52 protein-coding genes and 2 pseudogenes (2 of these 54 running past the window's edge) are annotated in these 56,869 nt (G+C 62.2%); 26 read left to right on the top strand and 28 right to left on the bottom strand.

The window, feature by feature from the left end; translation table 11 throughout:
- Window positions 1–997, top strand: the 3' portion of a protein-coding gene (locus ACFWAD_RS18915) for an NAD(P)/FAD-dependent oxidoreductase (protein WP_378546530.1). The gene continues 314 nt to the left of window position 1, outside the view; 997 of the gene's 1,311 nt are visible here — the last part of the coding sequence; its start codon lies off the left edge, out of view; the stop codon is at window positions 995–997.
- Between the two features lie 165 nt (window positions 998–1,162).
- On the opposite strand, the gene ACFWAD_RS18910 is transcribed toward ACFWAD_RS18915, so the two are convergent.
- Both ACFWAD_RS18910 and ACFWAD_RS18905 read right to left on the bottom strand, forming a co-directional pair.
- Window positions 1,163–2,035 carry an alpha/beta hydrolase gene (locus ACFWAD_RS18910; RefSeq protein WP_378535100.1) on the bottom strand — a complete coding sequence of 291 codons (873 nt, stop codon included), beginning with the start codon at window positions 2,033–2,035 and terminating at the stop codon, window positions 1,163–1,165.
- The gene (locus ACFWAD_RS18905; protein WP_378546527.1) at window positions 2,032–3,258 is read right to left on the bottom strand and encodes an amidohydrolase family protein; all 1,227 of its coding nucleotides are present in this window, start codon (window positions 3,256–3,258) and stop codon (window positions 2,032–2,034) included. Before ACFWAD_RS18905 ends, ACFWAD_RS18910 begins: the two co-directional genes overlap by 4 nt.
- 98 nt (window positions 3,259–3,356) lie before the next feature.
- On the opposite strand from ACFWAD_RS18905, the gene ACFWAD_RS18900 reads away from it, so the two are divergent.
- Together ACFWAD_RS18900 and ACFWAD_RS18895 are read left to right on the top strand one after the other, a co-directional pair.
- The gene (locus ACFWAD_RS18900) at window positions 3,357–3,920 is read left to right on the top strand and encodes a TetR/AcrR family transcriptional regulator (protein WP_378448893.1); all 564 of its coding nucleotides are present in this window, start codon (window positions 3,357–3,359) and stop codon (window positions 3,918–3,920) included.
- A 250-nt stretch (window positions 3,921–4,170) separates the two neighbouring features.
- Window positions 4,171–4,539, top strand: coding sequence for a cupin domain-containing protein (locus ACFWAD_RS18895; RefSeq protein WP_378546524.1), 369 nt, complete (start codon window positions 4,171–4,173; stop codon window positions 4,537–4,539).
- A gap of 26 nt (window positions 4,540–4,565) precedes the next feature.
- Here ACFWAD_RS18895 and recD read toward each other — a convergent pair whose 3' ends face one another.
- From recD to recC, 3 genes are read right to left on the bottom strand one after another with little or no spacing between them, the layout of a single operon-like run.
- A complete protein-coding gene (gene recD, locus ACFWAD_RS18890) occupies window positions 4,566–6,434 on the bottom strand; it encodes an exodeoxyribonuclease V subunit alpha (RefSeq protein WP_378546521.1) in 1,869 nt (622 codons plus the stop codon).
- Window positions 6,431–9,748, bottom strand: a complete 3,318-nt coding sequence (locus ACFWAD_RS18885) for a UvrD-helicase domain-containing protein (RefSeq protein ID WP_378546518.1) — start codon at window positions 9,746–9,748, stop codon at window positions 6,431–6,433. The genes recD and ACFWAD_RS18885 overlap by 4 nt, the downstream gene beginning before the upstream one ends.
- A gap of 3 nt (window positions 9,749–9,751) precedes the next feature.
- Window positions 9,752–13,033, bottom strand: a complete 3,282-nt coding sequence (gene recC / locus ACFWAD_RS18880) for an exodeoxyribonuclease V subunit gamma (RefSeq protein WP_378546515.1) — start codon at window positions 13,031–13,033, stop codon at window positions 9,752–9,754.
- Between the two features lie 97 nt (window positions 13,034–13,130).
- Between recC and ACFWAD_RS18875 the strand changes: the two genes are divergently transcribed.
- From ACFWAD_RS18875 to ACFWAD_RS18860, 4 genes are all read left to right on the top strand, one after another.
- Window positions 13,131–13,964 (top strand): ABC transporter ATP-binding protein, encoded by an 834-nt coding sequence (locus ACFWAD_RS18875; RefSeq protein WP_378448888.1) that lies wholly within the window; start codon window positions 13,131–13,133, stop codon window positions 13,962–13,964.
- Window positions 13,961–14,791, top strand: coding sequence for an ABC transporter permease (locus tag ACFWAD_RS18870; RefSeq protein WP_378546512.1), 831 nt, complete (start codon window positions 13,961–13,963; stop codon window positions 14,789–14,791). Before ACFWAD_RS18875 ends, ACFWAD_RS18870 begins: the two co-directional genes overlap by 4 nt.
- Window positions 14,788–15,585 (top strand): ABC transporter permease, encoded by a 798-nt coding sequence (locus tag ACFWAD_RS18865; protein ID WP_378546509.1) that lies wholly within the window; start codon window positions 14,788–14,790, stop codon window positions 15,583–15,585. The genes ACFWAD_RS18870 and ACFWAD_RS18865 overlap by 4 nt, the downstream gene beginning before the upstream one ends.
- Before the next feature lie 78 nt (window positions 15,586–15,663).
- Window positions 15,664–16,746 (top strand): ABC transporter substrate-binding protein, encoded by a 1,083-nt coding sequence (locus ACFWAD_RS18860; protein ID WP_020968444.1) that lies wholly within the window; start codon window positions 15,664–15,666, stop codon window positions 16,744–16,746.
- A gap of 12 nt (window positions 16,747–16,758) precedes the next feature.
- Here ACFWAD_RS18860 and ACFWAD_RS18855 read toward each other — a convergent pair whose 3' ends face one another.
- Window positions 16,759–17,358 carry a TetR/AcrR family transcriptional regulator gene (locus tag ACFWAD_RS18855; protein ID WP_378546506.1) on the bottom strand — a complete coding sequence of 200 codons (600 nt, stop codon included), beginning with the start codon at window positions 17,356–17,358 and terminating at the stop codon, window positions 16,759–16,761.
- A 118-nt stretch (window positions 17,359–17,476) separates the two neighbouring features.
- Here ACFWAD_RS18855 and ACFWAD_RS18850 point away from each other — a divergent pair, with 118 nt between their 5' ends.
- Window positions 17,477–18,418 carry an alpha/beta hydrolase family protein gene (locus ACFWAD_RS18850; RefSeq protein WP_378546503.1) on the top strand — a complete coding sequence of 314 codons (942 nt, stop codon included), beginning with the start codon at window positions 17,477–17,479 and terminating at the stop codon, window positions 18,416–18,418.
- 16 nt (window positions 18,419–18,434) lie between these two features.
- On the opposite strand, the gene ACFWAD_RS18845 is transcribed toward ACFWAD_RS18850, so the two are convergent.
- Window positions 18,435–18,791: a hypothetical protein gene (locus ACFWAD_RS18845; protein ID WP_378546500.1), complete on the bottom strand. Its 357-nt coding sequence runs from the start codon at window positions 18,789–18,791 to the stop codon at window positions 18,435–18,437.
- Window positions 18,792–18,916: 125 nt separating this feature from the next.
- Between ACFWAD_RS18845 and ACFWAD_RS18840 the strand changes: the two genes are divergently transcribed.
- On the top strand, window positions 18,917–19,351 hold the full coding sequence (locus ACFWAD_RS18840) for a cupin (RefSeq protein ID WP_230814803.1): 435 nt from the start codon (window positions 18,917–18,919) through the stop codon (window positions 19,349–19,351).
- On the opposite strand, the pseudogene ACFWAD_RS18835 reads toward ACFWAD_RS18840, so the two are convergent.
- A pseudogene (locus tag ACFWAD_RS18835) lies at window positions 19,340–20,544 on the bottom strand (cytochrome P450). The gene ACFWAD_RS18840 and the pseudogene ACFWAD_RS18835 overlap by 12 nt on opposite strands.
- 139 nt (window positions 20,545–20,683) lie before the next feature.
- Here ACFWAD_RS18835 and ACFWAD_RS18830 point away from each other — a divergent pair.
- From ACFWAD_RS18830 to ACFWAD_RS18820, 3 genes are all read left to right on the top strand, one after another.
- A complete protein-coding gene (locus ACFWAD_RS18830) occupies window positions 20,684–21,544 on the top strand; it encodes an SDR family oxidoreductase (protein ID WP_378546497.1) in 861 nt (286 codons plus the stop codon).
- The gene (locus tag ACFWAD_RS18825) at window positions 21,541–22,269 is read left to right on the top strand and encodes an acetoacetate decarboxylase family protein (RefSeq protein ID WP_378546494.1); all 729 of its coding nucleotides are present in this window, start codon (window positions 21,541–21,543) and stop codon (window positions 22,267–22,269) included. Before ACFWAD_RS18830 ends, ACFWAD_RS18825 begins: the two co-directional genes overlap by 4 nt.
- Before the next feature lie 95 nt (window positions 22,270–22,364).
- Window positions 22,365–24,422: a neutral/alkaline ceramidase gene (locus ACFWAD_RS18820; RefSeq protein WP_378546492.1), complete on the top strand. Its 2,058-nt coding sequence runs from the start codon at window positions 22,365–22,367 to the stop codon at window positions 24,420–24,422.
- Window positions 24,423–24,503: 81 nt separating this feature from the next.
- Here the strand turns inward: ACFWAD_RS18820 and ACFWAD_RS18815 are convergent, their stop codons facing one another.
- Window positions 24,504–25,700 (bottom strand): MFS transporter, encoded by a 1,197-nt coding sequence (locus tag ACFWAD_RS18815; protein WP_378546489.1) that lies wholly within the window; start codon window positions 25,698–25,700, stop codon window positions 24,504–24,506.
- A 143-nt stretch (window positions 25,701–25,843) separates the two neighbouring features.
- Here ACFWAD_RS18815 and ACFWAD_RS18810 point away from each other — a divergent pair, with 143 nt between their 5' ends.
- Entirely contained in the window at window positions 25,844–26,290 is a 447-nt protein-coding gene (locus ACFWAD_RS18810; RefSeq protein ID WP_003945852.1) for a MarR family winged helix-turn-helix transcriptional regulator, read from the top strand.
- On the opposite strand, the gene thrS is transcribed toward ACFWAD_RS18810, so the two are convergent.
- A complete protein-coding gene (gene thrS, locus ACFWAD_RS18805; protein ID WP_378546486.1) occupies window positions 26,287–27,504 on the bottom strand; it encodes a threonine--tRNA ligase in 1,218 nt (405 codons plus the stop codon). The two genes, ACFWAD_RS18810 and thrS, sit on opposite strands and share 4 nt — an antisense overlap.
- Window positions 27,505–27,834: 330 nt before the next feature.
- Between thrS and ACFWAD_RS18800 the strand changes: the two are divergent.
- The 3 genes and pseudogenes from ACFWAD_RS18800 to ACFWAD_RS18790 all read left to right on the top strand — a co-directional run.
- Window positions 27,835–28,074: pseudogene (locus tag ACFWAD_RS18800) on the top strand (hypothetical protein); the annotation flags it as partial.
- Window positions 28,075–28,079: 5 nt separating this feature from the next.
- A complete protein-coding gene (locus ACFWAD_RS18795; protein WP_378546483.1) occupies window positions 28,080–28,424 on the top strand; it encodes a DUF445 domain-containing protein in 345 nt (114 codons plus the stop codon).
- A gap of 2 nt (window positions 28,425–28,426) precedes the next feature.
- Window positions 28,427–29,251, top strand: coding sequence for an Abi-alpha family protein (locus ACFWAD_RS18790; RefSeq protein ID WP_378546480.1), 825 nt, complete (start codon window positions 28,427–28,429; stop codon window positions 29,249–29,251).
- Between the two features lie 67 nt (window positions 29,252–29,318).
- Here ACFWAD_RS18790 and hsaB read toward each other — a convergent pair whose 3' ends face one another.
- From hsaB to hsaA, 4 genes are read right to left on the bottom strand one after another with little or no spacing between them, the layout of a single operon-like run.
- On the bottom strand, window positions 29,319–29,903 hold the full coding sequence (hsaB, locus tag ACFWAD_RS18785) for a 3-hydroxy-9,10-secoandrosta-1,3,5(10)-triene-9,17-dione monooxygenase reductase subunit (RefSeq protein ID WP_003945677.1): 585 nt from the start codon (window positions 29,901–29,903) through the stop codon (window positions 29,319–29,321).
- Window positions 29,900–30,802, bottom strand: coding sequence for an iron-dependent extradiol dioxygenase HsaC (gene hsaC / locus ACFWAD_RS18780; protein ID WP_378546703.1), 903 nt, complete (start codon window positions 30,800–30,802; stop codon window positions 29,900–29,902). Before hsaC ends, hsaB begins: the two co-directional genes overlap by 4 nt.
- On the bottom strand, window positions 30,802–31,680 hold the full coding sequence (gene hsaD / locus ACFWAD_RS18775) for a 4,5:9,10-diseco-3-hydroxy-5,9,17-trioxoandrosta-1(10),2-diene-4-oate hydrolase (protein ID WP_378448260.1): 879 nt from the start codon (window positions 31,678–31,680) through the stop codon (window positions 30,802–30,804). Before hsaD ends, hsaC begins: the two co-directional genes overlap by 1 nt.
- Before the next feature lie 10 nt (window positions 31,681–31,690).
- Window positions 31,691–32,866 carry a 3-hydroxy-9,10-secoandrosta-1,3,5(10)-triene-9,17-dione monooxygenase oxygenase subunit gene (gene hsaA / locus ACFWAD_RS18770; protein ID WP_039973406.1) on the bottom strand — a complete coding sequence of 392 codons (1,176 nt, stop codon included), beginning with the start codon at window positions 32,864–32,866 and terminating at the stop codon, window positions 31,691–31,693.
- 195 nt (window positions 32,867–33,061) lie between these two features.
- Here hsaA and ACFWAD_RS18765 point away from each other — a divergent pair, with 195 nt between their 5' ends.
- Window positions 33,062–34,222 carry a Rieske 2Fe-2S domain-containing protein gene (locus tag ACFWAD_RS18765; RefSeq protein ID WP_378448259.1) on the top strand — a complete coding sequence of 387 codons (1,161 nt, stop codon included), beginning with the start codon at window positions 33,062–33,064 and terminating at the stop codon, window positions 34,220–34,222.
- 2 nt (window positions 34,223–34,224) lie between these two features.
- Complete coding sequence (locus tag ACFWAD_RS18760; protein WP_007734099.1) at window positions 34,225–34,596, top strand: hypothetical protein; 372 nt, start codon at window positions 34,225–34,227, stop codon at window positions 34,594–34,596.
- A 73-nt stretch (window positions 34,597–34,669) separates the two neighbouring features.
- Here ACFWAD_RS18760 and ACFWAD_RS18755 read toward each other — a convergent pair whose 3' ends face one another.
- The 6 genes from ACFWAD_RS18755 to ACFWAD_RS18730 form a co-directional block, all read right to left on the bottom strand.
- A complete protein-coding gene (locus ACFWAD_RS18755; RefSeq protein ID WP_378546477.1) occupies window positions 34,670–35,503 on the bottom strand; it encodes a hypothetical protein in 834 nt (277 codons plus the stop codon).
- A gap of 196 nt (window positions 35,504–35,699) precedes the next feature.
- The gene (locus ACFWAD_RS18750) at window positions 35,700–36,326 is read right to left on the bottom strand and encodes a TetR/AcrR family transcriptional regulator (protein ID WP_378546474.1); all 627 of its coding nucleotides are present in this window, start codon (window positions 36,324–36,326) and stop codon (window positions 35,700–35,702) included.
- Window positions 36,327–36,400: 74 nt separating this feature from the next.
- Window positions 36,401–37,657, bottom strand: a complete 1,257-nt coding sequence (locus ACFWAD_RS18745; protein WP_378546471.1) for an NAD(P)/FAD-dependent oxidoreductase — start codon at window positions 37,655–37,657, stop codon at window positions 36,401–36,403.
- Window positions 37,657–37,848 (bottom strand): rubredoxin, encoded by a 192-nt coding sequence (locus tag ACFWAD_RS18740; protein WP_007734094.1) that lies wholly within the window; start codon window positions 37,846–37,848, stop codon window positions 37,657–37,659. The genes ACFWAD_RS18745 and ACFWAD_RS18740 overlap by 1 nt, the downstream gene beginning before the upstream one ends.
- Before the next feature lie 30 nt (window positions 37,849–37,878).
- Entirely contained in the window at window positions 37,879–38,049 is a 171-nt protein-coding gene (locus tag ACFWAD_RS18735) for a rubredoxin (RefSeq protein WP_378546468.1), read from the bottom strand.
- Window positions 38,046–39,221, bottom strand: a complete 1,176-nt coding sequence (locus tag ACFWAD_RS18730) for an alkane 1-monooxygenase (RefSeq protein ID WP_378546465.1) — start codon at window positions 39,219–39,221, stop codon at window positions 38,046–38,048. The genes ACFWAD_RS18735 and ACFWAD_RS18730 overlap by 4 nt, the downstream gene beginning before the upstream one ends.
- A 390-nt stretch (window positions 39,222–39,611) precedes the next feature.
- Here ACFWAD_RS18730 and ACFWAD_RS18725 point away from each other — a divergent pair, with 390 nt between their 5' ends.
- Together ACFWAD_RS18725 and ACFWAD_RS18720 are read left to right on the top strand one after the other, a co-directional pair.
- Window positions 39,612–39,893, top strand: coding sequence for a hypothetical protein (locus ACFWAD_RS18725; protein ID WP_202967118.1), 282 nt, complete (start codon window positions 39,612–39,614; stop codon window positions 39,891–39,893).
- 139 nt (window positions 39,894–40,032) lie between these two features.
- On the top strand, window positions 40,033–41,640 hold the full coding sequence (locus ACFWAD_RS18720; RefSeq protein WP_378546700.1) for an FAD-dependent monooxygenase: 1,608 nt from the start codon (window positions 40,033–40,035) through the stop codon (window positions 41,638–41,640).
- On the opposite strand, the gene ACFWAD_RS18715 is transcribed toward ACFWAD_RS18720, so the two are convergent.
- The 6 genes from ACFWAD_RS18715 to ACFWAD_RS18690 are packed head-to-tail and all read right to left on the bottom strand — an operon-like array spanning window position 41,627 to window position 47,206.
- The gene (locus ACFWAD_RS18715; protein ID WP_378546461.1) at window positions 41,627–42,115 is read right to left on the bottom strand and encodes a VOC family protein; all 489 of its coding nucleotides are present in this window, start codon (window positions 42,113–42,115) and stop codon (window positions 41,627–41,629) included. The two genes, ACFWAD_RS18720 and ACFWAD_RS18715, sit on opposite strands and share 14 nt — an antisense overlap.
- Complete coding sequence (locus ACFWAD_RS18710; RefSeq protein WP_378546458.1) at window positions 42,112–42,864, bottom strand: SDR family NAD(P)-dependent oxidoreductase; 753 nt, start codon at window positions 42,862–42,864, stop codon at window positions 42,112–42,114. Before ACFWAD_RS18710 ends, ACFWAD_RS18715 begins: the two co-directional genes overlap by 4 nt.
- Before the next feature lie 3 nt (window positions 42,865–42,867).
- A complete protein-coding gene (dmpG, locus tag ACFWAD_RS18705; protein ID WP_378546697.1) occupies window positions 42,868–43,902 on the bottom strand; it encodes a 4-hydroxy-2-oxovalerate aldolase in 1,035 nt (344 codons plus the stop codon).
- A 5-nt stretch (window positions 43,903–43,907) separates the two neighbouring features.
- Window positions 43,908–44,810 carry an acetaldehyde dehydrogenase (acetylating) gene (locus ACFWAD_RS18700; protein ID WP_378448253.1) on the bottom strand — a complete coding sequence of 301 codons (903 nt, stop codon included), beginning with the start codon at window positions 44,808–44,810 and terminating at the stop codon, window positions 43,908–43,910.
- Between the two features lie 8 nt (window positions 44,811–44,818).
- Entirely contained in the window at window positions 44,819–45,604 is a 786-nt protein-coding gene (locus tag ACFWAD_RS18695) for a 2-keto-4-pentenoate hydratase (RefSeq protein ID WP_378546455.1), read from the bottom strand.
- Between the two features lie 3 nt (window positions 45,605–45,607).
- Entirely contained in the window at window positions 45,608–47,206 is a 1,599-nt protein-coding gene (locus ACFWAD_RS18690; RefSeq protein WP_378546452.1) for an FAD-binding protein, read from the bottom strand.
- Window positions 47,207–47,321: 115 nt separating this feature from the next.
- On the opposite strand from ACFWAD_RS18690, the gene kstD reads away from it, so the two are divergent.
- From kstD to ACFWAD_RS18675, 3 genes are all read left to right on the top strand, one after another.
- Window positions 47,322–49,046: a 3-oxosteroid 1-dehydrogenase gene (gene kstD / locus ACFWAD_RS18685; RefSeq protein WP_378546449.1), complete on the top strand. Its 1,725-nt coding sequence runs from the start codon at window positions 47,322–47,324 to the stop codon at window positions 49,044–49,046.
- Window positions 49,036–49,893, top strand: coding sequence for a MaoC/PaaZ C-terminal domain-containing protein (locus ACFWAD_RS18680; RefSeq protein ID WP_214886859.1), 858 nt, complete (start codon window positions 49,036–49,038; stop codon window positions 49,891–49,893). Before kstD ends, ACFWAD_RS18680 begins: the two co-directional genes overlap by 11 nt.
- Window positions 49,894–49,962: 69 nt before the next feature.
- Complete coding sequence (locus ACFWAD_RS18675; protein ID WP_378546445.1) at window positions 49,963–51,726, top strand: cholesterol oxidase substrate-binding domain-containing protein; 1,764 nt, start codon at window positions 49,963–49,965, stop codon at window positions 51,724–51,726.
- A gap of 99 nt (window positions 51,727–51,825) precedes the next feature.
- On the opposite strand, the gene ACFWAD_RS18670 is transcribed toward ACFWAD_RS18675, so the two are convergent.
- Window positions 51,826–52,452 carry a DUF4304 domain-containing protein gene (locus ACFWAD_RS18670; protein WP_378546442.1) on the bottom strand — a complete coding sequence of 209 codons (627 nt, stop codon included), beginning with the start codon at window positions 52,450–52,452 and terminating at the stop codon, window positions 51,826–51,828.
- On the opposite strand from ACFWAD_RS18670, the gene ACFWAD_RS18665 reads away from it, so the two are divergent.
- The 3 genes from ACFWAD_RS18665 to ACFWAD_RS18655 all read left to right on the top strand — a co-directional run bounded on the left by ACFWAD_RS18665 (window position 52,451) and on the right by ACFWAD_RS18655 (window position 55,567).
- On the top strand, window positions 52,451–53,638 hold the full coding sequence (locus ACFWAD_RS18665) for a serine hydrolase domain-containing protein (protein ID WP_378546439.1): 1,188 nt from the start codon (window positions 52,451–52,453) through the stop codon (window positions 53,636–53,638). The genes ACFWAD_RS18670 and ACFWAD_RS18665 overlap by 2 nt on opposite strands.
- A gap of 236 nt (window positions 53,639–53,874) precedes the next feature.
- Window positions 53,875–54,636, top strand: a complete 762-nt coding sequence (locus ACFWAD_RS18660) for a PE-PPE domain-containing protein (protein WP_378535040.1) — start codon at window positions 53,875–53,877, stop codon at window positions 54,634–54,636.
- Between the two features lie 82 nt (window positions 54,637–54,718).
- On the top strand, window positions 54,719–55,567 hold the full coding sequence (locus ACFWAD_RS18655; protein WP_378546436.1) for a sterol desaturase family protein: 849 nt from the start codon (window positions 54,719–54,721) through the stop codon (window positions 55,565–55,567).
- 18 nt (window positions 55,568–55,585) lie between these two features.
- On the opposite strand, the gene ACFWAD_RS18650 is transcribed toward ACFWAD_RS18655, so the two are convergent.
- On the bottom strand, window positions 55,586–56,869 hold the 3' portion of the coding sequence (locus tag ACFWAD_RS18650) for an FtsX-like permease family protein (protein ID WP_378546433.1). It continues 24 nt past the right edge of the window; 1,284 of the gene's 1,308 nt are visible here — the last part of the coding sequence; its start codon lies off the right edge, out of view — the gene reads right to left on this strand; the stop codon is at window positions 55,586–55,588.

Here is a 56,869-nt window from a genome sequence, read left to right as displayed (position 1 = left end):
CGCGCGCACGATTGGATTATTCGAGAAGATCGGAATCGACTACCAGCTCTGGGACGCAACGACACTCGTCGAGAAAATTCCCGGTATCGACGCAGGTAAATACTATCCGCCCAAGCCAATCGACTCGGAGTCATTCTTCGCAGATGCGGAAACCACGCTCGGAGCGCTGTACACACCTCAGGCGGGGTTCGTCGACGACCCGCAACTGGCCGCCGCGAATCTTGCTGCGGCAGCACGTTCGCACGGTGCGGTTTTCGCGTACAACACGCGTGTGGTGGCAGTCGAGCAGTTGTCTGACGGCATCTGGCAGTTAGGGCTCCACGACGGGGAAAGTGTGAAATCCAAGATTGTCGTCAACGCTGCCGGCCCCTGGTCGGGAGAGTTCAACAAGCTGTCGAATGTCGGGTCCGACTTCAAGGTTTCGGTTCGGCCCTTGCGTCAGGAGGTCCATCACGTCACCGCACCCACTGGGTACAACGACGACGAGATCCTCGGCCCGATGATCGCCGATTTGGATCTCGGAACCTACATGCGAGCCGAACCTGGGAACGGTTTCCTTGTCGGCGGGACCGAACCGGATTGCGATCCGCTCGAGTGGATCGACGATCCTGATACCGCGAACCCGAATCGCACTGTTGCCCGGTTCGAAGCGCAAGTTTTCCGCGCCGCCAGACGTTTCCCCAGCTTGGAAGTCCCGTTACAACCGAAAGGTATTGCCGGCGTGTACGACGCAGCATCTGATTGGACCCCGATCTACGACAAGACAGATAAACGAGGTTTCTACGTCGCCATGGGCACCAGCGGAAACCAATTCAAGAATGCGCCCATCGCCGGGCGCCTCATGTCCAGGATCATCGACCAGGTGGAAGCTGGACACGATCACGACGCTGATCCCCTGACCTATGTCGGGATGCACACCGGGCTCGAAATCGACCTCGGCGCATTCTCCCGCCTTCGGGCACCCAATGCCGAGTCGACCGGGACCGTCATGGGCTAGAAGTGTTGTCCGGCTTAGAGAATCGATAGCCTCGACAACTGAATAGACACGGCTGTGGGTGTCCACCACCTCGTGGACGCCCACAGCCGACTTCTCCTTCAACGGCGTCTACGGAAAATCGCCCGTCGAACGTGTCGGCGTGCACATCGTCGCCGGGACGAACAGCTACCGTGCATGGCATTTTTTCAAGTAGCTCAGGAACGATGCCTGCAGCCCGGTGACATGCGTCTCGTGCAACAACGCGGTCGAAACATCCTGCGACCACCCCGTGCCGTGCAACTGCTCCACGACAGCGAGAACGTTACGTGCCAGTCCGCGATAGATCGGAATGGGCCCTGTCAGTTCGGCTTCGTTCAGCGTGACGTGCAGCTGCGGCACAACTGAGCCCACGCCGCGCTCCGGCCGGGCCTCGACCATTGTGTGGATCTGGCTGTCGGCGTTCACAACTCCGGGACTACCCGCACCGAAGGTCGCGAATGGGGGCGCGTCGCGCAGCCATGCGTAGAGGGCGAAAAGGCCTCCGTACGAGTACCCGAAGAGTCCGTGCCCGGACTCGCTGACACGTAGCTCCGACGAGTACAGGTGAGGGTGGAGTTCGTTGGTCAGGAAGTCGAGGAAGACGTCCGCGTGGGTGTCTGCCAGCTCCTCGAGGTAGGCGTCCACGTACTCCTGGGTCATTGCACCCGAGTCGCGAGCAGCGGCAAGAGTAGCCGTCATTTCTTCGCCTACCGGTTCCCCGGGCGGCACGAGATCGCGGTTGCGGAGCCGTGCCCAGTTGGCGGCTTCCTCACCGGCATATCCGACACTGACCTGGATGTACGGGGCGACCGTCAGGTACGGGTCTGCCTGCGTGACGATGAGCGGGGCGGTAAGACCTACAGCCCAGTTGCCGTCCATCACGTAGATCAGCGGTAAGGGATCCGTGGAGTCCGCGTAGCCGGGGGGTGTGGTCACCCAGACGCCGTAGCTGTGCCCCGACTTCGCCGTTATTTCGAAGTACTCCGTGTCTGCAAAACATCCGTGCAGCATTGCGCTCATCGAACGTCTCCCTTGACGATATTGCCGGACTTCACGACGAGAACAGCCATCTCCGGATCGGCGAACACCTTTGCGTCTCGGAGTGGGTCTTGCTGCCAGGCAACCATGTCCGCCTGCATACCGACGCGGATCCTCCCGACAGTTTCCCCGATACCGAGAATGTCGGCATTGACGCTGGTGGCCGAAACGAGTGCATGCATCGGCGACTCCAACTCCGCGCGCAAGCGCAACTCCTCACCTCGGCGCTTTTGGTGCGGCCCGATGAGGTCCGAGCCCAGGCCGATCCTCAGGCCTGCTGCGCGAGAGGCCTCGAGCGCTCTGGCCATACGTTGACGCACTCCGGCTGCACGCTCTCGTATTGCCGGGTCCAGGTCCATGCTCTCGGTGTCAGTCAACTGCTCCACCACAGCGAAGGTGGGGACCAGAGCCACGTCGTGCTCGCGCATCAACTGGGCAGTCTCCGCGTCGATGTCGGTGCCGTGTTCCACGCACCGCACTCCCGCCCGCACTGCGTTGCGAATGCCCGCATTGTTGTGCGCGTGGACCGTGACGTAGGTGCCGCGCGACGCTGCTTCTTCCACTGCCACGGAGATTTCCTCAACGGTGAACTGTGTGTCGGTGAGGCGGTCATGGCCTCCGACGACACCACCGGTGACGCACAGTTTCAGAAATGTTGCCCCTCGGCGGAACGACTCGCGCACGTTGCGTCGTAGCTCGTCGGCATTACCCGACATCAAGGACAAGGCGCAGAGCCCTGGAATGTGGTGCATGTTCCACAGCTCGGTCGGCTCCCATGCGGCCCCGTAGTAGCCGTGCCCACCGGTCTGGCACTGCACAGGACCACACGAGAGGACACGCGGACCACGCACCTTGCCGCTCGCAATAACGTCGACGACTCCGCCGTCGATGCCACCGACGTCTCGCACCGTGGTGAAACCCGCGTCGAGGGCATCGCCCGCGGTGGCGAAGATGCCAGCCGCCAGTTCGGCTGCCGAGAGCTCGAACCCGAATTGCCTTCGGATCGGACTCGAAATGCCCAGGTGGACATGGGCATCGATGAGCCCCGGAGTCAGAAGCATGCCGTCCAAGTCAACTGTGATCGAACCCGACGGCGCCTGTCCGATCGCGGTGACAATGCCGTCGCTCACGCACACGTCGACTTCGACCGGGTCGGTGCCCGATCCATCCGCGACCATGCCGCCGGCAAACCATACGTCAGTCAAAGGGACCTCCCGAGCATTGGAAACCACTCTCCTAAACACTGGTGAATTCGATATGCGGTACCGTACTCAACAGTGGTGAACCCGTCAATGGAGGTAGCGTGAGATCGCCGGTTGGGGAGGGTCGCGAGCGACTGTTGCAGGCACTATTCGACGAGTTCGGTGAAACCGGCCCAAGTCCGAAGCTGTCGATGCGCCAAGTAGCGGAGCGACTCGGAGTGCACCACACGCTGCTGACCTATCACTTCGGATCACGACCGGGTCTCCTCAGCGCCGTGCTGTCGGAAGCTCGCCGCCGTGACAACCTCGTCATCGCCGCGATGGGCAAAGATCTCGGGTTCGCAGCCCTGTGCAAGGCGATCTGGAGCTTCTACTCGAACGCCGAGCACGAAGATCGAAGCCGCACCTTTTTTCACCTGGCCGGACTTGCGGTATACGAGCACAAAGCATTTCAAGATTTCGCCGCCGACCTCGACGATTTGGCGCACCTCCTCGAAGCGGCAGCCCTTCGCGAAGGATTCACAGTGGTGGATGCACAGCAACAGAGCATCATCGCAACCGCATGTCTGCGAGGACTGCTGCTGCAGAGGTTGCTCACCCCCGACGCCGAGGTCGACGCGGCAGCCGAGCGCTTCATCACCTCGTTGACAGCGTCCACCACGTAAGCCCCTCACACACAATCGATCACCCCGTTCGAGATCACCAACGCGGGGGCGTTTCACCATGCGCTCGGGCATGTTTCGGCGCGAGATGGTTCCTTGAACCTCGGTTGAATGGTGGTCGATCGCACTTTCGACATCTGTACCAGCGAACTGTCGAAAGATGCGACAAGTGAATGTATCCCGGCTCAGCAGACACACGACATCATCGACAAGTCCGATGATTCACATGAGTTTCGAAAGTCAGGATCGAATTGTGACCGTTACCTTCCGAGCCGCAGAACTGAACAGCGCAAGCGGGATCTTTCAGCAAGCACTGCTCGGCCAACCCAGTGCAGAGCCACTCGGCGGAGACATCATCACCCGTGCAGACGTCGAGTTCACCAGCGATGACGGGCGCATTCAATCCGGAGTCTGGGAGAGCGAACCGGGAATGTCGCGGTGGGAGTTCCTCACCCGCGGCGAGATCATCACCATCGTCTCCGGCGCCATGACCGTCGAGGAGGACGACGGCGATCCCGTACATCTCATTGCCGGTACGAGTGCAATCTTCCCCATCGGATGGAAGGGTACATGGATGGTCACCGAGACCGTGCGCAAGGTGTTCGTCGTATACAACGTATGACCAAGAGAATCAGCAAGATCCGACTTTCACGGCCCGTCGTACGGACGGATCTCACGACGCAGCCCACTTGCCCTGAGCACCTGTCGCTGAACTCCCGCCCTCACGGAATCTTCGGTGCCGATCACTCTCACATGGTTTCTGGCACGAGTGATCGCCGTGTACAGCAACTCCCGGGTCAGCAGTGACGACGCTTCGGCCGGCAACATCACCGATACCGTGTCGTACTGGCTGCCCTGGCTCCGGTGAATCGTCATCGCGTAGACGGTCTGCACCGACGAGAGTTGGCTCGGGTGAAGCAGAAACGCATCACTACCCCGCTGGAAGGCGGCAATGGGAACGCCATCCTCACGCTGCACGATCACCCCGGCGTCCCCGTTGTAGATCTTGGCCTCGTAGTCGTTGGCCGTCACGAGCAGCGGCTGGCCCGGATACCACCGCGTCGGGTCCAGGAATTGTCCTGATGCCGTGCCGACCCACTCCATCGCCTGTTGCGCCCACCGCCCGACACCGTACGGTCCGTCACGGTGCGCGCACAGAAGGCGGTGCGATTCCAGGCCTTTCAGGGCGCCGATCGCATCACCCACCTCGGCCGACGCCGTCACCACCTCTGAACTCGCGACGATGTCGGCGCGCAGTGCGTCAACGTCCTCGGGCGAATGGAAGGAGACGGCGGGATCGCCACTACGCAGGATCCGCAGAACCTCAGCGGAATCTCCCGCCCGAACTGCCCGGGCCAACAGGGCGATAGTTCCGTCGAAGCGGCGTCCACGGGAGAGTTGAATGATCCCGCCCCGCAGACGATCCTGTTCATCCGTACTCAGCACCTCTTCGGAACCAGTGGCCGTGAGATCGTCACCCACCAACTGTGTCATCGCCGGATTTCCACTGACTTCTACCGGGCGGGCGACAAGATCAGCAAGAACAGCGCCCGCGTCGACGGAGGTCAACTGATCGGGATCGCCGACGAGCAGTAGCCGGGCATCGGGGCGAACGGCCTCGAGCAGGCGCGCCATCAACGTGAGCGAGACCATCGACGTCTCGTCGACGACGACCACGTCGTAGGGAAGCCTGTTGGTGGCATTGTATTTGAAGCGACTCGAACTCCCCCGCTGCCAACCGAGCAACCGATGCAACGTCATGGCCGCGAGTTCTTTAGGAAGGCCAAGGCTCGCCGTCTGCTCACGAACGGACTCCTGCAGCCGTGCTGCGGCCTTACCCGTCGGTGCGGCCAGTCCGATGCGGGCGTTCGATCCCAGCTCTGCCGACAGAAGCGCGAGAATACGTGCGACCGTATGGGTTTTGCCGGTTCCGGGCCCACCGGCGATGACCGTGGTCCACTGTGTCGCGGCGAGAGCAGCGGCTATCCGTTGACGATCAGGTGCGGTGGTCGGACCGTTCTCGTCGGCGAACAACGAATCCAGTCGCGCTCGGACGGCTTTCACGTCGGCGGGTGGCCAGGTGGACGCACGCTCACCGAGGACTCGCCGAATCGTCTGCTCCTGCAGAAAGTATCGATCGAGGTAGAGAAGCTCGCCGTCATCCGTGTCGACCAACCGGAGCGGCCTGAGCGGGCCGGCGTTGCCGCCGATCACCAGCGGGCTCAGGCGAAGGGCAGCAACGATCTCCGACGGTTCGGGCCACGGCAACGAGGTAAGTTCTTCTTCCGTCGCGTTGTCGACGCTCACATCACGCATCCGTCGCAGATCGAGGCACACCGAACCTGATCGCACGGCCCGCACCGCCAACGCTGCGGCCAGCATCACCTCGTCCGACGTTTCACCGCCCAGGCTGCACACTCGCGTCGCGACATGGACATCGGCGGCAACCAGCACCCCAGCTTCGTTGAAGATCCGAACAATCCCTTTGGCGCGCTGCGCCAGTTGCGCCTCGGTCATCGAGCCCTCTCCCCTGCTGTGTGGGACGCATCAAGACCTGCCAGCAGATCCGACAGTTCGACTGTCAACTGAGCAGGCGGCTTCCATTCGAAGACACCGCATTCCGGAGGGCTGTCCGGGCCGAGCATCCCGCGCACGAATTGATACTGAGCGCCGCCGAGATGACGGTGGGGATCGTAGTCGGGCAGTCGCCAGCGCAGATACCGATGCAGTGCAACCGAATACAGCAGTGCTTGCAGCGGATAGTGAGAGCGCATCATCTCTGTCGCCATGAGTTCACGCGTGTAGTTGGCAGCCGTCAGATCACCGCGGCCGAGCCGGTTGGTCTTGTAATCGACGATCACGAACGACGGGCCCGGGATCCGCAATACGGCGTCGATACTGCCCGTCAGGAATCCGCGCATCGGGGACGTCTCGACACGGTCCAGATAGTCGGCGTACGACGCCAGAATGTCGTCCGTAGGAAGGTGGCGCCTCAACAGTTCCGACACTCCGCGAAGTGTGACATTCATCGACACCGGATCATCACCGCCGGCCAGTGGGAGTTCGAAATCGAGTTCGGGAAGTCGATCTTTCGGCGCGATCGTGGCCAAGGTTCCGAATCCCAAGGGAGTCTGCATCACCAGATACAGCGCATCTGCGAGTGCTTCCGAGTCCACGTCGGCCGCCCGAATCGAGACCGCCTCGGCGCAGCGCATCCCGAGTTCCGCTCTCAGATCTGCCGCAGCCGTGTCCACCACCTCGAGCACTTCATGCACCAGTGTGCCGAATGCGGCGCCAGCAGGAAGTCCGTTCATCGGTGAAGGCAACGCCTCCAGTGGGGAGGGGGCGACAGTCCCGATGTCTACGGAATCGTCCGGCTCGTCGTCCTTTTCGGGATCCTCGACTTCACTGTCGGTGGTCGTGACCGCGTGGTGAGCTCCGGCGGTGAGTGCCGAGTACGACGTACGACGCCACAGAGTGTCCAGGTCTCGACCGAAACGCGCCGCGGCCAGTTCGGACACATCCGCGGCTGCTCTGGACCACTGGACGGGCGAGGGCGGATGTGGACCAACTGGTTCCACCGAGATCACGTCGGACGCTGCTGCCGGCCAGGTTGCGAGACGTGCTGCGGTTGTACCGTCGTCGAGCACCTTCACTACCCGAGCAGGTTCGGCGATGCCGGGTGTACGTCCGAGCATCAACCGGTGCAGTGGCGAGCGCGAGGTCCCGTAGCTTGGCGCCCACCAGAGCACTAGTTGGCACTGCGCCCGGGTCAGCGCCACGTACAGCAGCCGCAGTTCTTCGCCCGCTTCTTCGGCCTCCGCAACAGTCTTTCTGGCGTTGTACCCCGGTCCTTCCTGCCCACCGACGTCGAGGATGCGGCGTCCCTCCGGGTCGTGCAACAGTTGCGTCGGCGAGTTGAAGCCGCCCACGCTCTCCCAACTGAACGGGACGTAAACGATCGGGAACTCGAGCCCTTTGGTGGCGTGCACCGTCGCGATTTGCACTGCGGCAGCGTCACTGTCGAGGCGACGGCTTCGGTCGGTGGCACTCCCGGACGTCGGGTCTTTGATCCGGTCGGAAAGCCAGCGAACCAGTGCGCTCAACCCGAACGCTTCCTCGGTGGCGACGCGACCGAGAAGTTGTGCGACGTGCCGCAGATCGGTGAAATCTCGTTCGCCGGAAGGGGCCGCGAGTACACGCTTCTCCAGATTTGTTTCGGCAGAGATCCTTTCGAACACAGCCGCGAACCCGACGCGCGCAAACAACCCGGAGTAGGAGCGCAGTTGACCCGCGAGTTCGGCGACGACGTTGTCGCCGTCCGTATCCAGTTCTTCGGAGGTGCGCCCGAAAATCGGGGAGAGGGCCGTCAACCGGACACGATCGGAGCGATGGGGCTGCTCGATCGCCTGCAGCAGCCACAGCCACTGCGTCGCACTGGGTGTTGCGAAAACACTGGACCCGCCGGTCAACACGGAAGGTACACCTACGGCATCGAGAGCATCGCGAATCATCGCCACGTGCTTGTGGGTGCGTACCAACACCGCGACGTCTCCCGGTTCGACCGGTCGCGGATCACCGTCGACGGCTAATCGGGCATCGCTGCCCAGCAGACCGACCACGTCTGCTGCGACGTCGTCCGCGACGCGACTGCGAAGTCTGCCGACGGCCGGAAATCCTGAACGATTAAGCGGTCCGGCTCCGGTTCGCGGTAGATGGCGCACACGCATCGGCACCGGGCCGGACAACCGAGACTTCTTGTGAGACGCCTCCACCGGATGCGCGACGATGCCCTCGTTACCGAGTGCGGCGCCGCCGTAGAGGTGTTCGAGTGCCGCCAACAACCCTGGGTCGCTACGCCAATTGGTGGTCAACTCCTGGTGCGCATCCGCCTGATTGACCGCATCGAGATAACTCAGGACTTCTGCCCCGCGGAACGCATAGATGGCCTGTTTGGGATCACCGACCAGGACCAGGGTGGTGTGTCCGTGGAAGGCCAACCGCAGAATGTCCCACTGCAACGGATCAGTGTCCTGGAACTCGTCGATCAGCACGACCTTGAACTTCTCGCGCACCCGACGGCACGCGACGGGGCCGTATTCCGGATCCGTCAATACACCGTGCAACAGCGTCAGCAGATCGTTGAAGTCGCGAATTCCTTTGATCCGCTTACGTCGTTCGACCTCGACACGAGCAGCAGCCGCGAACAGGACGCGCTGTCCGGGTGCGGTCTCCTCCTCGCCATCGGGTTCGAGAATTGCCTGACCATCGCCGACTGCGCTTCGCGCAATGGCGAGCGCATCCTTCGTGGAGAACGGTGGAGACGAGTCCGTCCGGCTGTAGCGGCTGAGGTACAAATCCGAGACAACCTCACTGATCAGGTCGTCGACCGACTCCACAAAAGTTGTGTCCGGCTCACGTTCCCCGGCGATGCCGAGACCGTCGAGCATCCGCTGGCAGAAACTGTGGGTAGTCGTGATGGTGCCGGCGTCGAACTCCGCGAGGGCACGCAGGAGTCGACGACGCCGAACGCCGATCTCCTCGTCGTCAGCTGTGGCGAGGTAGGCCACCAGATCATCTTCCGACCGCCGTGCCGCCTCTGGGTCGACTAGAGCGGCGGACACTCCGGCAAACCTCTCCCTGGCACGCTCACGAAGTTCCTGAGTGGCGGCCCTGCTGAATGTCACCAGCAGAACTTGCGATATGTCAGCGAGACCTTCGGCAACACAACGGGTCGCGAGTCCGACGATCGCGTAGGTCTTGCCAGTTCCGGCGCTCGCTTCCAACACCGTGGTACCGGTAGGCAGTGGCCCCAAAAGATCGAAGTCCACGGGTTACTCCGCTCTTTCGTTGGTCAGCAACGGATCCCACAGTCGTCGGGCGAGAACTCCGAACCGAGTCGGTTCCTCGGCCCAGACGAACTCGTCGTCCGACGGCGGGTCCGCCGCCAGCTCCGCAAGTGTTCGTGCCTCACCGAAAACGTAAGCGTTGCTTGGATCGATCATCTCGCCGTACTGTCCGGTCCACTGGGTGTCCGCTCCGTTTGTCGCATCGTCGACCGACTCGCCGCCGAAGCGTCGGCGCGCGTATTCGGCTGACGTGGCGGCCCACATCGGCAACGGTCGCTGAAGTCCCCGCTCGCGAAGGTCCACCAGCTGCTTCAGGAGTTCGACGGCGTTACCTGGCGCATCGAGCACTGATCGCGCCGCTGCTATCTTTCCCCGACCCCTTCCGATGGACACTGCATCAAGCGCACCGGGTCGTCCGTGAGCTTTCAGGGCGAGCAGGTTGATCCAGGCCGTCATCCGATGTTTGGGCGCCAGTGAGGAATACGACGCCCGAACCACTGAATTACCGTGCACCCCGGTCACCGTTCCGGTGAGTCGGCGCCCGTCCCCGAGATCAATGTCGACGTCGACGGCCTCGGCGTCGCCGCCGAGGTGCGGCAAGGCAAGACCGGCAAGTTGGTCTACTACCCACTCGACGTTGCCCAGAACCGTGGCGCCCAGGTTGTACGGAGGCAAAGTACCGCGGCGCCACTCGGCTGCACGGAAATCTGCGGAGCTGCGACCAGCCAAGCGCGAGAGAAGCATTCGATCACCCAGAGCCCAGGTGGACAGCGGATCGAGCTCGGTTGCCAGCGAATCCGCGATGTCGTCGTCGAGTTCCGGTACCCGGACGCCGAGGCGTTGGCGCAGAAAACCACGGGCGGGGTGTACGAGGAAGTTCACCAGGTCGGCGAGGTTCACTTCCTTCGGATGCACCTCGGGTAGATCGGCCGACAAGACTGTCGGCAATTCGATCGGTGTTCCGGCGGCAGCCCTCGCACCGGCCAGGGCTGCCGTGTCAAAGCTGAACGGCTTGTCCGGTGAGAAATTTCGATTGTCGAACGACTGCAACGGATGCCGTGTGAGCACTCCGTTCATCGCATCGGGACCCACCGTCGCGCTGAGTACGTCGAGGAGACCGCTGAGGGGGATCGCCGGCGGTCTCACGACACCGGTGACCGGATCGGCACCGGTATACAACAGCAACAGGTGCTCACCCGCAGACATCACGGCATCGAGAAGCAGTTGCCTGTCTTCACTGCGCAGATCACGCTCCCCCACAACGGGATCACGGGACAAGATGTCGTCACCGTCGACTCCACCGGTTCGGGGGAAGACCTCGTCGTCGAGCCCGATCAGCACGACGACGCGATGCGGCACCGAACGCATCGGAACCATCGTGCACACCGTCAGTTCGCCGGTTCGGAAATTGGCACGCGTAGGTCTGCCCGCGAGGCTGCGCGAGAGCATCGCGCGAACATCGGCCAGACGTAACACCGTCTCTCCGCCGAATTCGACAGCAGCTACCAACTCGCGGTGTGCCCCCGCGCTCTGCCAGGAATCGGCGGGTACTGTGTCGGTCAGCAGATCCAGAGCCCGCATCAGCACGCGAAGCCATTCGGCCGGCGAATGCGGGCCGGCAAGGTCGCGAAGCGAGACGGCCAGGCGATCGACGAATTCTGCGAAACGTCCACTCAGATCGATGTCGGTGCCGTCCACGTCATCGAGTGGCAGCGCGAGATCCAACCAGGCGTTTTCCGACTCGTCCGCGCTGACCCCCAACAAGATTCGGTCCATGGCGGTGTTGAAGGTGTTCTGCGGAAACGCGTCGAGACCGAACGTGGCACGCTGGCGACTGCCGATTCCCCAGCGAGCACCCGCTTCCGTCGTCCACTCCCGCAATCTCTCCAACTCGTCGTCACCCCACGAAAAACGCGTGCGGACAGGCTGAGTCGCAGCAAGGTCGAGAACCTCACTGGCGGTGGCCCTGCCGTCGGCCAATTCGAGCAGAGATCCGAGAACTGCAAGAACCGGATTGGTCTGACGTAATCCGCGGTCTGCCAGACGAACTCGCAGAAGATGCCCGGGGTGACCATGGACGCCCTGCCCGAACGCCGCACGAACCAAAGGTGAGTAAGTTTCGACGTCCGGGCACATCACGAGTATGTCGCGCGGCTGCAATGTCGGGTCGTCCTCGAACAATCGGAGCAGACATTCGCGGAGCACCTCGACTTGCCGTGCCGGCCCGTGGCAAGCGTGGACCTGAACTGTCCCATCGGGTTCCGCTGAAGCGCTGGGAGCACGATCTGCGATGACGTCGGCTTTGACCGTCGCCAGGAGGGATTTCGGGCCGGCTGGTTCGGGAAGATGCACCGACTCGAACTCGGCGGCGCCGAGGCTGATCTGTAGTTCACGAACGTCGCGAGCAAGACTCGACAGCAACGGATTGGCGGATATCAGGGCCGACCCGTCTTCCGCACGACGGATCGTGCTCTCACTTCGAGGCTGCATGCGCGAGCTCATCTTGTTCCACAACGCGGGGCTGGGATGCGGGAGCCAGACGTGGACGTCCCGATTCGCACTGAGTGCGCTCAAGATCATTCGCTGATCGACCGGCAGCCGTGTCGGCCCGAAGACCGACAGGCGTTCCGGTAGGTCGACCAAGGCCGGGTCCTCGACCAGTGCGCGGCTCACTTGCCCCAGTCGCTCTGCGGGCCCCGGAACCGCGATCTTGTCCGCGACGATGCACCACAGACGTGCCTGCCATTCGAAATCCTCCGACAGCGCCAATGCGTGTCCGTCGGTCAACCGCCCGGCGGCCCAGTCGATCAGCATCTGCGGGCGTTGCGCGGCATAACTGCGGAAGAGTTCGGTGACATGTGTGGCGGAGGCAAACCGTCGACCTTCACGATGGCCTTCGAGATGTTTCGCCAGGACTCCGCACCAGGGCTCGCCAAGGGACTCGTTGATCACTTCGAGAACCGTCCACACCAATCGCGTCGGCGACCACGGGTCGTCGTCAGCCGTGATTCCACTGACCGCGGCCACGGACTCCGCGACCAGGCGCGCGGGTGAAGGAAACGCGATGTTCGCAGAAATTCCGTCCACTGCTGACGGTCCGGACGTGCCTAGCTGGGAGGACAGCCGCTGATTGAGCCAACGCTCGACGCCCTTGGCCGGCACCGCCACAGTTTCCCGGGCGAATGGATCCGACAGCGGGGTACGGAGGAGCGTGGCCAACGCCGAGACCAAGGTGTCCGAACGCTCGGCCCGGTACAACTTCAGCAATCTTCGCTCCCGTCACTCCGTCCAGAGGTCCATCTCACCACGGCGCTGTGACATGACGTGCCGAACCAGCCTCACGCAGCGGTGACGCGCAGGCAACATGACCGCAACCGGACGTTCGTACTGTGCGGGAATGACCAGTCCCACCGCCACACCTCGCCCCGCTGGAACCGGTCTCGACATCTCCGGCCTCGGCAAGACCTTCGAGATGGGTCGTCGGTCGGTGACCGCACTGACCGACGTGTCCCTCCAAACCAGCGAAGGCTCGTTTCTGTCTCTGCTCGGGCCGTCCGGTTGCGGGAAGTCCACCGTTCTCCGCATTCTCGCGGGCCTCGATACTCCGACGTCGGGAACGGCCCTTGTCAACGGGCAGTCCCCCGCCGAGTTGCGCAAGCGTCGCGAACTCGGAATCGCCTTCCAGGATTCGGCTTTACTGCCGTGGCGGACGGTGACCTCCAACATCAAACTGCCGCTTCAGGTTGCCGGCATCGATCCCGACCCCGACCAGATCGCCGACCTGATCGCTCTCGTCGGCCTGGAAGGATTCGAGAAGGCCAAGCCCGCTCAATTGTCCGGCGGTATGCGTCAGCGTGTGTCGATCGCACGATCACTCGTCGTCAAGCCGAGCGTCCTACTACTCGACGAGCCGTTCGGCGCGCTCGACGACATGACCAGACAACGGCTCAACATCGAATTGCTCAGGATCTGGACCGAGAAGCCGGCCACCACGTTGATGGTGACGCACGGTATCGCCGAGGCTGTGTTCCTCTCGGACGTCGTCGCTGTCATGACGCCGCGGCCCGGACGCGTCCTCGAAGTTGTTCCAATCGACCTGCCGCGCCCGCGGACGCCTGAGATGATGCGGACACCCGAGTTCCACGAGATCCACGACTACCTCTCCGGACTGCTCTTCGGAAAAGCAGGCGTCGCATGACCATCACCGATATCGAGAACGTCGCGGCCGCAGCGGCGCAGCCATCAGCACCGCGCCGGATCCGATTGAAGCGTCCGACATGGTTCGGCGGTGCAGTCGGCATCTGCGGACTGATCGCTCTCTGGTGGATTCTCGCCGCCGCCGGTGTTGCGGGAGGCACGATTCCGACGCCGTGGGTGGTTGTCTCGACAATGTTCGACGACGGCTGGTCGCTGTACGGACCCAATTTCACCGTCACGGCGTCCGGTGCGCTACAGGGCTTTCTCTGGGGAAACCTGCTGGCGATCACGCTTGCCGTGCTTGTCGTTCTCATTCCACCCATCGAGGGGTTGGCCACGCAATTGGCAATCCTGAGCTACTGCACACCGTTGTTGGCGCTCGGCCCGATCATCCTGGTGGTCTTCGGCGGCCGGACCCCCACGATCTTTCTCGCAGCGATGTACTGCTTCTTCACCACGATGGTCGGCACGCTTGCGGGCCTGAGATCGGCAGACAAGACGAGCCTCGATCTCGTCGCCGCCTACGGCGGTGGGCGTTGGCAAAAGTTCACCAAAGTTCAACTTGTGAGCGCACTTCCGAGCACCTTTGCTGCCCTCAAGATTGCTGCACCTTCGGCCGTACTGGGTGCAATTCTCGGTGAGTATCTCGGCGGGGTGGACAGCGGGATCGGCGTCGCACTCACGGCCGCTCAGACGTCGTACAACGTCCCGCGAACCTGGGGTATGGCTATCGCCGCCGCCTTGCTCGCCGGCCTGGGATACGCCGTCGTCGCAGCGATCGCCCGACTCGTCACGCCATGGACCAGCGCTCCGGGAGAACAGAAATGACCGCGCTACGAGGAACATTGAGATTCCTGGCTCCCATTGCCATTGCCTCGGCGCTGTTGCTTGTCATCTGGGTGGTCTTTCTCAACGCCTTCCCCCAGGTCGGGCCGCGTGTAGGAAAGACGCCGGCCGACGTCTGGGAGTATCTGTTCTCCGGGCCGAAATCTGCCGATGCGCGTTCGGGCATCGTCGACAACCTGTTCATCACTCTGCGCGACGCCGGTGTCGGCTTTGCCGTCGGAATGACTGCTGCGCTCGTGGTCGCATCCATTTTTGTCGTTTCGCGTACTGTCGAACAGACTTTCATGCCCGTTGCGATGCTTCTACGATCTGTTCCTCTCGTTGCGATGACCCCGATCATCGTCCTGATATTCGGGCGCGGAATCGTGGGTGTGACGGTCATGGTTGCGATTGTGGTGTTCTTTCCAGCCCTCGTCATGATCATGGTCGGTCTGCGCGCCGCTCCGGCTCAGGCACAAGACCTCATTGCCGCGTACGGCGGGAGTCGTTGGACGGCACTGCGAATGGTGTCCGTACCGTCCGCACTTCCGGCGGTATTCGCCGCCGCTAGGGTGTCCGTACCCGGCGCCTTGATCGGAGCACTGATCGGCGAATGGCTCGGTAGCGGCCAAGGTTTGGGTTCGAGCATGATCAAAGCCATTCCGCGCTATCAGTACAACGAACTGTGGGCATCGATCGTGGTGATCACCGTGGTGTCGATCATCCTCTACGCCGTGGTCGGAATCTTCGAAAGCATCGCTCTGTCTCGTTTCGGCCCCTCGGCGGGCAAGTCGTGACATCTGTTAACACGACCTCAACAAACTCTGTCTCCCAAGCAAACTGAACGAAACCGACTGGCCCTAGTGTTCCGATTCATGACGCCATTCAAGCCCGTCCGCCAGCTGGACCGCAGGGCCTTCTTCCGCTACTCCGCGCTGACCGGCATCGCAGTCGCCGGTAGTGCGTCATTGCTCGCGTGTAGCAGTGACTCCAGCAGTTCGAGTGGCGGAACCACGGACGACGGTTCCGAATTCGGAACAGTTGCAGTGCAGTTGTCCTGGATCAAGAACATCGAGTTCGCGGGCGAGTACTTCGCTCTCGACAAGGGCTACTACAAGGATGCAGGCTTCGGGAATGTCGACCTGGTGGCAGGTGGCGCAGCCGGCACCGGCGTCGAAGCAGGCTTGGACACCGGCAAGGTGTGGATCGGAATGTCCGCACCGCAGCTCACAGCCCCCGCCGTGCTCGACGGGCTGGAGGCAAAGATCGTCGGGGCGACATTCCAGAAGAATCCGTTTGCGATAGTCAGTTCCGCTGCGGCACCGATCAACTCACCCCAGGACATGATCGGCAAGAAGATCGGCGTCCAGGATTCCAATCAGCTCGTCTTCGGAGCGCTCCTGGCAGCAAATGGACTGACCGAAAGCCAGATGACGATCGTGCCCGCACAGTTCGATCCGAGCCCCTTGGCGAACGGCGAGGTGGACGGCTGGGTTTCCTACGTGACCAACGAGCCGATCACACTGGCCGCCAAAGGTTTCCCCAACGCCCACTTCCTCTTCGCGGACTACAACCTGCCGTTGGTCGCCGAATCGTTCACGGTTCTCCAGTCCACCATCGACAACGAGAGAGACAAGCTCAAGGCATTCCTGAAGGCCGAGATCCAAGGATGGAAGGATGCGGTCGCCGATCCGGCGGAGTCGGCACGGCTTGCCGTCGAGGTCTACGGCAAGGACCAGAACCTCGAACTCGAAGAGCAGATCAAGGAAGCCACCGCACAGAACGATCTGGTGGTGTCGGCAGATACCAAAGCCAACGGGTTGTTCACGATGACACCACAACTGATCGAGCAGAACATCGCGGCACTGTCGAAAGCGGGGCTGGAGATTACGGCAGACCAACTGTTCGACATGTCGATCCTCGAGGAGGTGTACGCCGAGAATCCGGAGCTGATCTGACTGAGCCGAGCGTCAGCGAACCTCTCGCGCGAGTACGCCCGAGATGAATAGTTGTACAAGGACCTCTGCCTTGTACCGGTCATCGGACCCAGCACCGATACAAAGGTTCCCGATGCCTTTGAGCACGTTGTACGCATCGACCCGCGAAGCAGTGCCAACGGACTCGAGCGCCGCCGCGAGGAGGGCGTCACATACCGGGACGAGGCGGTCGACGAAGTAGGTGTGCAGAGCGTCGGACCCGGCGCTGTCTCCTTGCAGTGCGCCGGCGAGCCCATGCTTGGTGACCAGGAACTCCACGAACAAAGCCACCCATGCCCGCAAAGCCGCCTCGGGCGTTGCACTCTCCGCGAGCATCTGTGGGCCTGCGTCCGCACACGCCTCGACTTGGTGTCGGTATACGGCGACCACCAACTCGGGACGCGTCGGGAAGTGTCGGTAGATCGTCCCCATGCCGACGCCGGCCTTCGCCGCAATCTCCCGCACCGGAGCGTCGACCCCGGACTCTACGAACACTGCTGCCGCCGCGTCGAGCAGCGCCTGCTCGCTCCGACGTGGGCGACCGACTTGCTTGGGAGACGCGACGCGCGACTGCTCGTCCTGGGCATCAGCCATGTGCACTCCTCGCTGACTCACGACATATGTTTGCATTACGGAACAACGCTCCGTAATGTTGCGGAGCGACGCTCCGATAACCAGTATCGCAGGGTGCAGCCTCAGCAAGGAACTTGCCATGACCTCATCAATGATCGACACGCTGAACGGCATCATCGGCGCCGGCACCCCGGTCGTCTCCGTTGCCCCCGTCGAATTGTTCGCCCCCGATCGACCTGTCCCGCTGGAAGTACGTGTGTCTGCTCCGGCAGCAGGCACGAACCTCCCCGTTGTGGTGTTCTCCCACGGCAACGGCTGGAACCTCGATGGATACTCGCCACTCACGGCATTCTGGGCATCCCACGGATTCGTGGTGATCCAGCCGACACATCTGGACTCGCGCCGGAACGGTTTCGGGTTCGACCACCCGGTTTTCCCGACGATCTGGACCGAGAGGATCGCGGATCTCACACGCATCCTTGATCAGCTCGACACCATCGAATTTGCCGTGCCCGGACTTGCCGGCCGCATCGACCGCAGTCGAATTGCCGCCACGGGTCACTCCTGGGGTGGGCAAACCGCTCAGTCGCTCCTCGGAGCACGGATCTTCGACGAGGCCGGCCAGGTCGGCCAGGACATGTCCGACAGTCGCGTCACCGCGGGAATCCTGTTCGCAGCAACCGGTCTCGGCGCGAACCTACATCCGTTCGCACAGGCGAACTTCCCGTTCATGCGCCCCTCGTTCCAGGAACTGACAACGCCGACACTCGTCGTCGCGGGCGACCACGACCAGTCCAAGATGTCCAGCCGCGGACCTGACTGGTTCACCGACGCCTACACGCACAGCCCCGGAGCCACCGACCTCCTGACCTTCTACGGTGCCGAGCACGCACTCGGCGGAATCGTCGGATACGAAGTCGCCGAGACCACTGACGAAAACCCCGAGCGGGTCGCCGCCATCCAAAGGATGAGTACTGCCTACCTTCGGACCGCGTTGCGCGTCGATGAGACCAGCTGGCCAGCGGCCCGGGCCGCATTCAGCGACAACGCCGACCCGATCGGCCGAGTCGACACCAAGTAATGCGGCAGTGATCAACTCACTGGCCGAAAGTGAACCTGAGATTCGCATTTATCAAGGTATTGAGCCGCTTTCGCATGCTGACAACCTCTGCCTCGGGCGGTATCGGATCGTCCAAGAAGAGCGTCCAACGCAGCATAGTGCTGTTTCCGACCGCCTCGATGTCGAATCGGATGACGGCGTCGGGGCGGTCCGGCCAGATCGACGACCAGATCACCAGCTCCGGTTCTACGGCCCTGACGATCTCCGGTTCGACCTCGGTCTCGAGCAGTTCCAGCCAGCGCCGGGCGGGCTGGCGGTACGGATCGATCAATGCCTCGAACATGAAGCGCGCAGGCGGCGGCTGGCTCCGGCGCCTCGTCGCGACTTGCTGCATGGCACGAGCGTAACCGCCTCTCAAGGGCATACCTCTGCCTTCGCAGTGCTGGATCCTCGAAAACTGGGATAAACCAGGCATCGACGGAGGACACTCAGGAGCACATCCGTCTGGGAGGGCCGCTCATGCGTAAACGTCATCAGGTTCTGCTTGCAGTGTCCGCAGCGATCGGGCTGTCTCTGACGCCGATCAATGCGTCGGCAACACCGAGCACGGGGGTGCACGGTGAAATCCTCGGGCAAGTGACTTTCGACGGCAAGGATTACATCCTGCGCCAGATCACCATCGACCCAGGCGGTTCCACCGGTTGGCACTTCCACGACGGGACGCTCTACGCACTGATCGCGCAGGGCACGCTGAGCCACTACCGATCCGATTGCTCCGTCGACGGGATCTACAGCGCCGGAAATACATTGATCGAACCCAGCGGTTCTGATCATGTGCACATCGGAAACAACTCTCAGACAACACCACTGGTTCTCGAGGTCATTTACGTCAATCCGGCGGGGAGCCCCCTCTCCGAAGACGCTGCGCCTCCCAACTGCCAACTACCCGGCTGACGGCGCCGAAGCCGTAAACCGCACCGGCATCGATTCGAGTCCGGACACGAAGTTTGCGGCGCGCCGCTGCAACGGTGCGTCGGTGGCAAGTGCCATGTCCGCCAGCCTGGCGAACAGTTGCTCGAACATGATCCGTCCCTCCAACCTGGCCAGCTGATTGCCCAGACAGAAGTGAGTTCCGAAGCCGAAGGCCACGTGTGGGTTCGGCGTGCGGCCGATATCGAATTGTTCGGCGTTCAGGAACACAGACTCGTCGAAATTTGCCGATTCGAAGAGCAGCAGCATCTTCTCTCCGGCCTTCAGCTGCGCACCGAAGAAATCGGTGTCACGGGTCAGGGTTCGAGCCATGTTCTTGATGGGCGAGGACCACCGCAGCATCTCCTCCATCGCCAACGGAATGGCATCGGGATCGTCGACCAGTGCTCGATGCTGGTCCGGATGGCGCAGCAACTGTTCCATGCCGCCGCTGAGCACGTGCCGTGTGGTCTCGTCACCGCCGATCAGGATCAGCAGGGATTCGTTGACGATTTCCTGATCGGAGAGGGCCTCGCCGTCGACCTCACTGTGAATCAACGTGCTCACCAAATCGTCGGCAGGGTCGCTCCTCCGCTCGGCGATGGTTCGCATCATGTACGCGGTGAAATCGACATACGCAGCCATCATGGCCTGCAGTTGCTCCTGGGAAGCGTTGCTTCCCAATGCCTTCACCAGATCGTCCGACCACCGCAGAAACATCGCGCGTTCCTCGAGGCGGACACCCAACATGTCGCCGATGACGGCCATCGGCAGCGGTGCTGCCAGGTCTGCGACGAAGTCGGCTTCTCCTTTTTCAAGACGGCGTCGATCAGTTGATCGCTGATCTCCCGGATACGGCCGGCCTTGGCTTCGACTTTCTTACGTGTGAAACCCGCGTTGACCAAGCGTCGACGTGTGAGGTGCTGCGGGTCGTCCATGTCGATCATCTGCGGCAACGGACCGGTTTCGGGGCGGATGCCACCGGCGTTGGAGAACAGTTCGGGATCCCGCTCGGCTGCGACGACGGCGTCGTAGCTTGCGGCCGCGGTGATTCCGTTGGCGTCGTCTCGGTACACGGGCTCGTGATCGCGCATCCACGCGTACGCGTCGCGCACATTGCCGAGGTCTCCGCTGTAGAAGCGCCCGTCGATCAAATCGAAGGTCGGTCTGGTAGCCATCACTCCGCCTCTCGCACAACCCTTGCCTCAATAAGTAGAACCTGTTCCTATATAGCGTGGGGCGTTTTCACCGAAGCCGAACCGGAAAACCTCCAGAAGCAGCACGCGAGCCCGCCGGAGCAACGACCAGGAGACACGCATGGACGACGACACCGCCTCAGCGGGCATACCCACTTTCGCCGGCACATCGATACTGGTGACCGGCGGCGGTAGTGGCATCGGTCTGGGCATCGCGCGTTCGCTGGTTGCGTCCGGCGCTCACGTCACGATCTGCGGACGAAACAAGGAGAAACTTGATGCTGCCGCCGAATCGATCCGGCAGTCGAGTCCGGCAGGATCGGTCAGCGTCTCCCCTGCCGACGTCACGATCGAGACGGACGTCGTCGCCGCTGTCGCCGCGGCGGTGTCCGCCACCGGAAAGCTCGACGGAGTCGTGGCCTGCGCAGGTGGGAACGAAACCATCGCACCGGTCACGCAACTCGACGTCGACGCGTGGCGTCGCACCGTCGACCTCAACGTCACGGGGACCATGCTGACGATCAAGCACGGCGCTCGGGCGCTGGTGGCCGGAGGCGGCGGATCCATCGTTGCGATCTCGTCGATCGCCAGCAGCAACACACATCGCTGGTTCGGCGCGTACGGCGTCTCGAAATCCGGCGTGGACCACCTGGTGCAGTTGGCGGCAGACGAACTGGGCGCCAGCAACATTCGTGTCAATGCGATCCGGCCAGGGCTGACCCGAACGGATCTGGTCGCGCTCATCACCGACGGTGGCGCCATCCTGGACGACTACCTGGCAAACACTCCGCTCGAACGCGTCGGCGAGGTCGAAGACGTCGCCGGACTCGCTTCCTTTCTCCTGGGACCGCATTCCACCTGGATCACCGGGCAGATCATCAACGTCGACGGAGGCCAAATGCTGCGCCGCGGACCGGATTTCCGCTCGATGCTCGAACCCGTCTACGGCTCCGACGGACTCCGCGGGGTGGTAGCGCCATGAGCTACACGATTCTGGGCAAGAGGGTCGAGATGCCCGTCGAAGTTCGCACCGCGTCAGCCTTCATGGCGTTGTACTCGGTACCCAGCGCAACGGCGCAGTCGATCATCGATTACACCGGCTTGACCGTCCTCCAATACCGTCCCGGCCGGGCGCTCTGCGGGCTGGTTTTTGTCGACTACATCGACGGGGACCTGGGTCCGTACAACGAATTCGGAGTGACATACATGGTGCGCAGCCACACTGCGCCCCCGGACACTTCGGTGCTGGGAGATCTTCGTTCGCTCGCTGCCGGGACTGCGGGGGCGCTCATCCACGAATTGCCGGTGGACGGCGAGTTCACCAAGGCCGCCGGCCGGGAGATTTGGGGATTCCCGAAGGTGCTCGCCGAGTTCGACACCGAGCACGTCGGCTCGGTCAAGCGCGGATCCGTCTCGCGCGACGGCAAACTCATCACGCAGTTGAGTGTGAAGTCCGGCGTCAGCGTGCCGGGCGGTGGAGCCAACATGTCATTGGCCGCATACTCGCATCTCGACGGCGCCACCAGGTGCACGTCGTGGGACATGGCGCCGACCGGCGTCAAATCGCGCCCTGGTGGAGCCGAGGTTCAGCTGGGGAGTCACCCGATGGCGGCAGAACTTCGGAAACTGGGACTCCCCCGCCGGGCACTGATGACCACGACCATCAAAAACCTGGCGATGACGTTCGGGGAGGCCACAACGATCTGAGTGTCGGCCGACGGCACCCCTTTCGGTCACGTGTGACTCGGGCTACACTCCTGGACGGTTGACCAACTCGCGTCAGACCGCCCGAAAGGACACTCGTGCAGATCACCCGACGCACCGTACTGGCAGGCGCTGCCGCCGCACCTGCGCTCGCCGCTCTGTCGACGAGCCAGGCCGTCGCAGCTTCGCCGGCACGCTCCGTTTCACCCGCACGCACCGACAAGTCGTCGGCGTCACTGCAGGTGGGCGTCGGAATTTCCGACGTGACCGGACCTGTCGCCGAAGTCGGCATGATGGGCTACTCGAGCTTCGATCAACGCGCCGAAGGCCTGCACCAGCGAATGCGCGCACGCGCCTTCATCTTCGAGTCCAGCGGGTCGCGGGTCGCCTACGTGTGCGTCGACAACTGCATGATCTTCCAGTCCGTTCACGACGAGGTCCTGCGCCGACTGGCCGGGAGGTTCGGTGACATCTACACCGAACGCAACGTCATGTTGACGGCCATCCATTCACACGCGGCATGTGGCGGGGCCTCGCACAACTACGCGTACAACCTCGCAGTTCTCGGCTTCGAACTGCAGGTGTTCGAAGCCGAGGTCAACGGCATGGTCGAGGCGATCAGCGCTGCGCACGAGAACCTGGCGCCTGGCACGGTTCGCTTTGGCCGTTCCGATCTCACCGATGCCAGCGTCAACCGCTCGCGAGTGGCGTTCGACCTCAATCCTGAAGAAGACAAAGCCTACTACCCCGGTGGCAACGATCACCACATGCGTGTCATGCGGATCAGCCGGGGCAGCAAGGACATCGGAGCGATCAACTGGTTCGCCACCCACTGCGCCTCGCTCACGAACGAGAACCATCTCATCTCCGGGGACAACAAGGGCGCCGCGGCGTACTTCTGGGAGCACGACGACCAGGGCGTGCGCTACCTCGACGGCAACACCAGCTTCATTGCTGCTTTTCCGCAGACCAACAGCGGCGACATGTCACCCAACCTCTTCCTCGAGCCCGGACGCGGACCGACGGAAGACGAATTCGAGAACGCACGCATCATCGGGCTGCGCCAGGTAGCGGCAGCTCAAACTGCCTTCGACGCGGCGTCCGACACCGTCACCGGTGGCGTCGACAGTCGGATCATGTACCTGGACATGGCAAATCAGGTGGTGAGCGGAAGATTCACCCCCGACGGACGCGAGCACCGCACCGCTCCGGCCGCGATCGGTGCGGCAATGAGCGCCGGAAGCGTCGAGGACGGACCGGCAATCCCGATCTTCCCCGAGGGCACCCGAAACCCCATGATCGACGCCCTGGGCGGTATGGATGCTCCTGTGCCTCAATGGCTTCAGGATGCACAGGCGCCCAAACTCGTAGTCGTTCCGGTCGGCCTGCTGCCACCGGGCGGATGGGTGCCGAACGTACTGAAGATCCAGATCCTGCGGATCGGTCAGTTCTACATCGTCGGTGGCCCTGCGGAATTCACCATCGTCTCCGGTTTACGAGTGCGTCGAACCGTCGCCGAGGAGCTTGGGGTTCCCCTCGAGAACGTCATCTTCCAGGGATACGCGAACTCGTACTCGAGCTACTGCACCACACCACAGGAATACGATTCGCAGCAGTACGAGGGCGGTTCGACGATGTTCGGCCGTTACACGCTGCCGGCCTATCAGCAGGGGTACTCCGCTCTCGCAGCCGCGATGCGCGACGGCACCGAACCTCCTCGCGGGCCCGCGCCCGCCGACCTGTCCGGGTTCCAACCCAGCTTCGGACCTGGCGTCGACTTCGACGAGCCTTTGCCAGGAACACAATTCGGCGATGCAACCGTCCAGCCCGGCGACACCTCACCGGGTGGGCAGGTTGCCGTCGAGTTCGTCACCGGCCACCCCAAGAACGACACTCACCGAAACGGGACCTTCTACGAGATCCAGCGAAATACCGGCGGATCCTGGACGCGCGTGGCCGACGACAACGACTGGTCCACCAAACTGCACTGGCGCCGGGTCGGGAGCAACGGCTCCGTCGTTCGCATCACGTGGGATGTTCCGGCCGATACTCCGGCGGGTACGTATCGAGTCCAACACTTCGGCGCATCGAAGGCTCGGGGTAGCGGCGCGATCACGCCCTTCTCCGGGGTGACGGCCGAATTCCGCCTCACCTGACCCGCGTGAACGTATCGCTCCCCTTGTTGGACAAGGGGAGCGATACGTTCACGCGATGGGGTCAGAGCGCAGTGGCCAGGTTCAGGCGGCGCTCGGGTGCAGCGAGGTGCTCGGAGCCTGCTGCTCTGACGCTGCCGGGCGGTCGATCTTCGCCGCGACGATCAAGACCAGCAGACCGGCGACGGTGACTGCCGCTCCCATCCAGATCGGGGAGGTGAACCCGAGTCCCGCGGCGATGGTGATTCCGCCCAGCCACGCACCGAGCGCGTTGCCGACATTGAAGGCAGCAATGTTGGCACCTGAGGCCATGGTCGGTGCTGCCGATGCGTAGTTCATGATCCGCATCTGCAGACCGGGAACCGTCGCAAAACCGAAGGCGCCCATGAAGAACAGCGAGATCACGGTCATGACCTTGCTCTCAGCGGTGGCGGCGAACACGATCAGAACGACGGTCAGGATCGCGAGTATCCAGACCAGTGCCTTCGTCAGCGAGCGGTCGGCAGCCTTGGCGCCGAGGAAGTTACCGACGAACAGGCCCGAGCCGAAGAGGATGAGCAGCCACGGAACGCTGGACGTCGCGAATCCCGTTACCTCGGTGAGTGTGAAGGCGATGTAGGTGAAGGCTCCGAACATTCCGCCGTAGCCGAGGATGGTGATGGCGATCGAGAGCCAAACCTGCTTGTTGCGGAACGCCCCCAACTCTCCGCGCAATCCGCCGCCGGTCGTGCTTGCGGGCGTCGTCGGGACAAGTGCTGCAATTCCGATCAGGGCGATGACCCCGATGACGGTGATGGCCCAGAACGTCGAGCGCCATCCGAGTTGCTGGCCCAGCAGCGTGCCGAACGGAACGCCGAGGACATTGGCGATGGTCAGGCCCGCGAACATCATCGCGATGGCACCGGCCCGCTTGTTGGGAGCGACCATGTCGGCGGCAACCACCGAGCCGATTCCGAAGAACGCACCGTGGCACAGCGCCGCGACGATGCGTCCGCCCATCATGACCTCGTATGACGGGGCGAGCGCGGACATCAGGTTGCCGATGATGAACAGCACCATGAGCGAGAGAAGGACCTTCTTGCGCTCGAAGCGGGTGACGGCAGCGGTCAGGAGGATCGCGCCGATCGCCACCGACAGTGCGTAGCCCGAGATCAGGTAGCCCGCGACGGACTCGGTGACCTCGAAATCAGCCGAGACCTCGGGCAGGAGGCCCATGATGACAAATTCGGTGAGGCCGATCCCGAACCCGCCCATAGCGAGGGCAATGAGACCCAATGGCATCTCGATGTTCCTTTCACAGATTTACGCGTAAGCCGTTAGCGGGCGTGTGCATTAGTTGCAGGCGCGCTATAAATAGTTGCACGCGCGCGCTACATGCGCAAGCTGGTAACCTGGAGCCGCAGGAAACGGACAAGGAGAATCACATGGGGATCGCCGACGACGCCGTCGAAATCCGTTCGCAAGGGTGGCGCACGCTCGCAGCACTGCACGGCGCCCTCGACACCGAACTGGAACGCGCGCTCCAGCGTGAGCACAAACTGTCCGTCGTCGAATACACCGTCCTCGACGCTTTGAGCCGCCAGGACGGCTGGCACATGCGGATGGCTCAGTTGGCTCGCGCTGCCGCACTGAGCAGCAGCGCCACGACGCGCTTGGTCAATCGACTCGAAGATCGAGGACTACTGACGCGCATCCTGTGCGCCGACGACCGTCGAGGCATCTACACGGAGTTGACGCCGGCCGGCCGCGAGCTTCTCGAAAGCGCCCGGCCGACACACGACGCCACCCTCGAAGCCGCACTCGACGAGGCATGCAAGACACCCGAACTCGCGCCGTTGGTGCGCGCCCTCCACGAGCTTCCCGTCGGCTAGAAAGCTGCCGGAAACAGGGCACGCTCTTTGATGCCCGAGACCACCTGAGCGACAAACACACCCGCGTCGACGACCGCCCGCCCACCACGCGCGGGGACCAGAACGTCGACGGCACCGCCGTGCACCTCGTTGTCCCCGATCACCGCGATGTACGGGTCACGGTGAGTGCGTGCCTCGCGTATGCGACGTCCCAACGATCCGTCGGCTGCGATCGCCACTCGAACATCGCGGGCCTCGAGATCAGCCCGCAAACACTCGGCCTCAACCCGGTGCCGTTCGCCGACAGGCAGGATCGAGACTTGGTTGGGTGCCAGCCATGGCGGCATCCGCCCTTCGAACCTTTCGATCAAGAGCGCAGTCATGCGTTCCATCGACCCAAGCAAGCCCCGATGGATCATGACGGGGCGAGCCTTGGATCCGTCTTCCGAGGTGTACTCGAGGTCGAACCGTTCCGGTTGATTGAAGTCGAGTTGGACGGTCGAGAGTGTTTCCTCACGGCCGTGCGCGTCTCGCACTTGGACGTCGATCTTGGGACCGTAGAACGCCGCCTCCCCCTTCGCTTCCACATACTCGATCGAGCGCGCCTTCAGTGCTCCGCGAAGTTGATCCTCGGCGTCGGCCCACTGCTCGTCGGTGCCGAGGTACTGCCCGGTCCCTCTGATCGAGAGTCGGTACCCCCGTTCGGCAATCCCCAGAGTCGAGTAGCAGTCCTCGATCGCGTCGAGCGCAACGATCACTTCCGATCGAATCTGCTCGCGACTGCAGAAGGCGTGTGCATCGTCGAGATTGATCTGTCTGACGCGGTTCAGTCCACTGAGAACTCCCGAGAGTTCACTACGGAACATCGAGCCGAGTTCACGAACGCGGAAAGGTAACTCGCGATAACTACGACCGCGAGCGGCGAATACCTGGGCGTGATGAGGACAGTTAGCCGGACGAAGGAGAAATGACTCTCCGCCTATCTTCATTTCAGGGAACATGTCGTCCGAGAACTTGGACCAATGCCCAGATCTCTCGTACAACTCTTTCTTCGCCATAACGGGGGTATAGACACCCCGGCAACCGGACCGCGCTGCTTGCTCGGCGGCGAACTTTTCGAGTTCGTTCCTGATGATCGCGCCGTCCGGTAACCAGAGTGGGAGGCCTGCTCCGACTATGGGGGTGGTGGCGAAAAACTCCAGCTCGCGCCCGAGTTCGCGGTGGTCAACGCTCATGAGAGCTCTCCACATCGTTCAAGGGGAGACGCACACGGAGCGAAGAAACAAGAAAACCCCGGGGCGATAACTCCCGGGGCTGAAAGGGTTCGGTCAGCAGTTGCTAAACGATGCGCCGGAAGAGAACCGGCGTCGTAGTGCTGTGCGCAATACTGACCATGTACGCGAGGTTACATCAACTTCCTACCCACCTACAGCCCGAATTGTCGGGCCTCTATGCTGACGCAACTGGGAAGGCGCAGCAGTAGCCAACGAAACACCCACGAAGAGCGAAGTTTCGGCAATCATGTCCGAACGTGAGGTTCTCGGATATGAGGAGGATGTGCGACGGTGCCGGACCACTTGCTCGAACAGTTGATCACCATTCCTTTGTTCACGGGAATCATCGGGTACATCACCAATTGGTCGGGCGTCCTGATGCTTTTTGCGCCGATCAACTTCCACGGGATCAAAGTGCCCGGCCTCAAACTGCTCTTCCCGTTCCTCCCCCGGCGCGTCCAGGTGATCCCGGCGATCACGAGCGACGGCCGATTCGGCTGGCAAGGCATCGTCCCCGCTCGGACCGAACGCGGCGGATGCTCGATCAGGTACTGCGCGAATCCGTCGACGACGCAGCCGGCTGGGCAAAGTCAGTGGTCAAGATGACAGTCGGTTCGCAGAGTTACAAGCGTCTGCCCGGACTGGCCACCACCGAAGTGCTCGACCTGTACCCCCGGGTCTTCGAGGACGCGGAGTTCGCCGAGAACCAGTCGGAGAAGATTCGTGTCTTCGTCACCGAACGCATGAGCATCCTTTCACCGGAAGATTTCAGCGAACTACTACGCTCAGCCGTCAAGCAGGACGAGTGGCTGTTGTTCGTACACGGGGCCGTGCTGGGCTCGTTTGCCGGTTTCCTACACCTCGCAATATTCGGAGTATGAGCATGAGTGAGCACGACCATCGCATGATCGTCGAAGCGGAATCGTACGACTGGGCTGCGGACATCACGCCGGTCGAATCTGTCGAAAAGCGTCTGATCCGTAGCCTTGTCGGGCTTACCGCCACGACGACGCTCACGTCGATCAAGCTGACGGGGTGGGCTTTCGGAACGGCGAAGGAGGCGACGCGACAGATCGTTCAGGCCGCCGCCGAAGCCGCGGCAGAGGCTGCGGAATCCGCCAACGCGCAATCCGAACGTCGGGCCGAGAACACCAACGGAGACGGCTCGCGGACGGAGAACCTGCGGGCGGCAATGGCTACTCGTACCAATCGCAAACAGAGCGTCGAGGCCACTCTCGCGGCGCTGCGGGCACGTGGTGACAGGTTGCTGGATCGTTCCGCGGACGTGACCGATCGCGACGATCTGCACCCGGCTTACGACCGGATCCTCGACGAGATCGCACCAGACGAAGCTCGAATTCTTCGGCTGTTGGCCACCTCCGGCGCACAACCGAGCGTCGACGTGCGCACGGCGCGGCCGTTCGGAGTCGGCTCGGAGATGATCGACGAGGGTCTGTCGATGATCGGAGAACTGGCGGGATGTCGACATCTGGACCGCATCAGCGCCTACCTGAACAACCTGCATCGGCTCGGTTTGGTGGCGTTCTCACGAGAGCCCGTCGAGGCCGACCGGTACCAGGTGGTCGAGGTGCAGCCGTCGGTGATCGAGGCGGTCAAACGCGCAGGACGATCCAACAGAATTGTGCGTCGTAGCATCCTGTTGACGCCGTTCGGTGACGACTTCTGTCATACCTGTTTTTCGCTGTAGGGCCTCCGGCCCCGTGAGTGGTTAAGGAGCCCCTGGACTCCTTAACCACTCACGGGGGGCTTGCCCCCTAAAGCCAGGTATCTTCTGTCGTGGTCGTCAGGAAAGCTTCCAGATCGTCACGCCAGGTAGCCGGAACAGTCTTGTCCGGCTCGATGCCCGTGTACTGCCCGCGGTAGAAGAGCAGCGGGCGTTCGGTCTTGATCTCACTCATCGACGACACCCGACCGAAGACGACGTAGTGATCGCCGCCGTCGTGGACGGTTTCGACTGTGCAGTCGATGTGGGCCAGCGACTTGTCGATGATCGGTGACCCCAGAGGTGATGGCGTCCAATCGATGCCGGCGAACTTGTCCGGCTCACGCGACCCGAAACGAGCACACACCGCCTGCTGTTCCTCCGCCAACACGTTGACGGCGAACTTCCCGGTCCGCTCGATTGCCGCCCACGACCGAGAACCCTTGGTGGGGCAGAACAACACCAAAGGCGGGTCGAGTGACAGGGCGGCGAAAGACTGACACGCGAACCCGACTGGTTCACCGTCGTCGACTGTCGTGATGATGGTGATACCCGTACAGAACTGCCCGAGAACCGTGCGGAACTGGCGTGGATCGATCGCCTGCTCCGCGCTCACCGACGCGTCGGGCGAACTCACGGCTTCATTCCCACCGTGAAGTCGTGACCCCAAAGGCTCACGGCCGTGCTTTCCCTCGCGATCCAGTTTTCGTCCTCGACCTCTAGCCCCTCACAACCGAATTCGATGTCGAACCCGCCCGGAGTCTTCATGTAGAACGAGAGCATCTCGTCGTTGACGTGGCGACCGAGAGTCGCCGACATCTTGACCTTCTTGCGCAATGCCCGATCGAGGCACAGTCCGACGTCGTCGGAGTTCTCCACCTCGAGCATCAGGTGCACGATGCCCGTCGGGTTGGGCAACGGCAGGAACGCCAAGCTGTGGTGACGCGGGTTGCAGCCGAGGAACCTCAGCCACGCCGGGTCGCCGTCCGCGGGCCGCCCGACCATCTGCGGAGGCAGACGCATCGAATCGCGAAGCTTGAATCCGAGTACGTCGCGGTAGAACCGGAGCGAAGCGTCGTCGTCGTCGGTGGTGAGCACAACGTGGCCGAGCCCCTGCTCCCCCGTCACGAACTTGTGCCCGTACGGGCTCACGATCCGGCGGTGTTCGAGAGCAGCTCCGTGGAACACCTCGAGGGAATTACCCGAGGTGTCCTCGAACGCGATCATCTCGACGACGCGACGGTCCTTGAGCTGCTCCGCCGTGCCTTCCTTGAACGGAACACCGGCCGCCGACAACCTGTCACGGATATCCTGCAGCTCAGCCGCATTCGCGGTTTCCCACCCGGAGACGAGCAGACGGTCGGTGTCGTTCGGAACGATGACAAGACGCGCCGGGAAGTCGTCCATACGCAGATACAGCGATTCCGCGTCGACGCCCTTGCCCTCGATCATTCCGAGGATCTTGAGTCCGTACTCGCGCCACGCAGCCATGTCGGTGGCCCCGATGCGCATGTACGCCAGAGATCGAATACCCATCATTTACCTCCGTCGAGCAGGAAGTCGGTTGCGAGCCGGTTGAATTCGTCGAACTTCTCGAGCTGCGCCCAGTGACCGCAACCGCCGAAGACGTGGAGCTGCGCGCGCGGGATCATCTTGAGCGCAACCAGCGCGCCGTCGAGGGGGTTGACCCGGTCCTCACGGCCCCAGATCAGCAACACACGCTGCCGAAGCTTGTACGCCTCGCGCCAGAGCATGCCGAGCTCGAAGTCACCACTGGAGAAGGACTTACCCATCGCCTTGGCCGCAGCCAACGACTCGGGAGTACTGGCCGCAGCAAAGCGTTCGTCGACGAGTTCCGGCGTGATCAGCTTCTGATCGAAGACCATGATCCGCAGGAATGCTTCGAGGTTCTCACGTGTGGGCTGGTAGCTGAACTTCCCGAGGTTCTTGACGCCTTCGGTGGGGTCCGGCGCAAACAGGTTGACGCTCAGACCGCCGGGGCCCATCAGAACGAGGCGACCGGCACGGTCCGGGTAGTCGAGCGCAAAGCGAACAGCAGCGCCACCACCGAGCGAATTGCCCAGCAGATCAACGCGACCGGTGATCTCTAGCGTGTCCAGGAGATCGTTGAGCGCCGACGCACTGTGAACGAAGTACTGCGGGTGGTCCGTCGGCTTGTCGGACTGCCCGTAGCCGGGCTGATCGACCGCGATGACGTGAAAGTTCTTCGCCAACACCGGAATGTTGCGGGCAAAGTTCGACCACGACGACGCACCTGGGCCACCACCGTGCAGCAGCACGATGGTCTTGTCGTTGCCGACGCCCGCCTCGTGGAAATGCAGTTTCAGATCGGGGCGCACTTGCGCGAACCGCGAGGTGGACTCGTAGGTGAGCGCTTCTTCGGTGGTTGTCACTGAGCCTCCTCTAGACCATCGTGTCGGTGATCGGCAGACCGAATTCGCCGGTTCCGAACATGACGTATGCGCGTTCGGGATCGTTCGCGGCGTGGACGCGACCAGCGTGAGCATCGCGCCAGAAACGCTGAATCGGCGTACCGTTCTGCAGCGCCGTGGCACCGGAGTTCTCGAAGAGCTTGTCGATCGAGGCGATCGCACGGCCAGTGGCGCGCACCTGGTCACGTCGAGCGCGCAGACGCAGTTCCATCGGAACCTCTTCGCCCGCAAGGATCAACGCGTACTCGTCGGCGACGTTGCCGGAGAGCTGACGCCACGCAGCGTCGATGTCGCTGGATGCCTCGGCGATGCGTACCTTGGCAAACGGATCGTCCTTCGACTTCTCGCCGGCGAACGCAGCGCGCACACGCTTGCCCTGGTGCTCGACGTGCGCTTCGTAAGCGCCGTAAGCCATTCCGACGATCGGTGCCGAGATCGTCGTGGGGTGAATGGTTCCCCACGGCATCTTGTAGACCGGCGCGGTGTTGTTCTCGAGGCCCGGGGCGGTCAGTTCGCTCATCGCCCGGAAGCTCAGAACGCGATGCTTGGGAACAAAAACATCCTTGACCACAACGGTATTGGAGCCGGTTCCACGCAGACCGACCACATTCCACACGTCGTCGATCTGGTAGTCCTCGCGAGGAATCAGGTAGCTCACGAAGTCGACCGCGCGGCCGTCCTTGAACACCGGACCACCGAGAACGGCCCAGCTGGCATGGTCACAACCCGAGGACCAAGCCCACGCACCGTTGACCTTGTATCCGCCCTCGACTACTTCACCCATACCCATCGGGGCGTAAGAGGACGAGATGCGAACGTCAGTGTCGTTGCCCCACACGTCTTCCTGTGCCTGCTGAGAGAAGAGGGCGAGGTGCCAATTGTGTACGCCGATGATCGACGAGACCCATCCTGTGGAACCACACGCGCTGGCGATCTTCTTGACCGCGGAGTAGAACAGCACCGGATCGGCTTCATATCCGCCCCACTGCTTCGGCTGCAGCAAGCGGAAGAAGCCTGTTTCCTGAAGAGCCTTGATGGACTCGTCGGGGATACGACGCAGATCCTCGGTCTCCTGTGCGCGCTCGCGCAGTGCCGGCAGTAGTGCGTCGAGCCTCTGCATCACCTCGTGGCTGTCATGGTTACCCACTTCGACGCTCCCGTCTTCCTCGATCGGTTGGTTCACTTACACTTGAGACTAGAACACGTTCTCTTTTCTGTCGAGACGCTGACAAAGGTCCCGTTTGTGGCCGCAATGCTGTAACAAGTGCCCCCAAAATCTGGCGGAACCGGATCGAGTTCTATAACGTGTTCTACTAACAGCTAGAAGGGATGTGAGGTCACAATGGCGCAGATTCGCGAGATCGACGTCGGAACGGTGCAGACTCGTTTCGCCCGCGGTTGGCACTGCCTGGGTCTACTGAAGACCTTCAAGGACGGCAAACCGCACGCGATCGAGGCTTTCGGTACGAAGCTCGTGGTGTTCGCCGACAGCAAGGGCGACATCAAAGTTCTCGACGGATACTGCCGTCACATGGGCGGTGACCTCACACAAGGCGAGGTCAAGGGCGATTCCATCGCCTGCCCCTTCCACGACTGGCGCTGGGGCGGCAACGGCAAGTGCACCGGCATTCCTTATGCCCGTCGCGTGCCCCCGCTCGCACGCACCCGCGCGTGGACGACCCTCGAGCAGAACGCTCAGCTCTTCGTCTGGAACGACCCCGAGGGCAATCCGCCGCCCGAGGAGATCGTGATTCCTCGTATCGAGGGCGCCTACAGCGACGAATGGACCGATTGGACCTGGAACTCCATGGTCATCGAGGGGTCCAATTGCCGCGAGATCATCGACAACGTGGTCGACATGGCGCACTTCTACTACATCCACTACGCCTTCCCGACGTACTTCAAGAACGTCTTCGAAGGTGAGATCGCCACTCAGTACCTCAACACCACCGGCCGTCCCGACATCGGAATGGCCTCCCAGTACGGCGGCGACACGCTGCTTCGCTCCGAAGCTGCGTATTACGGGCCGTCGTACATGGTCAATCCCCTGTGGAACAGCTACAGCGGATACGAGGTCGAGAGTGTTCTCATCAACTGCCACTATCCGATCAGCCCGGACTCGTTTGTGTTGCAGTGGGGCGTGACGGTGAAGAAGCCGACGGGTGTCTCCGACGAGATGGCCGACAAGCTGGCCGGCAAGTTCACCGAGGGCATCAGCGAGGGCTTCCTACAGGACGTCGCGATCTGGAAGAACAAGACCAAGATCGAGAATCCTCTCCTCTGCGAAGAAGACGGCCCCGTTTACCAGCTACGACGCTGGTACGAGCAGTTCTACGTGGACAAGGCAGACGTCACCGAGAAGATGACGCAGCGCTTCGAGTTCGAGGTGGACACCACCAAGGCAAACGAAGCCTGGCACGCCGAGGTCGAGGAAAACCTCGCACGCCAGAAGGCTGAGAAGGAAGCTGCAGCAGAAGCGGCAAAGAAGGAAGCAGAGGTCTAGTCGTGAGCGCCTCGATCGGAACCGACGCACGGTGGGCTCGTTGGGCCAAGGCACCGGACTTTGCCGGGCAAACGGAACGGCTCGAGGCGATCGCGGCCCAGACGATCGAGGACAAGCACGAATACCTCGACTCGGGTCTGCAGGAAGTCGACTGCAAGGCATGCGGCGCGTGCGTACTGGTTCGCAAGAACACGTACAAGCACACCAGCGTTCAGTGGACTTCCGACCCGGCGCTGCGTTGCCACACCTTCAAAGAGGCAATTGCTTCCGGTCAGTCGACGGCATTGAAAGACGGTTGCCCGAAGTTGCACGACAGCATCGCCGACGCAGTCAGGGACGGCACCATCACGGTGCGTGATCCCGAGGTCAGCTGACCTGATTGTGCAGAACGAGGACCGACCCACCACGGGTCGGTCCTCGTTTTGTGTTCCGGCAACTGTGCGTCTGTCAGGCGGGCGGTCGCACTTTCCGTGCAGCCACCGCGTAGACGTCGCTCGACGTGGTGAGCGAGTTCTTTCCGCTGACTGCCGGCACTCCCCCGCGGAGATTCACCGCCCAGTTGAGCGCACCCAACGGTCCGCATCCACTGGCTCCCGGCGCCGCAAACACAGCATCCGAATGTGGGACTGCCGGGAACACCGCGCCGGGAAACTCGCCGATGGGTTCCGAAGGCGGGTTTCCAGTTGTGGTCAAGTGAAGATTGATCGGATTCGAGACCGACCCGATGTAGCAATCGTCACCGAGCAAGGGATTAGACAGTTTCAAGCGGACCGGCATCGTGAGTTCCTGCTCGAGGACCTTCAGATCCGGGACTCCCACCGATTCCACCGTCGCGCTGATCTGAGTCAGTCCCAGCGGCGTATCGATCCCGAGCGCACCTCCGGGTACCGAAATCGGATTGGAATAGACCCCGTTGGACCCGTCCTGCTTGGCGACGAACGTCTCGATGAAACTGTTGTCGGGCTGGGTCGCGTATTTCACGCCGCCCGCAACCTTGAGACTGCCGTCCGGGATCGGCACCGAAAGTGCGCCCAATTTCATGGTCCCTCCGCGAACTACGACGCTGGCGCACGTCGTCACCTCGAGATCCTCGATCGGGCACGTGCCCCAACCGTCGAAGGTCAACGGATCAATCTCTGCCGCACCGGAGGAACCGAGCGATCCGCTGCCGGAAGACCCTGACGAGGATTCGTCGGCAATTGCCACACCTGCACCGGCCATGACAAATGTTGCAACTAGCGCGACTGTCGACATCACTCGAGACTTATTGCGGCTCTTCATCTTCGAATTCCTCCATCGTTGACGGAAATTCACGAGGGCCACCCCTGTGGATCGCACCTCGATCTACGCCCGGCACGCTACCGAGAAGTGAGACGCGGATTCACACATAACGGCGATATTTCCCACCAAAGAACTACGCCGATCACGCTCGATCGAACTTCCGTCCTAACTCGGAAACCGTATCGATCCTGTCGGCTCAGTTCGGTTCGGCTGTGCCCGAACCGATGACCTGATCGAGGAACGGCCCGAACATCTCCCCCAGGTTCTCGGCGATCTGATCGGGAGTACCGAAGGACAACGTCACGTGACTGATCGCCAGACGCACTATCGTGCTGCCGAACATCTCGGCATGGATGCGGTCGACGTTCGCCCAACTGGTCATGAAGATCTCGGCCAACCTCGCGCTCGCATGTTCGAGCAGCGGAGTCCCGTCAGTGGTGACCAAGCTCAGCAGGTCGTGCTGCGGCCGGGGACCGACAATGCTGACCACCATCGGATCCCGGGCACCCGCGTCGAAGAAGGCACGAAATGCAGCCGAGACCGCACCTCGGGGATCCGAATGATGCAGCGTTACTTCGCGTTCCACTTCTTCGAGAAACTCGTCGACGAAACGGATGAGGTATCCGGACGCCAATCCCTGGCGAGACGTGAACTCCTTGTACAACGTCTGCCGGCTCATACCAGCAGCTTCGGCGATATGCGCCATCGTGATGTCGTTCCACGATTTCTCGGTCAAGAGTTCGCGTGTGGCGTCGAGCGCTGACGCACGGAGGAGTTGACGAGCTGCCTCGTGGTACGGGACACGGGCACGAGCGGTGGACATATCGGGAAGATTTCCATCGCCCGTGCTCGGTGTCAAAACGGTGGACACGCAAGCCACCGAAGTCACGAGTGCACTCAGAGCACCGGTGAGGCGACAAGACCCGCCGCAAGTTCGGTCAGATCCCTGTTTGTATCGGCAAGTACGTCGGCGCTGATGTCCGGGGAGCGTTCGATAAGGGTTCGCACGGCACGAATGTCCTTCGGCCGGCCCACGCTCACAGCACCGACGATAGTTCCGTCGCGCATGCAGATCGCAGTGAAGTCATAGGAGTCCAAGTCTCCTCGAACTATTACGGTGTCGTCCGCGCCTGGCCAACCAGCTACTTGAATGTTGCGGCCGAATTGGTTCGACCAACTCCATGGGACGGATTCGAAAGGTTCCGCCTTCCCCACAATGGTCTTGGCAACTGCAACTGCGTGGTCCTGCGCGGTGTTCCAGTGCTCACCACGGTGCATGCCGCCGAGAAAACCGTTGGGCACGTTGGCCACATCGCCGATCGCGTACACATCAACGACGGAGGTCCGGAGGTATCGGTCTACCGAAATCCCGTTGTCCACCGCAATACCCGCAGCAGCAGCCACATCGGTATCGGGCAAGGATCCGATTGCGACGACGGCCAAGTCCGCTGTCCACTCGCGTCCGTCACGCGCACGTGCGGTGACGCCGTCGGCACCCGTCGTGAGCGTCTCGAGGTCGACTCCCGTCTGCAAGGCGACGCCCGCCGAGGCGTGCAGCGCGGCGATCTTCTCCGCTATCGACGGTGGAAGCAGCCTGGACAGGGGCAGCGGTTGCGCTTCGAGAACCTGCACACTGCAACCCAAGTCGCGTGCCGTTGACGCCACCTCCGATCCGATCAAGCCACCGCCGACCACCAATAGCGAGGATCCTTCGATCAGCTGGGATTGCAAGCGTCGCATGTCTGCGATATCTCGAAGATAGTGAACGCGCTCGGAATCTTCCGCGGCCAACCGTCGGGACCGTCCACCCGTGGCAAGAATCAGAACGTCGTAGTCGATGCTGTCACCGTCGGCTAAAAGTACTGTGCGGGAATCTGTGTCGATACTCGTGACAGTTGCGCCGATCCGAAGATCGATACCCTGCTCGGTCCAGAAAGTCGACGGCCGCAACCGAACCCGATCGATCGACGCTTTCCCGGACAGTAGCTCCTTCGACAGCGCCGGGCGGCGGTACGGCTCCTCAGGTTCGCTGCCGATCAGGATGATGCTGCCGCCGAACCCTTCCTTGCGCAGGGCCTGCGCGGCACCGGAACCGGCGATGCCCGTGCCCACGATCACGACGGTGCGTGTGTCGGGCTCGCTGACCGCTGTCATCAGCGGTCCACCTCCACCATTTCGAAATCGACTTTGGCAGCACCACAATCAGGGCAGGACCAGTCTTCGGGAATCTCGTCCCAGCGAGTACCCGGCTCGATACCGTCGTCGGGCCAGCCGATCGCTTCGTCGTATTCGAACCCGCACTGGAGGCAGCGGAACAATTTGTAAGCAGTGGCAGTCTCGGACATCGGTTTTCCTTTCACCGGTGGATATTTCGATCAGGATTGCGCGACGAGGGTGAAGTCGACCTTCTCGCGGACGCCGCAGTCGGGGCAGCACCAGTCGTCCGGAATGCTCGACCACGGCGTGCCGGGCGGAAAGCCCTCTCGCGCAGCGCCTGTCGATTCGGTATAGGTGTAATCGCAGATCGGGCAGGTGTAGGCGTTCATGCGTTCACCCCGTAGGCCGCGAGGATCTTGGCCCGCTTCTTCGGCGCGATGTTGACCTGGGTGATGTCGCCTCGGTAGTGCTCGAGAACGCGGTGGTCCATCACCTTGCGCCACAGGGGCGGAACTGTGGCGAGCATGATCATGCTGGCGTAGCCGCTCGGGAGCTGAGGGGCCTCTTCCATACTGCGAAGCGCTTGGTAACGACGTGTCGGATTCGCATGATGATCGCTGTGCCGCTGCAAGTGATAGAGGAAGACGTTGGTGCAGATGCGATCACTGTTCCAGCTGTGCGCCGGCGTGCACCGCTCGTACCGCCCGCTCGCGGTCTTCTGCCGCAGAAGTCCGTAGTGCTCGAGGTAGTTGATCGCTTCGAGCAGCGAGAACCCGATGACCGCCTGGATCACGAGGTACGGCGCGATGCCGATCCCGAACACTGCAAGCGCTACACCGAACAGAACAACCGACATGAGCCAGGCGTTGAGCACGTCGTTCTTGATGCTCCAGTGCGTGGTGCCCAAACGCTCGAAGCGGGTCCTCTCGAGATGCCATGCCGACTTCAATCCCCCGCCGACGCTGCGCGGCCAGAAACCGTAGAGGGTCTCACCGAAGCGCGAGGTCGCCGGATCTTCCGGAGTCGACACTCGCACATGGTGGCCACGGTTGTGCTCTAGGTAGAAGTGGCCGTAAGCGCTCTGCGCGAGGACGATTTTGGACAACCAGCGCTCGACGCTCTCCTTCTTGTGCCCGAGTTCATGGGCCGTGTTGATGCCGATTCCGGCCGTCACGCCGATCGTCACGGCCAGTCCGATATTGGAGAGGACGCTCAAATCCCAACGCGCCCAGATGTAGCAGGACAGGAAGAATGCCGTGTACTGCAGCGGCAGATAGGCGTAGGTGCACCACCGGTAGAAGCGGTCGTTCTCGAGTTCGTCGATCACCTCGTCGGGCGGATTCTTCCCGTCCTCACCCGCAAGGATGTCGATGACGGGAATGAGAGCAAAAGCGATCAGTGGGCCGGTCCACCAGAAGACATTCCATCCGGTGGCGGTAACAAGCCCCACTGCGATGAAAGTTGCCGATGACGGAATCAGCGCCAACAGCCACAAGTAGCGTTTCCGGTCTCTCCATGTTGCGAGCCGACCATCTGGCTCGGTGTACACCAACGCCGCCATCGAATTCTCCAGTTCTCGTTCGGATCAATGAGTGCGTCCTGCGCGGCAATCCGCGACACGAACAACATCTATGTATAGAGAGTGGACAAATGATGGTGTTTTGTCAACGGTTTTCGAGGTAAAACTTACAAACATGCTGATTTGTACATCTAGATGAACCCTCCGTTCGGGCTGATCGCAAATCTTCCGCCACCGCGCCACCCTCGGTACAAAAGTGGAATGGGGACGTCAACGTGCGCAATATGCGCCAAACACCAAGGAATAGGCCCGCTCGTCAGCCCCCGAATATTCGAGGACGACTTCGTCGTTGTCTCCCATCGGCCTCCTCAGCCAGACGGCCGTTCGGTTCCTGGATATGTGTTCGTCGAGACCCGTCGACACGTGTCCGGATTGCCTTCACTATCCGAACCTGAAGCACTCGCCATCGCACACGCGGTCTGGTGCGTCTCACGTGCCCTCGACTCGGAATTGACTCCAGAATTCGTGTTCTCCGCGATCGCCGGGCGAAGCGTCCCCCACTTTCATCAGCACGTTTTCGTCAGGCCCTTCGGCGCTCCGAGTTCAGTGAGTTGGAACGACGTCGATTCATGGGACGACGCGCCACGCGTCGACGAGGTCGAGCTCACGCTTCTGTGCAGGAGAATCGCGCTCGGCTTCGAAGCCGAGCAATAGCGCAAAACAGTCGGTGCGCGGACGGACAGTCGGCGCGAGACACAACCTCTCGATGTCCGATTTGCGCGAATTTCCCCAAAACAAAAGTTCGCTTACCCATACTGAAATGACCGACTGTCCCCGACGTGAGTGGGTCCTCATGGATACCGACGTATTGGTAGCGGGCGCCGGCCCGATCGGATTGACCACCGCGATCGAGCTGCGCAGACGCGGTATCTCATGCCGAATAGTCGACCCCCTCGACGAACCGCGGCAATACGCGAAAGCCGTCGGGATTCAGCCACGCACACTCGAGCTCTTCGAGAACATGGGGGTGCTCCGTCAGGCACTCGACGCCTCGACATTGATGCGCGGTCAGATCATGTACACGAACGGCGTCGAGGTCGGCCACGTCGACCTCACCCTCCCCGAGGACGTTCCTTACTGGTTTCTCTGCCTGCCTCAGTACTCGACGGAGCGCATCCTCACCGAGCGCCTCACCGAGTTGGGAACAACCGTCGAACGCGGAGTCGGCCTCACCGCATTCGAACAATCCGACGACGCCGTCACCTCCACCCTCAGCGACGGTAGCACCGTGACGGCCCAGTACCTGGTGGGTTCCGACGGCGCGCACAGCGTGGTCCGCAAAGGGCTGGGCCTGAGCTTCGAGGGCGGCGCATTTGCCGAAAGCTACATGCTCGGTGACGTCGAAGTCGACTGGTCGATCCCCAGCGGCTACGCGGTGCGCGCCAACCACACCAGCGACGACGGAACCACCGACGATCTACTCGTGTGCATCCCACTGCCCGGACACAAGCGGTACCGAATGTCTATGCTCGTACCGGATGAGTTGATGCCGGACGAATTGTCGAACAAAGCCTCTGTACAACACGGTTTTTCAACCGGCAAGACACCTGAACTCCATCACATCCAGGCTGTGCTCGACAGACTGTCCCCAGAACCGACAACCGCCTCGATGCTGCGATGGTCCTCGGTCTTCCGCATCAGCCACCGCATCGTCGACGCTTACAGCCGCGGACGGGTTTTTGTCGCCGGCGACGCCGCGCACATCCATCCCCCGACTGGCGCGCAGGGCATGAACACCGGGATCCAGGACGCCCACAATCTTGCGTGGAAGATAGCGCTCGCCGTCAAAGGTGTTGCGAAAGCGGATCTTCTCGAGACCTACGACGCCGAAAGGCGGCCGGTCGGTGAAGAAGTCGTCGGGATGACGGTCCGAAATGCTCGAGAAGGAATCGGTTCGGGAGAGTCCTCCATCGACACGGCAATGCGGCGCCAGGCTCAATTGTTGATCGACTACTCGGAGAGTCCGCTGAACACCGGGCGTAATTCTTCGAGTCCACACGTTCAACCGGGCGAGCGTGCACCCGATGCACGCGGAATGCGCCGAGACGGTGTGCAGTATCCAATTCGGTTGTTCGACTTGCTGTCCGGAGTCGACCACACGTTACTGCTGACTTCGGACGGATCCGCGGAGAGCATCAACAGCTTGGAGAAGGTCGCCGACGCCGCAATTCGATCAGCGCACGGCTTGCTGGACGTCTACGCGATAGTGCCACCGGGAACCGTGACCGTCGACTCGCTGGTGCCGATCATCGAGGACAACGCCTCGCAACTGTGCGCCGCGTATGGGGTCGAAGGTACGGCGGCGCTGGTCATTCGCCCCGACGGCTACCTCGGATTCCGTGGTCACCCGGAGAACGTTTCCGATTACTTCACGAAAGTGTTTGCCGTCAATCAGGAATGAGCGAAGCGAACATCAACCGAATCTCGGGCGAGAGCTTCATCAACTCGACGTATCCACCCAACGGCCCGGCATCGAGGTAGGAGAACTCCATGCCGGCGCCCTCTACCCGACCTTGTTGCACCACCGACATTCCGCGACGCTCGGCCTCGAGCAACGTCGCCTCGTAATCGCCTGGAACCCAAGCCATGTGATGAACTCCGACGCCGTGAGTCTCCAGGAATTCCGTGTACAGGTTGCGTCCGGATACTGGTTGGATCAGCTCGAGCTGTTGGCTGCCCGCATATCCGATCGACACGTGCACGACATAGTCCGCGGGCTCCCCGCGAAACGTTGTGGTCTCGGGACCAAAGGCGATGTCTGGCATACGTAGCCACCGCTCCACTCCCCACTGCCGAGTGAACTCCTGTTCGGCAGCCTCGATGTCCTCGACCACCCAGCAGATCTGAAAGATCGGTCCCGAGACCAACGGGGTCATGCCATTTTTCCGTTGTCCACCGAGTAGACGGCCCCGTGTATCGCCGAGGCGTCGTCGGAGGCAACGAAGGCCACCATCTTCGCAACGTCCTCGGCTTCCATCAAGCCACGCGGCGACGCAACCATCATGACGAGATCGAAGTCGACTCCGTCAGGGAAGGTGAATCCGGTGACTTGAGGAGTCATCATGCCGCCCGGGCAGATTGCGTTGACACGCAGAGACTTTCCGGTGAACTCCATCGCCATCGCTCGGGTCAGTCCGATGAGTCCGTGCTTGGCAGCGCAGTATCCAGCCGAGTACGCCTGCCCTTCCAGCCCCGCGATCGAGGAGACGTTGACGATGTTGCCTCCTCGTTCCAGCAAGTGCGGCAGTGCTGCGCGGGACAGGAAGAACGGTCCGTTCAGATTGACCGCCAGATCATGTGCCCATTCGGAATCCGCAATATCCGCCGTGTGACGAAGCGAGTGCGATCCCGCCACATTGACGAGGATGTCGATACCACCGAGTTCGTCGACGCACGCCTGCACGGCCGCATCACACTGCGCGGAATCCGAGACGTCCGTCGCCGCGAAACGACGCTCTCCATCCGCGCCGACCACCTCGACCATCGACTGTCGCAGCTTTTCCTTGTCGCGGGCGATACCGAAAACCTTTGCGCCCCTGTTGTGAAGGATCTCGGTGACGGCGCGCCCCAGCCCTGAGGACGCGCCGGTCACCAAGGCCACTTTTCCGGCCAGTACGTCTGCCATGGGTTAGGAAGCCGTTGCTTCGCGCTGAAGTTCCAGCGCGATGTCGATCAACTGATCTTCCTGTCCGCCGACCAACTTGCGCTTACCTGCGCGCACCAACAGCTCCGCGGACGACACTCCGTACCGCTCGGCCTGACGCTCGGCATGCTTGAGGAAGCTCGAGTACACGCCGGCGTAGCCCATCATCAGTGCCTGACGATCGAGTAGGCACTCCTGCGGCATTGCCGGGCGCACAACATCTTCGGCAGCATCGGCGATGGCGAAGAAGTCGATACCGGTCTTGACGCCAATCTTGTCGCAGACACCGACAAACGCCTCGACCGGTGCGTTGCCGGCGCCGGCACCGAAACGGCGGGTGCTGCCGTCGATCTGCTTGGCGCCCGCACGCACTGCCGCAATGGAATTGGCGACGCCCAGGCCCAGGTTCTCATGTCCGTGGAAGCCGACCTGAGCGTCGCTGCCAAGTTCCTGAACCAGCGCCTCGACGCGATCGGATACCTGCTCGAGCACAAGTGCGCCGGCGGAGTCGACCACGTACACACACTGGCAACCCGCGTCGGCCATGATGCGAGCCTGCTTGGCCAGCTTCTCCGGCGGAATCGAGTGAGCCATCATGAGGAATCCGACTGTTTCGAGTCCACGCTCACGCGCGAGGCCGAAGTGCTGGATGGATACGTCGGCCTCGGTGCAGTGAGTTGCGATGCGGCAGATGGACGCACCGTTGTCCTGTGCGATGACGATGTCGTCCTTGATGCCCAACCCGGGCAGCATCAGGAAGGCGATCTTCGCGTTTGTCGCGGTCTCGACGGCAGCTTTGATGAGTTCCTGCTCGGGAGTCTTCGAGAAACCGTAGTTGAAGGAGGAACCGCCGAGACCGTCTCCGTGAGTGACCTCGATGACCGGCACTCCGGCTCCGTCGAGGGCACCGACGATGGCCCGCACTTCTTCGACGGTGAACTGATGACGCTTGTGGTGGGAGCCGTCGCGCAGCGATGTGTCGGTGACGCGGATGTCCCAGCTCGAATCGAAATGAATCATGTCGCTCACGCCTTCACACTCAGAAGCTTCTGGGCGATTTCCTCGCCCACCTTGGTGGCTGCTGCCGTCATGATGTCGAGGTTGCCCGCGTACGGCGGCAGGAAATCGCCTGCACCTTCGACCTCGACGAATGTTGTGACCGTGGCGTATCCACCGGAAACGACACTCGGTTCGTCGAACTGCGGTTCGTTGAGCAACCGGTAGCCGGGCACGTACTGCTGGATGTCCTTGACGACGCGATGAATGGAGTCGGTGATCGCGGCTCGATCGGCGTCCTCGGGAATGGCGCAGAAAATGGTGTCGCGCATGATCATCGGCGGGTCTGCGGGGTTGAGGATGATGATCGCCTTACCGCGCTTGGCGCCACCGATCGTCTCGATACCGCGGCTGGTGGTCTTGGTGAACTCGTCGATGTTCGCGCGGGTTCCCGGACCGGCGGACAACGATGCAACGGAGGCGACGATCTCGGCGTACGCCACGTCGACGACTCGCGACACCGCGTAGACGATCGGAATGGTTGCCTGCCCACCGCAAGTGATCATGTTGACGTTGGGTGCGTCGAGGTGCTCACGCAGGTTCGCCGGCGGAACCACAGCCGGGCCGACGGCGGCCGGAGTCAAGTCGATGGCACGGATACCAGCGGCCTCGTAGCGGGGTGCTGCCTCGCGGTGCACGTATGCCGAAGTCGCCTCGAACACCAGGTCCGGTTTCTCCGCCTGGTTCAGCAACCAGTCGACACCCTCGGCGGAGGTCTCGAGCCCCATCTTGCGAGCGCGAGCCAATCCTTCACTCTCGGGATCGATTCCGATCATCCATCGCGGCTCCAGCCACTCGGAACGCTGCAATTTGTACAACAGATCGGTACTGATGTTTCCCGATCCGACGATCGCCACACTTGCCTTGGTCATGACTACTCCTACGTGAACTGAAGAGATACGGAGCCGAGGCCGCTGAACTCGGCTCGGAAGTTGTCGCCTGGATGAGCGTCGATCGCTCGCGTGCACGAACCCGGCAGCACGATGTCGCCGGCCTTGAGCCGAACTCCGAAGGTGTCGACCTTCTGCGCCAACCACGCGACAGCGGTGACCGGGTTCCCGAGTACCGCATCGCTGCGCCCCTCCGCAATCCACTCCCCGTTGCAGGTCAGAACCGCGTCGATGGCCTTGATGTCGATGTCCGACGGACGAACTCGTTCCTTGCCGAGGATGAACCCGGCGGAGGACGCGTTGTCTGCGATGGTGTCCGAGAGCCCGATCTTCCAGTCCTTGATCCGGCTGTCGATCAACTCGATGGACGGCGCGTAGGCAACAGTGGCGTCGATGACGTCTTGTTCGGTGCACCCGGCGCCCGGCAGATCTGATCCCAGGATGAAGGCGACCTCCACCTCGACGCGCGGGAAGCAGAAGCGCGACGTGTCGACCGGACGGTTCTCGAACTCTTCCATCTCGGCGAGCAGGTGACCGTAATCGGGCTCGTCGACGCCCATCATCTGCTGCATCGCCAGTGACGAGAGTCCGACCTTGTGTCCGACCACCTTTGCGCCACCGGCAACACGACGCCGGATGTTGATGAGCTGGATCTCGTAGGCGTCGACGACGTCTATTTCCGGATAGTCGGCGATCAGCGGGCTGATCGGAGCGCGATCCCGTTCCGCCGAGTCGAGATGGTCGGCAAGTTCGCCGCGGATCTGCGTCGAGAGCATCGTTCAGGCCTTTCCGACTGTGGAGAATGCGGCTGCGTGCTGACCGGCTCGTCGTCCGGAGAACACGCAGTCGGCGAGCGACAAGCCGCTCACATACGAGTTGGAACAGATACCGACAGCGGTACGGCCGGCGGCATACAGGCCAGGGATACCCTCCCCGGCCTCGTTTTTCACCATGCCGGACGATTCGTCGACCACCAATCCACCGAGCGTGAGCATCGGGCACGGATTCATCATGTTGGGCTTGATCGAGACGTCGTACATCGTGAACGGCGCAGACAGTATCGGCCTGACGAAGTCCGACGGCTTACCCATCGGATCGGGTTGCCCGGCAGCGGCAGCCGAGTTGTGCGCGTCGACTGTGGCTTGAAGGCCGGCGACGTCTATCCCCGCCTTGCGAGCGACCTCGGCAATCGTGTTGCCACGCACCGCGGTACGCATCATTCCGGTGGTCTGTACCCGCTGGAACCACATCGACTGGTCACTTATCTGCGACTTCGCTTCGCGAACGAGTTCGGAATCTGCCAGCAGCCAACCGATTCCGCTGCTCTTCTCCGCCATCGCCTGACCGAGAGCGGCACCGTACCGGGACTCGTCGACGATTCGCGCACCGGATTCCCCCACCAGAACGGAACCGAGAAAAGCACTCGGCGGGACGATGAATCGCCACGCGGAAACATTGCCGAGCTTGTCGGTTGCGCCCCCGGCTTCGATACCGAGGTTGATGCCTTTGCCGTCGTCGCCCGACGTGCCGAGCGGGATACCGCCCTTGTAGGCAGGAGCATGGGTGCGCATCATCTCGCGATTGGACACGAAGCCGCCGGCGCTGAGGATCACGCCGCCCCGCGCTTGGATGCGAATCCGCTTGGCGTGCTTCTTCTCGATCTTCGCGATGAGTGCGTCGAGAATCGTGCGCAACTGCGGCGCGTAGACGCCGGGCTTGGAGGACAGGGATCCGAGCGTCGCGTGACGGCGACGAACTCCGGCAGGTGCGTCACGAAGAGTCAGTGCTTCGACGCCGATCACCCGGCCGTCCTCGATTATCAGCCGATCCGCTCGCGTCTGGCCGAGAAGTTGGACGCCCTTGGCCGCCGCGGACTTCGCGAGCGGGCTGTACAGCATCTTCCCCGACGTGCCCCTCCCCTTGGCGCGATGACCGCGCGGAGCAGGTTTTGCTATGTCACGGAACCCGCCGGCCGATTCGCTACCCGAGAAGTAGAGGTAGTGCTTGTTGCTCGGATACGACGTCTTGTACGGACAGAGTGAGGCCTCGAACGGCACTCCGTGACTGCGCAGCCAGTCGATCGACGCCGGGCTCTCGTCGACGAACCGGCGCAGCGTCTGCGGCGTCACCGCGTCACCGACCTCGCGGTTCAGGTAGGCGAGCATGGCTTCGGGACTGTCCTCGACACCGGCTTCCTTTTGAATCACGGTGCCGCCGCCGGCGTAGTAGATTCCCCCGGAAATCGTGCTGGCACCACCACCGAGCGCTCGGTCGATGGCCAAAACCGACGAACCGGCCGCTATCGCTTCGAGCGCCGCACTGGCGCCCGCCACACCGAACCCGACCACAAGGACGTCAACCGAAGTATCCCAGGTCACACCGCACCATCCTCGATTTCACTGCAACGTGTTTCGTTATCTATGACAACGTCCGGAAATACTTCCTGGCAGAAAGCATGGACTGACACCCCCATCATTCTATAACGTGTTCTACATGAGCAAGCAGGAATACGACATCGTCGTCGTCGGCAGTGGTGCCGCAGGTATGACAGCGGCCTTGACCGCAGCCCACCAGGGCTTGAGTGTGGTCATCGTGGAGAAAGCCGCCCACTACGGCGGATCGACCGCCCGTTCCGGCGGTGGGGTCTGGATCCCCAACAACGAGGCACTTCAGGCGGACGGTGTCACCGATACACCGGAGGCTGCACGTTCCTACCTGCACAGCATCATCGGCGACGTCGTCGCTCCCGAACGCATCGACACGTACCTCGAGCGCGGTCCCGAAATGCTCTCGTTCGTGCTGAAGAACAGCCCGCTCGAACTGCAGTGGGTCCCCGGCTACTCCGATTACTACCCGGAGGCTCCCGGCGGACGCCTCGGTGGCCGCAGTGTCGAGCCCACCCCGTTCGACGGCAACAAGTTGGGCGCCGACCGTAAGAATCTCGAGCCCGACTACGTCAAGGCCCCCAAGAACTTCGTCATCACCCAGGCTGATTACAAGTGGCTCAACCTGCTGATGCGCAATCCTCGCGGACCGCTGCGCGCCATGAAGGTCGGCATGCGATTCCTCGCCGCCAAGGCCACCAAGAAGGATCTGTTGGTTCGTGGCCAGGCACTGGTCGCCGGCATTCGACTCGGGCTTCAATCCGCCGGAGTGCCCATCCTGCTGAACACCCCACTGACCTCCCTCTACACCGAAGACGACGCGGTTCGCGGCGTCAACGTCCTCGTCGACGGCGAGGAGCAGGTCATCCGCGCTCGCCACGGAGTTGTGTTGGGATCCGGCGGGTTCGAGCACAACAAGGAAATGCGTGAGAAGTACCAGCGTGGGCCCATCGGCACCGAATGGACCGTCGGCGCCAAGGCGAACACCGGCGACGGCATCCGCGCAGGCCAAGAAGTCGGCGCTGCAGTCGATTTCATGGACGACGCCTGGTGGGGCCCGTCCATTCCGCTGACTGGTGGACCGTGGTTCGCTCTCTCCGAACGTACGCTCCCCGGCTGCATGATGGTCAACATGTCGGGCAAGCGCTTCGGCAACGAGGCGGCTCCGTACGTCGAGGCAACCCATGCGATGTACGGCGGCGAGTACGGCCAGGGCGAAGGCCCCGGCGAGAACATCCCGACCTGGATGATTCTCGATCAGCGCTACCGCAACCGCTACACGTTTGCCGGCATCACTCCGCGCTCCCCCTTCCCCGGCCGCTGGCTCAAGGCCGGCATCGTGGTCAAGGCGGGAACCATCGCCGAATTGGCCGAGAAGACAGGGCTTCCCGTCGCATCGCTGACCGAAACCGTCGATCGGTTCAACGGCTTCGCGCGCAACGGCAAGGACGAGGACTTCGGACGCGGCGACAGTGGATACGACGCGTACTACGGCGATCCCCGACTGAAGAACCCCAGCCTCGCCGAGATCAGCAAGGCCCCGTTCTACGCCATCAAGATGGTTCCGGGCGACCTCGGCACCAAGGGTGGAATCTGCACCGACGTCAACGGCCGAGCACTACGCGAAGACGGAAGCGTCATCGACGGCCTCTACGCCGCGGGCAACGCGAGCGCTCCGGTCATGGGCCACACCTACGCCGGTCCAGGCGCGACCATCGGTCCCGCAATGACTTTCGGCTACCTGGCCGTACTCGACATCGTCGAGCGTGCGAAGAAGGCCGAGACCACCACGGCACCTGCAGCTGAAAAGACGGCGGTCGACCATGCCAATTGATCCGAAGATCGCGCTCGGCGCCGAGCTTGCGCCACAAGAGTTCTCGTGGACCCCGTCGGACGTGCAGCACTACCACTTGGCACTAGGAGCAGGTGCGCGTCCGCTCGATCCGAACGAACTGCGCTACCTCGACGACGAAAAGCCTCAGGTGCTACCCACCTTCGCCACCGTCGCCGCCAATTTCCACGCCACCGAAGCACCGAAGGTGTCGTTCCCCGGCGTCGAAATCGATCTGGCGAAGGTAGTACACGGAAGCCAGGAAGTCACTGTCCATCAGCCGATCCCGGCAAGCGGTAGTGGGCGCACCACCACGCGGATCGCCGAGATCTGGGACAAGGGCAAGGCCGCGGTGATCGTGCAGGAATCCGTCACGGTCGACGCCGACGGTAATCCGCTCTGGACTGCCCGCTCGTCGATTTTCGCCCGCGGAGAGGGTGGTTTCGGGGGTGAACGTGGTCCGTCGGAGTCGATTTCGCTTCCGGATCGGGAACCAGATGCGACAGTGGTGACACCTGTGCTTCCACAGCAGGCATTGCTGTATCGGATGTGCGGTGATCGGAATCCGTTGCACTCGGATCCGCAATTCGCCTCCGCGGCAGGCTTTCCAGCGCCTATCCTGCATGGACTGTGTACTTACGGAATGGTCTGCAAGACCGCAGTGGATACCATGCTCGACGGCGACAGCAGTCGGGTAGCCGGATTTCGGGCCCGCTTTGCCGGGGTCGTGTTTCCCGGCGAGAACTTGAGTATCCAGATCTGGAAAGACAATGGGCGACTCCTGATCTCAGCTTCTGTACTGGAGCGTGAAGCTCCTGCCCTGGCTGACGTAGTTCTCACTCTTGTCTGATACCACCCTGTCTGATACCCACCTGTTAGAACTCACCGTAGTTCTCGAACCCGATGGAGTAGCCCGAAGATGACGGCACAAGACGAAAAGTTCCGACTGTCCCGACGAGGTTTCATGGCCGCAGGAGCCGGCGCCGTGGCAGCGACCGCATTCGCCGGCTGGACGCCGGCCTATGCCGTCCCCGCCGGCTCTTCCGGCTCCGCGGGTGGCCCCGTCTCCACCCTCACCCCGCCGCCTGCCTTCCCCGAAGGAATCGCCCTCTACCAGCAGGCATATCAGAACTGGTCCAAAGAGATCATGCTCGATGCGATCTGGACCTGTTCGCCCAAGACGCCCGAAGACGTAGTCCTCCTCGCCAACTGGGGCCATGCCAACGGCTACACCATTCGCCCCCGCGGTGCCATGCACGGTTGGACGCCGCTGACCATCGTCAACGGTGCGCCGATCGACAAGGTCATTCTCGCCGACACCACGGTCCATCTCACCGGCGTCTCCGTCAACGCGGGCGGTAGCCCGGCCACCGTCACCGCAGGACCCGGCGCGACCCTCGACGCCATCACCACGGCGCTACAAGCACAGGGACTCGGGTTCGCGAACCTGCCGGCACCTGGTGTGTTGACCATCGCCGGTTGCCTCGCCGTCGACGCTCACGGCGCAGCTCTTCCCGCCGAAGGCGAAGCGCATGTTCCCGGACAGACTTTCGGCTCACTCTCCAACCTCGTCACGTCCCTGACCGCGGTGGTCTGGAACGGTAGTGAATACGCGCTGAAGACGTATGCACGTAGCGACGCGGCGATCAAGCCGCTGCTGACTCACCTCGGACGCACCTTCCTCACCTCCGTCACCTTGCAGGCCGCCCCCAACTACCGCATGCGCTGTGTCAGCCACACCGACATCGGTTGGCAGGAACTCTTCGGTGCCCGCGGCGCTTCCGGACGTACCTTCGAGAAGTTCGTCCGCGAAAACGGTCGCGCAGAAGCAATCTGGTACCCCTTCACGGAACGTCCCTGGATGAAGGTGTGGTCACTTGCCCCCACCAAACCGCCGTTCGCGCGTGAGGTGACCGGGCCGTACAACTACATCTTCTCCGACAACCTTCCCGAACCTGTCACCGACATGATCGGCCAGATCAACGCCGGAAACCCGGGCATCGCACCGGCATTCGGTCAGATCATGTACGCCACCACCGTTGCCGGACTCGCCGCGACGTTCTCCAACGACCTGTGGGGATGGTCCAAGGACGTCCAGTTCTACATCCGGGCCACTACCCTGCGTCTGACCGAGGGCGGCGGAGCCGTCATCACCTCTCGCGCCAACATCGGCCAGGTCATCCACGACTTCACCCAGTGGTTCAACGGCCGCATGGAGTACTACCGCTCCATCGGACAGTTCCCCCTCAACGGCCCCGTCGAAATCCGCTGCTGCGGGCTCGATCAACCGTCCGAGGTCGAGGTCGACTCGGCAGGCGCCCCCACCATCTCGGCCATGCGCCCCCGCCCCGACCATCCGGAATGGGACACCGCCATCTGGCTCAACGTCCTCGGCGTCCCCGGAACCCCCGGCATGTTCGCGTTCTACCGCGAAATGGAACAGTGGATGCGCAATCACTACAACAACAACGACGCCACCTTCCGCCCCGAGTGGTCCAAGGGCTGGGCGTTCGGCCCCGACAAGCCGTACACCGACACCCCGATCATCACCCAGGGCCTCCCCCAGACCTACCGCGAGGGCGTTCCCTCGAGCGACAACTGGGACACCGCCAACGCCGCCTACAACGCGTTGGATCCGCACAAGGTCTTCAGCAACACCTTCCTGGACCAGTTGCTGCCTTGAGGTTCAAGTACTGAGCGCACACTCTGACAACTCGACGGTCGTCGTCACTCCTCTGTTTCGGGAGTGCGGCGGCCGTCGTGCGTTGTAACGAGCGGGGTTTCAGCCGTTCCACACCACGGCGCAAACGCGGGCAAGTTCCGCAGGTGGCACATGACGTTTGAGGTTCTCGTCGATCCGTGGCCAACGGTCCTCACTCCCGAACTCGGCCCGAATGGACTGATAGATGCCACGCGCGCGAACCCAGTCCTCGGTCGCTAAGCGGTACTGAAACGCCTCGATCTCGAACCACTGTGGTGCCTCGGGCACCAGCGTCTCCATCCGGCACCGGAACTGGCAATCCCCTTCGCGTGGGCGATCTCTGACCGTCTGTCCGAGCACGGTCGAAAACTCCGAAGAGTAGACACCACAGTTCACATAGAACCGGACATGGCCCGCGGTGTTCCCAGTGGAACGCTGCAGAGACACGACGTCGGTCAGTCCGTCGCGGGCACGAGAGAACGTGAGCGCTCGCTTCCGAAAGCCCAGATCTTTCAGCAATGGGCGCACATGATCCCGCTCGATACTGTCGAACAATGCTGACGCCGAGTCGTTCACGAACAGGCAATTTACCAGCAGGTATCGACGTCGATACTGTTTCAAGTCGCCACCGACTGGGGTAACTTCAGTCAATTGGGACATTGCTAGGCGTCGGTTGCTCGATTTCCACATCGAAGGGATCGCAGGCATGACTTCCTCCCACCACCGCACTCGGGTGCGGCTATCTGCTCTGTCGATCGCCTTGACCGTTGCCGTCGCAACCGCTGCGTGCAGTTCCGACGATGACTCCGCAACAAACACGAGCACCGCACCTCCCAATACCTCGAGCAGTCGGGAATCCACCGAGATCGCGGATATCGTCCGCCGTCAGGTGTCCGACTTGGGCCTCAGTGCCGCTGTGTTCGGGGTGTGGCGAGGCGACGACGAAGTTGCTCTCGGCGCCGTCGGAGAGTCCCCCGTCGGAGTTCCTGCGACAACCGACATGCAGTTGCGCGTCGGCCAACCGATGGAACCGATGCTCTCGACCGTCCTGCTGCAACTCGACGAAGAGGGCACGCTGCCACTCGATCAACCGATCGCGAAGTGGGAACCGAACTTTCCACGCGCAGACACGATCACTCCGCGAATGCTGGCCAACAGCACGTCGGGAATCTCCGACTATGTGACCGATCCACAGTTCCTGAAACTCTTCACGGACAACCCGATGAAGGGCTGGACTGCTCAGGAGATCCTGGATCTTGCCAACTCCCGCCCACCGCTGTTCGAACCCGGCACCAGTTGGGCGTACGCGCACAGCGACCTGACGCTGCTCGGCGACGTCATGGAGAAGGCGACCGGAAAGCCGCTGGGCGAACTACTTCAGCAGCGCGTCTTCGATCCGCTCGGGATGGATCACAGCAGCGTTGTGCTCACGTCGCAGATGGACGAGCCGATCCTGCACGGCTACACCAATGAACGCGGAGTGTTCGAAGACTCCACCTTCTGGAATCCGACGGCTTTCCTGCACAGCGGAAACATGAACGCGCCCGTCTCCGACATCGGAAAGTGGGTGCGCGCGCTGGGAACGGGAGAGTTACTCTCCGACAAGGCTTTCGATCAACAGATGGCGCCAACGACTGCGGGCCTGGGAAGTATGACGACGGACAAGTTCTTTTCCTTCGGGACCGGGCACCTCGACGGTTGGCTGGTGATGAACCCGTCGTACGGCGGTTACAACGGCCTTGCGCTCTACTACCCCGACTCGAAGACCACGATCGTCGTCTACGCGACTCTCGGGCCGACAACCAACGCGGATCTCAACAACGCCGTGCCGATGGGCAAGGCGATCGGCACCCTCCTCGAGCCGGATCACCCACCGCAGGTCCCGACACCGTGACACGCCCCACACGCTGGTAGGAAACAGCGTCGGCCTGCAACTTCCTGTTTACGCACGGATTACCTCCAGGACTTATCGCCCCATCACCATTCTCTTCAGTACCGAACGAATCGCGTCGGACCGCGGGTTGTCTCGCCAGTGAACGAGAACGTAGATAGATGGGGACAGGCCCGATGAGGAAATACGCGATGTCAGTGGCATGCACGGTTGCAGTCACAGCGGGGGTGACTCTAGTGATGTCGGTACCTGCCGGAGCGGCTCCGAATGACGGCGGGTCGTGCCCGGCCGGTGCGGTATTCGCAGTTGGCGGGACGTGGGACCCGACGGGACAAACTACGCAACCCGTCACCGACCGTTACGTAGCCCAGGGGTACGCCTCCAAACCGGTGACCTACCCGGCGAGCTTCTGGCCGCTCGGCGATCAGACGTATGACCAGAGCGTTGCCGCGGGCGCCCAGACGTTGCGCAGCGAAGTCAACGCTTTTCACGCTCAGTGCCCAGGCAGCGAGATCGTCGTCACCGGGTACTCACAGGGTGCGCGGATCGCCGGCGACGTGCTCGGTGACATCGCACGCGACGGATCCATTCCGCAGTCGCAAGTCGAAGGTGTGCTCTACGCCGACCCCCGCAACTCGGCCGGAGGCATCGAAACCGTAGTGCCCAATGTCGTTCCAGGAGCGACGATGTCCGGAGCACGCGGCGGATTCGGTGACATCGCAGTGCAGGAAGTCTGCATCGAGGGTGACGGCATCTGCAACATGCCCAAGCCCCGTGATGCCCCCGAGGTGTTCGTCGACTCGGTATTCGGATACTTCACGAAGCACAACACTTATACGCCGATGATGTCCGAGTCCGCTCCGCCTGCTCCCCCGGCATTGCCGCAGACGCCTTCGGTACCCCTGCAACCCGCTGACGTTGCCACTGCGATCGTGACGCGAGTCGTCGAGAACATCACTCCGTATCTGAGCGCTGCACTCGCCACCGTGCTGACGAAGTAACGAGATACAGCTTGTTCGACTGACTGAAAGTCGACCGATTCGTACAAGTCGGGGGCCACCCGCGCCGTGCACGATCGAAAACATGCTCACGTTCATCGTCAGATACGGGTACGTCCCGTTCATGCTCTTGGGAATCAACGGAGCGGCAATTGCGCTCGCGGCATCCGGTGCGCCGAAATGGTCGCTGGTGGCGTTGATTCTCTTCGCCGTGGTCTGCTCTTTCGCGGCCGAACGGGCGCTTCCCTACGAATCTTCGTGGAATGCCCCGGGACCGGACAGGTTTCGCGACGCGGTCCATGCGTTTGTCAACGAATCTCTCATCTTGGTCAGCGTCGCGGTTATCCCGTTGATGGCCGCGGTGATTCCGTTCGACGGGTTGTGGCCGAACGGTCTTCCGTTTGTCGTTCAGGTTGTGTTCGCAGTACTGGTTGCGGATTTCGGTATCACCGTCGTACATCTGATCAGCCACAAGGTTGGATGGTTGTGGCGTTTTCACGCGGTCCATCACAGCCTCGAACGGTTCTACGGCATGAACGGACTCATGAAACATCCCGTGCATCAGACTTTCGAAACCGCCGGTGGCGTCCTGCCGCTGATCCTTCTCGGGATGCCCGTCCCGGTTGCGTCGGCACTCGCGGTGTGTGTCGCTGTCCAACTCCTGCTTCAGCATTCGAATGCCGACTACCGCATCGGCCCCCTGCGTCCGATACTCGCCCTCAACGCCGGCCACCGATTCCATCACCTCAAGTGGGCGGGAATCGGTGACGTCAACTTCGGTTTGTTCACTCTCATCTGGGACCACCTGTTCCGTACCTACTCTTTCGATCCGGAAAAGCGATTCAGCAGTGACGATCTCGGAATGGCGGCCAAGCCCGACTACCCCGACGACTACCTCGGCCAGTTGGCCGAACCGTTCCGGAGACAGAACTGACGGCCGACCGGTGGGGATTCAGCCCGCGAGCACCCGACGCATGACTGGCCTGGCTGCAAACGCACTGGCCAACACCAACGCGATCCCCACCGCCAGGGTGACGCCCAACTGAACCAGCGCCATCGGAATGGTCAATACGGCTGCCCCTGCCAGTGGGAAGAGGAACAGCAGTGCAGCGCCGGCACCGGCCAGTGCCATCACCACCACGGGAGTGCGAACGTGCCTCATGCGGGCGCTGTCCATCACCTCGACAGGTGTGCCGGCCAAAGTCAGACTCCGATACAGCTCACGGTTGTCGAGGATCCCGGATACCTGGGTGAGCGCAGACGAGATGGCCGCCAACGTGAATGTTGCTCCGAGAGTGAACAACACCCCGGTTCTCATGTCCGCGAACAGGAACTCCTGCCCTGGCTGCAAATCCTGTCCCTCCCCGTTGCCTATCGCGGCGAGGAGAGACGTGCCTGCGGCAACAAAACTGGCCATCGTCACACCGCTGACCGTGCGCCACACAGCCTTCGGATTGTCCAAGACCCGACGCGCCGCAATCAGCGAAGCACCGTCTTTGGCACATTTGAGCATGATTTTTCCGAGCACCAAGATGACAAACGGACCGACCAGCGCAACAACGCCGAAACAGACACCAAGGCCCACCAGTATTGCCGCGATGCTTGCCGCGGAACCACCGAATGCACTCCATCCCAACAGAACCCCGACGCCCGCAAGAGCAAAGATCATCTTCGGTGCGGCGCTGGGATTACCCGCCGTGACGCCCAACGGGCTCACGAATACCTGACGCATCCCGAGCATCGACGTCAAAGCAGCCAGGACGGTCATACCGAATACGATGCCCACCAGAGGAAGTGCGCCTACCCAGAGCTCACTCCACTCGAAGGTCCGGCCTTGAAATCGCAAGAGGGCTACGAGTGGCAGCGCGAGGAAATACCCCAACACGCCGATCAACGCGCCGGCAAAACCCTGGATACCCGATTCCGCAGCGCACAGCGCAACAATCTGACGGGGCGTGGATCCGATGAGTCGCAGCGCCGCCAGGCGTTCGTCTCGACGACGGGCACCCAAGCGGGCCGCCGCCAGACCGAGCGTGATTGCCGGGACGATCATCAACACGGAGGCAACCCCGGCGAGCGCGAGATATGCCTCTGACTCGGGTTCGCTCGATCGGCCCGCAAAGGCACCGTAGCCACCGAGAACCGTGAGCAACAGGGTGGTTGACGCAGCGAAGGCCGATACCGGGAGCGCCAAGGTACTCAACGCCTTTCCGCCTTCACCTCGCACCGTCAGCAG

The organism is Rhodococcus sp. NPDC059969 (genome assembly GCF_042738325.1).
In the GTDB taxonomy this organism is placed as follows: domain Bacteria; phylum Actinomycetota; class Actinomycetes; order Mycobacteriales; family Mycobacteriaceae; genus Rhodococcus_F.
This window is presented reverse-complemented; position numbering and strand designations above follow the sequence as displayed.

Bases quoted from the DNA above. Each gene is read 5' to 3' on its own strand.
- ACFWAD_RS18670 (WP_378546442.1), bottom strand. From the start codon at position 52,452: ATGCCTGCGATCCCTTCGATGTGGAAATCGAGCAACCGACGCCTAGCA.
- ACFWAD_RS18715 (WP_378546461.1), bottom strand. From the start codon at position 42,115: ATGACCCCGTTGGTCTCGGGACCGATCTTTCAGATCTGCTGGGTGGTC.
- ACFWAD_RS18660 (WP_378535040.1), top strand. From the start codon at position 53,875: ATGTCGGTACCTGCCGGAGCGGCTCCGAATGACGGCGGGTCGTGCCCG.
- ACFWAD_RS18855 (WP_378546506.1), bottom strand. From the start codon at position 17,358: ATGGCTGATGCCCAGGACGAGCAGTCGCGCGTCGCGTCTCCCAAGCAA.
- ACFWAD_RS18755 (WP_378546477.1), bottom strand. From the start codon at position 35,503: ATGAAGAGCCGCAATAAGTCTCGAGTGATGTCGACAGTCGCGCTAGTT.
- ACFWAD_RS18845 (WP_378546500.1), bottom strand. From the start codon at position 18,791: ATGCAGCAAGTCGCGACGAGGCGCCGGAGCCAGCCGCCGCCTGCGCGC.
- ACFWAD_RS18700 (WP_378448253.1), bottom strand. From the start codon at position 44,810: ATGACCAAGGCAAGTGTGGCGATCGTCGGATCGGGAAACATCAGTACC.
- ACFWAD_RS18655 (WP_378546436.1), top strand. From the start codon at position 54,719: ATGCTCACGTTCATCGTCAGATACGGGTACGTCCCGTTCATGCTCTTG.
- ACFWAD_RS18815 (WP_378546489.1), bottom strand. From the start codon at position 25,700: ATGCCATTGGGTCTCATTGCCCTCGCTATGGGCGGGTTCGGGATCGGC.
- ACFWAD_RS18695 (WP_378546455.1), bottom strand. From the start codon at position 45,604: ATGCTCTCGACGCAGATCCGCGGCGAACTTGCCGACCATCTCGACTCG.
- ACFWAD_RS18840 (WP_230814803.1), top strand. From the start codon at position 18,917: ATGCGTAAACGTCATCAGGTTCTGCTTGCAGTGTCCGCAGCGATCGGG.
- ACFWAD_RS18750 (WP_378546474.1), bottom strand. From the start codon at position 36,326: ATGTCCACCGCTCGTGCCCGTGTCCCGTACCACGAGGCAGCTCGTCAA.
- ACFWAD_RS18875 (WP_378448888.1), top strand. From the start codon at position 13,131: ATGACCGCAACCGGACGTTCGTACTGTGCGGGAATGACCAGTCCCACC.
- ACFWAD_RS18870 (WP_378546512.1), top strand. From the start codon at position 13,961: ATGACCATCACCGATATCGAGAACGTCGCGGCCGCAGCGGCGCAGCCA.
- ACFWAD_RS18850 (WP_378546503.1), top strand. From the start codon at position 17,477: ATGACCTCATCAATGATCGACACGCTGAACGGCATCATCGGCGCCGGC.
- thrS (WP_378546486.1), bottom strand. From the start codon at position 27,504: ATGAGCGTTGACCACCGCGAACTCGGGCGCGAGCTGGAGTTTTTCGCC.
- kstD (WP_378546449.1), top strand. From the start codon at position 47,322: ATGAGCAAGCAGGAATACGACATCGTCGTCGTCGGCAGTGGTGCCGCA.
- ACFWAD_RS18735 (WP_378546468.1), bottom strand. From the start codon at position 38,049: ATGAACGCCTACACCTGCCCGATCTGCGATTACACCTATACCGAATCG.
- hsaC (WP_378546703.1), bottom strand. From the start codon at position 30,802: ATGGGTATTCGATCTCTGGCGTACATGCGCATCGGGGCCACCGACATG.
- ACFWAD_RS18810 (WP_003945852.1), top strand. From the start codon at position 25,844: ATGGGGATCGCCGACGACGCCGTCGAAATCCGTTCGCAAGGGTGGCGC.
- ACFWAD_RS18710 (WP_378546458.1), bottom strand. From the start codon at position 42,864: ATGGCAGACGTACTGGCCGGAAAAGTGGCCTTGGTGACCGGCGCGTCC.
- ACFWAD_RS18825 (WP_378546494.1), top strand. From the start codon at position 21,541: ATGAGCTACACGATTCTGGGCAAGAGGGTCGAGATGCCCGTCGAAGTT.
- ACFWAD_RS18865 (WP_378546509.1), top strand. From the start codon at position 14,788: ATGACCGCGCTACGAGGAACATTGAGATTCCTGGCTCCCATTGCCATT.
- ACFWAD_RS18830 (WP_378546497.1), top strand. From the start codon at position 20,684: ATGGACGACGACACCGCCTCAGCGGGCATACCCACTTTCGCCGGCACA.
- ACFWAD_RS18910 (WP_378535100.1), bottom strand. From the start codon at position 2,035: ATGAGCGCAATGCTGCACGGATGTTTTGCAGACACGGAGTACTTCGAA.
- ACFWAD_RS18790 (WP_378546480.1), top strand. From the start codon at position 28,427: ATGAGTGAGCACGACCATCGCATGATCGTCGAAGCGGAATCGTACGAC.
- dmpG (WP_378546697.1), bottom strand. From the start codon at position 43,902: ATGATTCATTTCGATTCGAGCTGGGACATCCGCGTCACCGACACATCG.
- ACFWAD_RS18665 (WP_378546439.1), top strand. From the start codon at position 52,451: ATGACTTCCTCCCACCACCGCACTCGGGTGCGGCTATCTGCTCTGTCG.
- ACFWAD_RS18680 (WP_214886859.1), top strand. From the start codon at position 49,036: ATGCCAATTGATCCGAAGATCGCGCTCGGCGCCGAGCTTGCGCCACAA.
- ACFWAD_RS18795 (WP_378546483.1), top strand. From the start codon at position 28,080: ATGCTCGATCAGGTACTGCGCGAATCCGTCGACGACGCAGCCGGCTGG.
- ACFWAD_RS18860 (WP_020968444.1), top strand. From the start codon at position 15,664: ATGACGCCATTCAAGCCCGTCCGCCAGCTGGACCGCAGGGCCTTCTTC.
- ACFWAD_RS18745 (WP_378546471.1), bottom strand. From the start codon at position 37,657: ATGACAGCGGTCAGCGAGCCCGACACACGCACCGTCGTGATCGTGGGC.
- ACFWAD_RS18740 (WP_007734094.1), bottom strand. From the start codon at position 37,848: ATGTCCGAGACTGCCACTGCTTACAAATTGTTCCGCTGCCTCCAGTGC.
- ACFWAD_RS18730 (WP_378546465.1), bottom strand. From the start codon at position 39,221: ATGGCGGCGTTGGTGTACACCGAGCCAGATGGTCGGCTCGCAACATGG.
- ACFWAD_RS18675 (WP_378546445.1), top strand. From the start codon at position 49,963: ATGACGGCACAAGACGAAAAGTTCCGACTGTCCCGACGAGGTTTCATG.
- recD (WP_378546521.1), bottom strand. From the start codon at position 6,434: ATGACCGAGGCGCAACTGGCGCAGCGCGCCAAAGGGATTGTTCGGATC.
- ACFWAD_RS18765 (WP_378448259.1), top strand. From the start codon at position 33,062: ATGGCGCAGATTCGCGAGATCGACGTCGGAACGGTGCAGACTCGTTTC.
- ACFWAD_RS18720 (WP_378546700.1), top strand. From the start codon at position 40,033: ATGGATACCGACGTATTGGTAGCGGGCGCCGGCCCGATCGGATTGACC.